Below are 57,082 nucleotides of genomic sequence, written 5' to 3'. Positions count from 1 at the left end.
ATAGAGAAATTATTGAAGAAATAGAAAATCGGGGCGGTTTAAAACGCCAAGAATCCGATTATACACATGGCACAGAGGTAACATACGACTAGTTACAGTATATATTAAAAGAAGACACCTGCTTATTTGGTGTCTTCCTTGATCAAGTAGTACTTCTTCATCATATTTTGGTGTGATACCGGAAATGGAAATTCATGAATCTCATCCTCTGAGACAATCTTTAAATCAGGCTGCTCTTCTAAAGGATGCAAAAGCTTCCCTTCATAAACATGGATATCCCAAATCAAATGTGAAAAAACATGATCTATTTTCCCCAGCAACTTCCCAACTTTAACGTCCACTCCCAATAGTTGTTTGAAATTCTCTTGCAGCTGACTCTTTTCACTTTTAAAAGGCAAAGAAATTTCAAAGTTTGGAAACTCCCATAAGTTCGCTAATAATCCTTCTCCAGGTCGCTTATGAATAACCGTCTTTCCATTTTCATCTTTAATAATAAGGGCCGCGAGCACAACTTTCCTTTGCTTTTTCGCTTTCGTTTTAATAGGGAGTTCTTTTTGTGAGCCTTCATGAAAAGCATGACAGTAGTCTCGGACAGGACACAGCAGGCATGCAGGCGAAGTTGGCGTACAAATAAGAGCACCAAGCTCCATTAATGCTTGATTAAAATAAGATGGGTTATTCTCTGAAATTAATTCTCGAACAGCTTTTTCAAATACTTTTCGGCTAGAAGGCTTAGCAATATCCTCCCATATGGATAAGATCCTTGAAAGAACCCGCATCACGTTTCCGTCAACCGCGGGTTCAGGAATACCGTATGCAATCGATAAAACTGCCCCAGCTGTGTAAGGACCTACTCCTTTAAGAGAAGAGATTTCTTCTAATGTATCCGGGACTTTACCACCGTACTTTTCATGTACTTCCCTCACAGCAGTTTGCAGATTACGGACTCTTGAATAATACCCCAAACCTTCCCAGGCTTTTAGTACTTTCTCTTCCTCGGCTTGTGACAATGTTTCTATATTTGGGAACTGTTCGATAAATCGATTAAAATACGGAATTACCGTATCAACCCTTGTCTGTTGGAGCATAATTTCAGAAACCCAAATTTTATACGGATCTTTATCCTTTCTCCAAGGCAAATCACGCATTTCTTCAGAAAACCAATCAATTAAATCCCTCTGAAAAGAGTTTTTATCGAAATTTTTAAGATTTTTTAATGAATTTGTCATTATGCACCTCCTGTTGTAAATCATAAACATAAAGAAAATAGGAAAAATAAAATGTGGTCGCAATAAACCATTGGTGACAATCGTTTATAAATACGTAACAAAAATATTGTATATCAGCCATTTTTGAAAAATAATTTATGTTAAAATAAAGGTATAAAATCCCTTCAAAAGGAGGTTCTTCCTTTGGACACAGGTACCCATATTGTCATGGGGCTTGCACTAGGGGGTCTCGCTACTTTAGACCCTGTTGTTTCTTCGAATGCAGCCACCGCTACAAGTGTCATGATTGGCACAATTATTGGTTCTCAGGCTCCAGATATCGATACAGTGCTTAAATTAAAGAACAATGCTGTTTATATAAGAAATCATAGAGGAATTACTCATTCTATCCCTGCCGTTATTCTTTGGCCGCTCTTAATTGTTGGAGTATTGTCTCAATTCTTCCCAGAGGCAAACCTTCTGCATTTGTGGATTTGGACATTTATTGCTGTTTTTCTTCATGTCTTTGTAGATATATTCAATGGGTATGGAACACAAGCATTGCGTCCCTTTTCTTCTAAATGGATTGCTTTAGGAGTTATTAACACATTCGACCCTTATATCTTTGGACTGCACGTAATTGGGTTAATTATCTGGGCAATTGGGATTGACCCCGGATACACATTTCTAACGATCTACGTAATTCTCGTTGCCTATTACATCGTAAGATTTAATACACAGCGGAAGGTACTAAAAGAAGTAAGAAGTTTAATTCCTGATGCAACAGATATTATTATATCTCCAACGATGAAATTTCACCAATGGAGAATTGCAGTAATGAACAGACACCAATTTTTTGTAGGAAGAGCTCATGATAATCAAGTCCAAATTCTAGATCAATTCAATCGTGTCAAAGTTCCTGATTCTCCTGTTATTGATGCTGCTAAGAACGATAAAAATCTTTCTGCTTTTTTATCATTTTCACCTGTATACAGATGGGAAGTTGATGAATACGATGATTATTTTGAAGTCCGCTTCATAGATTTACGTTACCGAAGCAATGATTATTATCCATTCATTGCAGTCGTACAGCTTGATCTGGAACTAAATATTAAGTCATCCTATACCGGCTGGATCTTCAGTGAAGAAAAACTACGCAAAAAGCTTGATATCGTTCCAAATTAACGAATATAAAAAAAAAGCGATGCTACCAGTGACATCGCTTTTTTAATTTAATGTTTTCGGATCCTGCTCAAGTAAATGCTTGTATTTTGGATTAGTTGCTAGAAATTCATGTAATTTTTCCCCATAATTTTCAATCCATTGCCTTACTACCTTTTCGGTCATTTCGCTGCCTTTATAGTCTCTGCCAGCCTTCGCCCGTGTTGTTTCAAAGTCATCCCATAATAACTCTATCCATGTTTGAGCTTGACCGTATGATAAATAATCGTTTTTTTCTAACAATAGCTCCACTAGTTTTTGATGATGTTCTCTCATTTTTTTACCCCTTCTTTGCCAATTTTTTTATTTAGCGTAAATAACGTTTCTAATCACCAATTACGTTCATACTATTAGTACGTGATTAACACGGTACTTCCTTGTTTTTCACGGTTTTTGAAGTCTTTTCAGGGAGGCTGTCTCTATGCGGAATAAAGTAACGAATTTCCCCAATCAAAATAACAATAAATTAGAGGGCGAACCTCGAGCAAAAGCTGAGTATGCGTCGAGAAGAGCAGACGGTACGATCAATACTCATCCACAGGAAAGAATGCGAGCTTCAACTAATAGAGAGTCAGATACTTCAGAACTATTTTAACAATGGTTTTGGTGGTTACTAAATTTTAAATCGTTCCACAGTATTAGAACTATTAGGAGGCGAATGATGATGGGAAACTCAAAAAAATTCTTTGATAAAAATCCCTACTCAAGTCCGTTTACGTCACCAAACTATCGACCTAAGCACGCGCACTCCCAAGTAAATGGTGAAACAAAAGAAACTCAGGACATCATTATTCTCCACCATCAAATCAGAAAAAACTCATAGTCACACTGCTAAACAGCGGCCAGGACACTATTGTCCTGGCTGCATTTTTTTTAGCATTGAAATTGGCAGGGCTTCTTCTTCCTTATTTCCTCCAACCCGATGTCCCCACGCAAACACACCGTTTAAATAATCTATTTTAAAATATGAACCAGGATCTCCATCAATTTCATATACTTCTTCTGGCTTGAAATCCTCAGGGGTTAGTAAGTACGCTTTTGCCATAATTGCTTTTCGTTCCAATACAGCATATTCATTAACCATTCCCATTTGTTCCGCTTTCCTAGCTTTTTCATTAAGCTGCGCTATTTCCTGCTGCAATTCATGTCGGGTCATTTCACTATATCTTTTTTCCATGCGTACGTTCACCTCAGGGTCTATTCAGTATAATTCCAGTATAATAAATGTCATGATATTAATAAAGAACAATGCACTGTTCAGGCATCATTTTGGGTATTTAAGAATTCCTCAATGCTTTCGATAGAGAACCCCTTTCGAAAAAGGAATTGTTTCATTTTTTGTTTATATTCGTACGAGCTCAGTCCCGCGTATTTTCGATTGGCTTTTTCGGCCTGGAATTTCAACGCATCTAATTCTTCAGCATGATGATGATTGTTATTAAATTTTTCTAAAGCGGCTGAAATAATGTCTAAAGGAAATCCTTTTCTAATTAAATGCTGCTCTGTCTTTTGCTTTAATATACGTTGCGAATCTTTACTATGTTTTTTTGTGAATTTCCCACATAATTCTACCGCTTTTTCTACTTGCATATCGTATGGATACTCATTTAAAGAAGCTGAAATAAGATCCTCGTGAATACCCAACTCCAAAAGCTCTCTTCTAATTAGATCAATCCCTTTATCCGTTGTATTCATTTGTGTTCTAACATAGGCATATGCGTATTCTTCATCATTTAAAAACTGATAGTCGTTAAGTTTGTGAACCACCTCTTGAATAATCGGGACATCCACTTCTTTTTCAGCTAAATATCTTTTAACTTCAGTTTCTGATCTCATCTTTCTGGATAAAAATCGGATTGCCATATGATAAGCTTTTCTGACATCATCTTGATAATGTATTTCTGTTAATGATAAATCATCCAGTTCCATTCCTTTTTTTAGTTGGAATTTAACCAGGACATCTCCATCAACACTAAAAGCATACTCTTCACCATTTCCATAATCCATGAAAATATTATAGCGATCTTTATTTTTCTTTTGTGTGGTGATTTTCGTAATTACAGTCATCTTCCTCCACCTCATTACTAATGTAACATAAATATTTTTGAGCAGAATATGCTTGTGGTTTTTTTAGAGAGGAATTTCTAACCTACATCGCTAATTAAATCATTATGGACTTCCATAAGGAGGAATTAAGTTATGCGTGTGGCTATAGCAGGTGGTACAGGATTTGTTGGAAAGACACTGACAGAACAACTTCTAAAGGATGGGCATGAAGTTCTTATTTTGACCAGAAGGATAAAAGAAGCAGCAAATCACGAACAACTATTCTTTCTACAGTGGTTACCCGAGGGAGAGGATACGATTAAGCAACTTGAAAATCTCGATGCATTTATAAATTTAGCAGGTGAATCCCTTAACAGCGGCCGATGGACTGAGAAAAGAAAACACATTATTTTAAATAGCCGTCTGGAAACAACATCCGCAGTCATCTCCATAATCAAACAATTGAAAAACAAGCCTAGAGTTTTAGTTAATGCCAGCGCAATCGGTATTTATGGAACTTCACTCACTGAGACTTTCACAGAGGAAACGAACCTGACTGGCAGTGATTTTCTCGCTGAAACGGTACGCTTATGGGAGACACAGGCACTTACTGCTGAGGAACTGGAAATTCGAACAGTACTGTGCCGGTTTGGGTTAATCCTCGATAAGCAATTAGGGGCCCTCCCAAAAATAGCTCTTCCCTATAAACTCTTTATTGGAGGAAATGTTGGTTCAGGTGATCAATGGGTGTCTTGGATTAGTATAGAAGATGTAGTACAGGGCATTTTGTTTACAATTGAAAATGAAGGGTTGAATGGGCCTATAAATATGACTGCTCCCTCACCTGTAAGGATGAAGGAATTTGGTCAAACGTTGGGCACCATCCTACACAGGCCTCATTGGATTCCTGTCCCTGGTGCTGCATTAAGAATCATCCTAGGCGAAATGAGTATACTTGTGTTAGAAGGACAGAAAGTTCTGCCTAATGTTTTGTTACAAGCAGGATATAGGTTTAAGTACAGTGATCTTTATAGTGCCCTAAAAAATATTTATCAAAAGTAAAGTATCTTTCCTTTTTGAAAGGGAAAAATAGGAAAGACATTAAATTTTTTCTATGAAAGGATGATACATATGGCAGGAGATAAAAAAAGGAAAGAAAAGACAAAAAGCACGCTGTCAAGCATGCAGGAAGTAACCTATTCACGTGAATTCAAAATGGCAGACCGAGCGGGTGGTTTTACAGAGAGAAGAGGAAGACATTAATTTTTCCATTCATAACTTCTATTTCAATAGCTAAAAATAAGTGAGGAAAGCAATGATGCTTTCCTCACTTTTCTTGAAAGGGGATTATGCTATGGGTCGTGCACAGGGACATAAAACGCGTGATAAAAATAAAGCCTCACTTCCTCAAGTACCTAAAAACATGAAATCAGACGGCTTAGATGTGGAATTTAATCGTGAACTTGCTGATCACGATGATTTAGAAGCAATGAGCCGTGCAAAAGCCGCTGATGAAAGAGCAAAAAAGAAACGCTAACTGATAAAAAGGGAGCAGGTCTGACCTGCTTTCTTTTTAAGTTGTGCACAACATTATCCACAAATTTGTGGATAATGTTAATAACACTCTTAAATTGCTAAAAATCAGCCCCAATATAGATCGTTATATTCACAGTTTTTTTGTGGGTAACTGCTGTTTTTCTTGTGGATAAAGTGGATAACCTTGTGGATCATTATTTTATAGGCAATTTATTTGTGGATAATTATATGGATAACCTAATCTCCACTTCTAAAGTAAGAAAGCTCTGTTATAGATTGTATGGTCATCATATTGGGCTTCAATCGATACTCTTGCAGTTTCTTTTGAAAAAATTCTTCCACTGCCTGTTCTTGGTTTTCTCCTTTTACTAGACTTCGACCTTCTAGTACAGATCCATCTTCAACAATCGCATACCAAGAAATTCGGTAACTCTTCAATCATTACACCTCACTATTCCATCCCTTAAATGTTAACCAAAACTTATTCTTTTTATTTTTGTTTTCTCTATTTTCGGTTACCTTTTACTCTACGCCCTATGCTATATTAATTTTTGAACAACAGTGGTACGATTAATGAAATTCATAAATTAAATTCGGTCATAGAAGGGAGGAATAATTTAATGGATTTACATCAACTCTATGTATTTACAAAGGTAGTTGAGCAGAAAAGCTTTTCTAAGGCTGCCGATTCGATTTACTTAAGCCAATCCACAGTCAGTTCGCATATTCATTCATTAGAAAAAACATTAAATGTTCCCCTTTTTGATCGTGTCGGCAGGGAGACGATCCTCACCCCTCATGGAGAACGTTTGTATCATTGGGCACAAAAAATGCTTCGATTAAAAGATGAAGCGCTGCATGATTTAAAGGATAGTGTAGCGGAATTAAAAGGAGTCATTCATATTGGCGTGAGCTCGGTGCCTGGACAGTTTATCGTTCCAAAGCTTGTAAAGGATTTCAGTAAACAATACGAAAGTGTCACCTTTTCTATCAAGCAGGATGCCTCAAAGATTGTATCAGAAAAAATCCAAAACGGAACATTAGATGTAGGCTTTTTGGGTGAAAAATACGAAAATGATATTCTCCGCTATATTCCCTTATTAAAAGAAAAACTAGTACTAATCGCCTCTAATGAATATAAATTTGAAGGACCCGTTAGTATTGCTGAGATGCTGAATTATCCTTTTGTTATGAGGTCATCTGATTCAGGAACAAAAGCGATACTTGAAAAATTCTTAAAAAAAAATCGTGTGAAAGAGTCTGACTTGAAGATTGTCTCCTATACGAACAGCAGTCAAACTCTAATAGAGCTTGTCAAACATGGACTAGGCATCTCCATTATTTCAGAAATTACCGCACAAAAATATGCCGTGAACAACCAGCTTCAGGTATATGATATTACCGGATTCGATGACGAACGATATTTTTACCTTGTTTATAACGTAAAGAAGACCCTACCTATGATCTCGAAGCTTTTTATTGAATCCGTAACTGCGCACAGCATCAAGATAGACTAGACAAACATTACTGCACCTTTTTCATAAAAATCCTAAAAGTAAAAAAAGCAAGCGGTGAAAACATAATTAGCTTCTCCGCTTGCTTCTTTATTAGCATCCTAGATCTCTTTTATTTATATTCTTCTAACTTTTCTTTATACAGTGCTAGTACTTCTTCGTATGGAAAACCATCTGACTTATGCTCTTCCAACCATTCTTTCGTAAATGCTTCGTTGACGGTATGCCATTGTTTAAGTTCTTCTTCTGTTAATTGAGCTATTTTCCCGCCATTTGCTTCAAACTCTTGATTGAATTCATCTGTTAGTTTTTCATAGGAAACACTTGCCGATTCCATGATTTCTTCGGATACCTCGATTATGACCTGTTGTACGTCCTCAGGAAGGCTCTGCCATTTCTTTTCATTAATTACTAACGGCTGTACAGCTGTTCCAATATGAGCGAATACAGCATGTCCTAAAATTTCTTGTAAACCAATACTTTTTACACCCAAACTGTAGGATGAGTATGCACTTACAAGTCCCTTTTCTAACGCTTCGTATGCTTCACTGTTTGGCATTGAGACCGGAGTGGCACCTAAGTAAGAATAATATTCTGTCAAAACCCCTCCAGGTGTTCTCATTTTTAGTCCCTTAAAATCATCTGGAACACGAAGTTCTTGGTCAACCGACCAAATTTCAAATGTAGGAGAAACATGACCAAACAAAGGTCGAATATTATTCTTAGAGTACTCTGTTTCAAGAAGTTCTGTACTTTCTTTAAGCAGATCATTATAAGCCATTGTTCCTTGACGCATTGTCTCGCTCAGATTAGGAAGCCCAGACAAGGCGTTGGAAATCGGGAATAAGTCCGGTGTATAGGAAATAGATGAGATTGCTAAATCCGTTACACCGTCTTTCGTTAAGTTCATCAAATCAGCCGCTTTTCCAATTTGCTCACCCGGATAGTATTCGAATTGAACTCTACCGTCAGTTCTTTCTGTTATTGCCTCCATCCATGGAATCATAACTTCAGTGGACATCGTCGAAGTATTAGGAAAGTATGTAGCAGCTTTTAATGTAATCGTTTCTTGAGTTTGACCTGACTGTCCTGATGCATCTTCAGATGAACCACACCCTGCAATGGCAAAAATCGAAGTTAAAAGTGCGAATAATAATAGTTTTTTCATAGTGACCGTTTGCCCCCTTATAATGTTGAATTTCATTTATTGTGAAGATTCTTTTTTTTTAAAAACAACCCTCCCTTCGAAATGTTATTTGTTGAATAGTTTTTTATCTATTCAAATTTTTCTAACATCAGTATTATACCACCTTCACAACGACTTGTTTTAATATAAATTAATTTCGTAATATTATAAAAATTAAAAATTTTTAGCGTTAACTGTCCTATTAAACAAAAAAACAGGCACCTTTATCGATGCCTGTTTTTTACCTTTATTTAGACTGAACAGTTTCTTGTTTTTCTCCGACCTCAACTACCCAGCCAAATGGATCCTCTACTTTACCAGTTTGAATACCAGTGATTGTATCATACAGCTTCTTTGAGATTTCTCCTGTTTTGCCATCGTTGATCACAATTTGATGATCGTTCCAGAATAGTTCACCAACAGGTGAAATAACTGCTGCTGTACCAGTTCCAAATGCTTCTTCTAATTTACCAGCTGCATGTGCCTCATAAATTTCTTCTACTGAGATTTTCCGTTCTACAACATTAATTCCCCAATGTTTTAGCAATTGTATTGTTGAATTTCTTGTTACCCCTTCTAAAATGCTCTCATTCAGTACTGGTGTATGGACTTCGCCATCAATTTTAAAGAAGATGTTCATGCTGCCAACTTCTTCAATATACTTCTTCTCTTTTGCATCGAGCCATAGCACCTGTGAATATCCTTTTTCTTCAGCATTAGCTTGTGCTCTTAAGCTCGCCGCATAGTTACCGCCAGTCTTCGCTTTCCCTGTACCACCTGCTGCTGCACGTACATATTCATTTTCAACATGAATTTTTACAGGGTTAATGCCTTCTTTATAGTAAGAGCCGACTGGTGACATGATGATCATAAACTTATAATGTTCCGATGGAGATACACCTAAATACGGTTCTGTTGATATAATAAACGGGCGAATATAAAGTGATGTACCTTCAGCAGTTGGAATCCAATCTTGGTCAACTACAATTAGTTCCTTTAATGCTTTCAACACGAATTCTTCATCTACTGGAGGGATACATAGACGATCATTTGAACGGTTCATGCGTTCAAAATTCTTTTCAGGTCTAAATAATTGAATTTTTCCATCTTGAGAGTAGTATGCCTTTAGTCCCTCGAACACGGATTGACCATAGTGAAAAATCATCGTTGATGGGTCTAGGCTAATTTTTTGATATGGAACAATGCGGGGATCATACCATCCATTTTCAGTACTATAATCCATGATGAACATATGGTCCGTAAAAGTTTTTCCAAATACTAATTGGTCAGCCGGAAGCTTTTCTTTTTTAGTTTGAGTTAAAGTAACTGTAATCTCTTGGTCTTTCATGGCTATATCTCCCTTGGTTTTTAATAGTATCTTAATATATCTTTACAACAAAAGGTAGTAAAATTTAAAATTTTCAAGAACATTAGACACTTGTAATATTGTTGTATCATAAAAAAATCACAAAAACAATCTACTATTCAGGATTTCAAGATAATTGAATACCTATTCAATTTTTTAATTGAATTTAGTAAAAAAGCCAGACACAACTACAACAGGAAATTTCCCTCATAGTTGTGACTGGCGTTTTATTTTTGCATTAAATATTTTGTGCGTAATTTTCATTTGGAATTTTGTTCAGCATTACGTATACACTGGTGTTTTCATTACTATCGTTCACGAATGCGAATTCTTCGTCGCCATCTGCTAGAATGACGTCGTTTTTGCTTGCTTTAACTTCTTTTCCATCAATCTTAAACGTGCCCGCTCCTTCTACAACTAGTAAATAAACATTTGTTCCGGGATGCTTGTGAGCCGGTAATGACTGCTGAGGCTTGAAGTTAAGAACAAACACCGTACTTTCCCCTTCTTTAAACACAATTCTTTTTGTGAATCTTTCCTCGCTATATTCAATATATTCTTGTAGGTTTGTTTTCTTCATTGTATTAGCACCTCTTTATTATTGATATCTTAATAATAATGGTTCTCAGTTGCTACTGTAGTGATATGAATCATTCTTTAAAAAAGAGTATCCCACATTTGCAATTTAGTATAATAAGGTTGGAAAATAAGAGGACATTGAAGTAAAGGAGATAATTGAAATGAAAAAGGATATTATGGAACGTTTTGTCCGTTATGCAAAGGTTGATACACAATCTAATGAAGAAAATGAGGCTTGCCCAACAACCCCAGGACAGCTGGTACTTGCTAATATGCTCGTTGACGAACTTAAACAAATTGGCATGGAAGAAGTAACCATAGATGAAAACGGCTATGTAATGGCAACCCTTCCGGCCAATTCTGACAAAGACATCCCAACCATCGGGTTTTTAGCGCATGTTGATACAGCAACTGATTTTACCGGAAAAAATGTTAATCCGCAGATTACAGAGAACTACGATGGAAGCGAAATTGTTTTAAATGAAGCTTTACAAGTTGTCCTATCTCCTAATGAGTTTCCAAGCCTTTCTGAATATAAAGGTCACACACTGATTACAACGGATGGCACGACCCTTCTTGGAGCTGATAACAAAGCAGGCATCGCAGAAATCATGACGGCCATGCACTATCTAATAAACCATCCAGAAATCAAACATGGAAAAATCAGAGTTGCCTTCACTCCCGATGAGGAAATTGGCAGAGGTCCTCATAAATTTGATGTAGCTGCATTTAATGCGCAATTTGCTTATACTATCGATGGGGGACCGCTTGGAGAGCTTCAGTACGAAAGCTTTAGTGCTGCAGCAGCGAAGATTACGATTAAAGGAAATAATATTCATCCCGGCACAGCAAAAGGCAAAATGATCAACTCCACTAAAATCGCAATGGAATTTAATAGTACGCTGCCTGTAGAAGAAGCACCTGAACATACAGAAGGATACGAAGGTTTTTACCACTTGCTTTCTATTAATGGAGATGTCGAAGAAACAACGCTTTCTTATATTATCCGCGATTTTGATCGTGACTATTTTAATAAAAGAAAAGAAACGATCGTGGGAATTGTTGAAGACTTAAGGATGAAGTATGGTGAAGATAACATTCTTTTAGAGATGAAGGACCAATATTATAACATGCGTGAAAAAATTGAACCCGTAAAGGAAATTGTGGATATTGCGCATGAAGCTATGACAAATTTACACATCGATCCTATTATCCGTCCAGTTCGCGGCGGCACTGATGGATCCCAGCTTTCCTACATGGGCCTTCCAACTCCGAATATTTTCACAGGAGGAGAGAATTTCCACGGGAAATTTGAATTTATTTCTGCTGACAATATGGTTAAAGCAACACAAGTTATTGTTGAAATCTGCCGTTTGTTCGAGGAAAAAGCACAGTAAAATGAACTTTGGCAATCTTAATTGAGTGGGATGGGTTTGACATAGTTCATTCGGACTTGAATTCGATTGAGACGGATCCTCTTGTCTGAATCTAACCTGTATTTGGACTGGAACTTGATTGTGATGGAAGATCCTGTCCAAACCCCCCCCTCCCTCTCACTCAGTCAACCACAAGCTCATCAACAATATTTCTTATAGAATCCCATTTCATCTTGTGTTATGTTAAATATTAACAAACGGACCTGTAAGCTTACAAAAAAGTACTTTCCAGCTCACTTAGGAGTGGTTTAATCTTATGAAAAAGCCATCATTGTATAGTTTTGGTCTCGAGACAGTAAACACTCGTTTTCTATTAATCGGGATCATTTTTGTTGCGTTCAATTTGAGACCTGCGATTACGTCTGTTGGTCCTCTCCTTACTTTTATAAGGGATGACATCGGTATCTCAAATACGCTGGCAGGATTCATCACAACTCTTCCGTTGATTGCATTTGCCATTCTTTCTCCGATAGCTCCAAAAATAGCACATAAAATCGGCAAAGAGAGGACCGTATTTATAGCTCTGCTCATCTTAGGGCTTGGGATCTTTATTCGTTCCACGGAAATGATCTTCTTATTATTCTTTGGAACAGCCTTTATTGGAGTGGGGATTGCTCTTTGCAATGTCCTTTTACCTGGCATTGTAAAAGAAAACTTTCCTAAGAAAGTCGGATTAATGACTGGTTTTTATACAGTTGCGATGGCATTGTGGGCGGGGATTGCACCTGGGATCAGTGTTCCTTTATCAGAGAATCTAAAGCTTGGCTGGCAAAAGTCCTTAACGGTATGGCTGATTTTAGTCATAATCGCAATAGTAGTTTGGCTTCCACAGTTAAAACGGAATTCAAAATCCACGAAAGCGACTGTCAACATCCTGCGGCCAAAGTCCTCTTTGTTACAATCACCTATTGCTTGGCAGGTATCGATTTTCATGGGCTTGCAATCCTGTATATATTTCTGCAGCATTACGTGGCTGCCAGATATGCTCTATAGCCATGGTGTGAGTGTAAGCACAGCTGGATGGATGGTTTCACTCCTGCAGTTTTCAGGACTTCCTGCTAATTTTCTTGTACCTGTTTTAGCGGATAAACTTCCTAATCAAAAGGGATTATCCATTCTCATTGGAGCATTTTGCATGACAGGACTTTCCGGACTTCTCCTTAGCGGAAATCTACTTGTTCTAACCCTATGTATCATCATGCTTGGATCGTCAACGGGTGCCGCAATCAGTCTTGCATTAACACTGATTGGTTTAAGGGCCGCAAACGCCGAGCAGGCAGCGAACTTATCAGGGATGTCACAATCAATCGGCTACCTTCTAGCAGCAATTGGCCCATTCTCCTTAGGTTTTCTATTTGATTTATACCATACTTGGACTCTCCCTATCATTCTATTGATCATACTTACAGTCATCATGACAATAGCTGGAGTCGGAGCTGGACGCAGCCAGTATGTTTCCCAAGAGCCTATTAGATCCTCTCAATTAAACTATTAAAGTGATTCATGAGCATGATAGCAAAAATAATAGTGGGGGACTCCCCCACTATTATTTGGCTAGCTCTTCTTGAACGAGAGTTCTTCTTAAAATTTTTCCAACTGTTGTTTTTGGAAGCTCATTCCTAAATTCTATAAACCTAGGAAGTTTATATTTCGCCAACTTATCATTGCAGAAATCAAGAATATCTTTTTCTGTTGCAGTATGGCCGTCTTTTAAGACAATAAATGCTTTTACTGTTTCTCCCCGATATGAATCAGGTATACCAACCACTACTACCTCTTGTACAGCAGGATGTTCGAAGATGACCTCCTCGACGTCCCTCGGAAAAATGTTATAGCCTCCAGCAATAATGACATCTTTTTTTCGACTGACAATGAAGCAATATCCTTCTTCATTCATATAGGCGATGTCCCCTGTATAAAGCCACCCATCCTTCAGAGATAGATCGGTTTCTTCTTGTCGATTCCAGTAGCCCTTCATTACTTGTGGTCCTTTAATGATGAGCTCTCCTGCTTGATTTAAAGGCATTTCTGTTTCTCCATCCTCAATGCTGACAATCTTACAATCCGTATTCGGAAGCGGTAACCCCATGCTTCCCGTTACGCGTTTGCCGTTCACTGGGTTGCTATGTGTGACAGGGGATGCTTCACTTAATCCATAGGCATCCACCAGCTTTGCGCCTGTTAATCTTTCAAAAGTTTGTTTGATTTCTGCCGGTAACGGCGCTGATCCACTTATGCAGGTGTGTATGGAAGATAAATCATAATCACTCACCTTCGGGTCATTGTTCACCCCAACATAAATGGTAGGTGTCCCCGGAAACATCGTAATTTTCTCCTGATGAATGGTTTCCAATACCGCTTTTGCTGAAAAGCGTTCCAATAAGTAAAGAGTAGATTCAAGAAAGACACTTAAATTCATGGACACCGTCATGCCATAGACATGAAATAAAGGCAGTACATTTAGAATTCTTTCTTGCCCTTCTTTGCAATACACTCCCATAAACTCTTTCGTCTGAACAACATTGGCAATTAAATTGTAATGAGTAAGCATGACTCCTTTTGAAACGCCTGTTGTTCCACCAGTGTATTGTAAAACAGCAACATCATCCTTAGGATCAATCTCAACTTGAGGTGGATTAGGAGGATGATTGCTAATCAATTCATCGACCGTTACAAATTCAGTATGCACATTCGAGCTTGTGCGAGCTAATACTTGCTTCATAATGGATGTCTTATCTTCGAGGTTTTTAAAATTCCCGGCTAATTGTTCTTCGATAATTAAAAACTCAGCACCTGAATCATTCAGTTGGTATACGAGCTCCCGTTCTTTATACATGGGGTTATTCTGCACAACAATTGCCCCTAACCGCAATACGGCAAAATAAGATAAGACGAGATCGCGAGAGTTATTCATCATTAACGCTACCCTCGTACCTTTTTGAACTCCCATTGAGCGAAGTCCTGTTGCCAGCCGATTGATTAACTCACCAAATTGTTCGTATGTGAGAACTGTATTTTCTACCATTAAAGCTGGATGTTCTTTACGGTTCGCAACTGCCCTATCAAGAAAATCTATCATCGTGCGATTTGGAATCAATATTTCAAATGGAACACCTTCGGGATAAGAATGGAGCCAAGGACGTTTACTATTCATCAATCTATTTCCTCCTTATGCTGTATGTGACATATTCTTCATTGCTTTATTAACCGCTTTTCTTGTTTCCTCTGAAATATTCTCTTCAAAATATGGTTCCCAAGCTTCCTTTGGCGCAGGAGGGAAAACGTAAGAACATATCACCATACTCACAATCGATAAAGCCATGGAAATCACAATTCCTGGTACTACACCGGGCATCATTCCTGCAGTAATTAAGTAAGAAAACACCACATATGAGATAACACCAAGGATACTTCCTACATAAGCTGCCTGTTTATTTACACGCTTCCAATACAAGCCTAAATATAATGGGCCAATAAAAGCTGCACCGAACAAGCCGAAGACGTACGCAGCTGCCATCGCAATAAAGGCAGGCGGATTTAAGGCAAGAATCGTGGCAATCAGCCCTAGGACACCTAACACTACTTGCGTCATTCGGATTAATTTCTGATCCTTAATCTCTTTTTTTCCAACGTTTCTAACAATGTCATAAGTGACCGCAATCGCACTATGAAGAATCATTCCATTCGCCGTGGACAATGCTGCAGCAAAAATGGCTGCTAATACGACACCCCCAATAATTGGATTCATGTAATTAAGCACTAATAGTGGAACAATATTATCTGCTGCTTGTCCATCCACCATCGTAGGAACAAGCACCCTGCCGCCAATTCCTAAAATCAATAAGCAAGTGAAAACGACAAAGATAATCAGGTTACTAATTAAAGGCGTCAAAACAGCTGTTTTGACATTTTTAGCCGATAATAATCGCGTTGGCCAGTGTGGTGACACAGAAGCACCAAGAGAGTTAGAGAGAAAAATTCCTATCATCGCTGATAAGGTAAAGGTACCTAATGGACTTAGTAAAGTACCGGGTTCAGTTGGAGCCGCCCCCTCTGTTGGCGCAGTTGCAATTTCCAGCGCTTGCGCAAACATACTGCCCCAGCCGCCGACCTGCGGTAAAATCATCACTGCAGCCAGGATCAGTCCTGCTACAATAACCATCGTATTAAATAAATCCGTTAAAGCAATTGACCATACTCCACCTAGAACGGTGACCAAAAGGAAAATTAGAAAAACAAATAGAGATACTTCATAGCTTAGTCCGGTTACAGATGAAACAATTAACCCAATTCCTTTTATTTGAATGACAACATAAAATAAATATCCCAGTATCATAATCACAGAGGCATAGACTTGAAGCTTACTTTTCGTCACATGTGGTTCAAACCTAAGTCGTAAGTATTCCGGAATGGTTCGTACCGGAAATTGCGGCTTACGAAGCTTATAAGCTATAAACGGGAGTAAAGCATTGGCAAAAAACCAGCCTGAAAACCAGCCTGTAACCGCTGCAAAACCATATGTATACAAAAGACTTGGGACCCCTAGAACGGAAGCTGCACTAATCCATGTTGCCGTAAAAAAACCAATGTTCACAAACAGCCCCATACTCCAGCTTCCAATTGTAAAGTCATCCAAAGATTCAGTCTTTTTATAGCCCCGTTTTGTAAAATAAAGCAGAATTAAAAAATAAACCGCAAATACAGCAAGTAACTCCCACCTCATTGTGATAGCTCCTTTTCTTTTATTTTTGCTGGTTTAGCACCCCAGCGTTCTACTCCTGACCTATTAATCTTCCAAATAAAATAGAGCGAATAAGTCCATGGCACAAGAATAACCACCAGCCAGATACTTATTGCCTTCCAACCAATTAAAGGAATCCCCAATAATGTTTCCATCCCGATTCTCCTTTTTTCGTTAAATTTCAAAGTCCAAGGGCTGTCCAGCCGCCATCCACTTTTATGGTTTCACCTGTTGTATAGGAGGAAGCCTCAGAGGCTAAATAAATAGCAGCACCAACAATTTCGTCCGGTGCTCCCAACCGCTTGAGCGGAGTTCTCGCTTCCACTTTCTCAGCGTAATCTCTTCTGACTTCCGTGATCGCTTTTACAAGAGGGGTCTCAATGTAAGCTGGAGCAATTCCGTTAACTCGAATACCGTGCTTGGCCCATTCAACCGCTAAACCCTTGGTAAGCATATTTACTCCGCCTTTGCTGGCACAATAGGCAATTGATCCCTTCAGAGCGGTTTCACCGGCAATAGAAGAAATATTGATGATTGAACCGTTCTTCTGCTTGATCATGTATTGCCCTACAGCTTGGGCAAACAAAAATACACCTGTTAGATTAACGGAAATGACTTTATTCCAATCTTCTAACTCATAGTCCGCTGCATTCTTTTTTACCGTAATACCTGCGTTGTTGATTAGGACATCAATTTGCTGAAATCGATTGACAGTTTCATCTGCAACATGCTGTATATCCTCCGGATTAGACACATCACATGGAATGACAAGTGCCTCGACACCTCTTTGTCTTACTTCCTCAGCAACTGCTTCCAATTCAGATTTTGTACGGCTGCAAAGAACAATATGACTGCCAGCATCTGCTAACCCTACGGCAATACTCCTGCCTATGCCTTTGCTTGCCCCTGTGACAATACTTACTTTCCCAGTCAGATCAAATAACATTTCCTTTACTCCTCCTTTAGTAGATAAAAAGGATTTATTATATTTCCTCATATTTACAAAAATTCCATATATTCTAACAATGCAATTATTATGCCAATTTTTAAAATTTTAAAAACATGTGGTTTTGCTATGTTTATACAATTTTTTTATCCTTATATTTAAAAATCGGTGCAAAAACGCACCAATACATGGTGCACATCTACACCACACCGATAAACATAAGAAAAAAACGGTGCATCAGCACACCGTTTTCATTTTATTTCGAACTTTTTTATTTTTCTGATCAGAGTTGAATGATCAACTTCTAATTTTTTGGCTGCTTCCCTAATACTCTTGTACTTCTTTAGGGCGAATTCAATCATCTCTTTTTCGGTCTTTTTTACTAAATCCTTTAAGGGAATAATCTTTTTTTGGGTATCTAGCATTATTTTTGAATTAGTGATCTCTTCTGGAAGGCTTTGTGCTGTTATTAAGCTGCTGTCAGTCATAATCACAATCCGTTCAATTGTATTCTCCAGCTGCCTAATATTGCCAGGCCAATCATAATTCTCCAATAATTTACCTGTTTCAGCATTCAGCTGTTTGTTGGTTCCATATTTTTTATTAAATTTTTCTAGAAAATAATAAGTTAAATAGATAATATCCTCTTTTCGATCACGAAGAGGAGGAATATGGATTGGAACCACATTTAAACGATAATAGAGATCCTCACGAAATGTCCCCTCTTTAACCATCTGCTTTAAGTCTTTGTTCGTAGCGGCTAAAAAGCGTATATCTAATTTTTTCGATTTTGTGCCGCCAACTCTAGTTATTTCCTTTGATTGAATGACACGAAGAAGTTTCACCTGTAAATGCAGCGGCATTTCTCCTATTTCATCTAAAAGGACCGTCCCTTTATTTGCAACCTCAAGCAGTCCCGCCTTCCCTGAACTCGCACCCGTAAAAGCCCCTTTATCATAACCAAACAGCTCCGCCTCCATAAGGGATTCAGGTATAGCACCACAATTTATTTGAATATAAGATTCCTTTGACCGATGGCTCATTTTATGTATTGATTTGGAAACAACTTCCTTCCCTACTCCTGATTCACCTATTATTAATACAGCAGCTTCTGATTTGGCTACTTTTTGTACCTTTTCCTTTAATTTTTTCATTTGATGACTGTTCCCAATTAAATTATCTGACTGCAATAACTTTGTCCTTAGTTCATGTAATTCAGAATAATCAACATCCAATTGTCTGTGATACTTTTCATGCAGCTCATTAAGGCTTGATAAATCGCGGTAATTCGCTATATAACAAATGGGGTTTCCATGTTCATCCCGGACAGGCTTACTTGTAATGAAAACTTCCTTCCCTGTCCGCAATTTTTGAAAGATGATCAAAGGATTTTTTTTCAAAACTTTTAAGGATTGGTTTACGATTATTCCTCTTTCTTCAATCTCCTTTGCTGTGTAACCAATAATATCTTTTAATGGTACACCAGAAACTCTTTCCACTGCCTTGTTTGCATAAAAAACTCTGCCCTCTAGATCAGCAAGAAGGATGCCTTCATATGAATCATCCAAGCAGTGAAGTAAAAAATCTAAATTATTTATGTTGGCAGAAATTGAACCGCATAAATCTCTATCCTCTAATACTTTTGTCAAATCACTCACCCCTGTACACGATTAATTATTCCTCCCCTATGCTGTTTTCTTCGTTCAGCTCTAAAATCCTTTATTAACAGGGTAAATTTACAGTAAATTTGAAAAATAAAAAACCCCACTCTTTAATAGAATGAGGTTTGTAGTTCTTATTCCTTATCTTAAGATAATATTTTACTTTTTCACTAGCACTTTGTAGCTATCCTCTACACGTCTTAAAATCTTACGTTGTGCCTCTAATGTGTATTTCATATATTCATTCGTGGTTTCCGATAACTCTGCTCTTTGTTTTTGCTGATAATCTAGATAGGCTTGGCTGTTTTCAACAGCTGTCTTTTCGAGGCGTTCCATGATGTTAAAGGATGATCTTAGCGGTGTCAGCATCAGGTTTTCCCACCTGCTTGTTACATCCCTTAATTGAGTGCGGAAGGCTTGCTTTTCCTCAGAGATTGGCTCCGCAGTGTTCCTATTCTGATATTGACTGAAGACATCACGATTGGCTTGTTTTGCTTGATCATAAAAAGATAGAATAGCTTTCCGGTACTCAGATGAAAAATTAGTTGTCTCCTGAAGCGCTTTTATGTAGGCTTCCTTCCTGCTTTCCCCAAGCTTGCGGGCGCGAATCTGTGCAGCCTCATATTGCTCCAGTAAAGTGTTTACAAAGGAATCTGATACATACTCTTGATCCTTTTCATTCTTTTGAGTCATTGATACTCCTCCCTTTGCTTTCGCTTGATTTCTCTATAGAATCCTTCTTTGGAAAAGAAGGAATGTAGAGCTCAAGAAAACTTGAATACATCTTGAAAAACTGATCCAGCATTGTCTGATAGCTTTCCAATTGATTGGCATAACCCTCTAAATACTTAATACCAGCTTCTGTTATGGAATATTTTCTTTTTGCTGGTCCACTACCACCCGTTTCCCACTCTGAACACACTAAATTGTCCTGTTCAAGCTTTCTTAGCAGCCGATATAAATTACCTTGATCAACGGTTCGAAATCCAAGGCTCTGCAATTTTTGGATAAGTTCATAGCCATGAAGGGACATTCTACTAAGAAGCAATAAGATAAATGGCAGGATAAAATTTTTGGATGGAGTTAAAGACTGTTCCTTGTTGTGATTACCCATATCTCTTCACCTCAGTAAAGTATCATCTATATGTATTTTACACATATAAGTCATAAAGAGTCAATACTGCATATAATAAATTAACAGAAAAATTAAAATTGTTTAATAGTCAATTTTTTTGGTTATAAATGCAAAATAAATACTGTTAAAAGACACTGGGCTAAACGAGAAGGTATTTTGGCCATAAAAATTTTACTCTGAACCTTTCCTTCAGGCAAACCAATTAAGGAGGTTGCTACTTATGAAAGAAACTGAAGAAGGTAAATATATAATGCCGCATATTCATATGGGATCAGGTGAAGCACTTGTCCTTATTCATGGACTTGGAGAAATAAAGGAAGGCTGGACGAGACAGTTTGAGCTTGCGAGCCAATTTGAACTCATTATCCCTGACCTCCGTGGTCATGGAGAAAATAAAACCTATGAAGGGATTTCAGTTGAAAACTTTGCTCGAGACGTTTTAACATTGCTTAAAGAACTGCAAATAGAAAGCGCTCACATTTGTGGATTATCCATGGGCGGTGTTGTCGCCCAGGAAATATACCGTCAGGCTCCAGAGGTTTGCCGCTCATTGATATTAGTGAATACACTTCACTATTTCCCGAAGTGGCTGGAGTCAAGTATCTTTTTCCACATACGAAAAGCACGTGCTCTCTTCCTAACTCCAGAGCAGCAAAAAGTCATGGCAGCCAAAACCTGTCTTTACTCCTGGCGGGAAGAAAACCTTCAAGAGTTCTATAAGCTGTATAAACCAGACAAGAAGGGATATTTATTAGCCATGAAAGCTTGTCTTGAGGTAGATCACCGGGATATATTGCCTCATATCAAGATTCCTACTCTTATCATTGGCAGCCAGTATGACGCCATTACGCCTGTTGGAATCCAAATCATGATGCACGAGATGATCCCAAATTCTGAGCTGGTTATTTTCAAAAAATCAGGACATATCTCAAAATTTGAAGCTGCAAAGGAATTTAATAGTACTGTCCGTCATTTCATAGATAAGCATAAAATCCGTAATAAAGCTGGATAACAGGTCTTACGATATGTATATTGCAGCACTTCAATATGGGGGGGGGAAGAAGTTCGTCCTTCCTCCCACTTTTATTGTATGTCAAAACAGTAAAACTATTCTGATTTATTTTGTTGTTGCTTCCCCTGACCGGCTCGCTAACCACTCATTCACAATTGAAGCAAGCTTGCCTGACAACGCCAATGAAATATGACCTGCTTCCACGAGTTCATAAGTCTTATCTTCGCTGGAAACCAAATCTAACAGAGGCAGACTTTGCTCCTCTAAAACAAGATGGTCATGCTTCGCATTCACTACTAATAAACTCATATTAATATTCCCTAAGTGAACTCTTTCACCTCGTATGGTCATTTCATTTTTCACTAACTTATTTTCTTTGTAAAGGTCGTTATTTAGCTGGCGGAATGCTTCTCCCGCAAATGGGATATGTCCGCTCGTCCAGCTATTCATGCGGCGCCATTTCTCCACAAACTTTTTATCATAGGCACGATTCAATAATGTCAAATAAGGACTATTATAGATTGGCGATGTAATCGAACGGAACATCCCCTCGACATAGCTTGCAGGAACTACCCCATAAACATCAATAAATCGGTCAATATTGATGGTACCATCTCGCAGTCCCTCAGCCCATTTATCTGGTACAAAAGAAACGCTAAAATCAATCGGGACTGTTGCCACGATTAAGTTCTTGATGGGTTCCTTTGCAATGGCAGCATAAATGGATGCAAAAGTACCTCCTAAGCAATAGCCTAGAACTGAGATCTCCTCTGCTCCTGAATGTCTCAAGGCTCTACGAACACCTTTTTGGATATAATCAACAATATAATCATCAATATTGATATCCTTATCCTCATATCCAGGGATGCCCCAGTCTAATAAATATACATCATAACCCCGCTGCACAAATATTTCAATTACACTCGAACCTGGAGCTAAATCTAAAATAAACGGTTGGTTGATGAGAGAGTAAATGATGAAAATAGGCGTATCGTATTTCTTTTCTTCCGCACGATAATGCCATAATGTTGCTTTATTTTTTTTCCAAACGGCTTGCCTTGGGGTTGGGTTCACCTCTGGGTCTGATTCATGGATAATATTCATAAAATGATTCCAACGTTTGATTTCTTTTTCAAAATCTATTTTTGGGATTGTTTCTGTAGCCAAAGCTTCTCCTCCTAATACTTGTTATTACTTTGTATTTGCTGCAAGCAGCTCCTGCTCTTCTTCAGTCTTGACTTCAGTATCATGATCATCCTTCATAACCGCTTTTAATACCGAGAGGTCCTCTTTTAAACTAGTTAAATCGTCTATCTCATTACGCAGTTCTTCAAGCTCAGAACGAAGCTTTTTCGTTTCAGCTAAATCCTTTTTCGTTTTGGTTAGCTCAGACTTTAGCTGTTTTGTAATTTTAATAATATCACTGGATATTTCTACAATACTCTCAATTTCTTTATTAGATGAGTCGACTGAATCCTGCAGCTTCCAGAGCTGTTCTTCCAATGAATCAAGCTTTTCCTCTGTTTGGATGGATAATTTGGCTACATTCGCCACATCCTTTTTCGTTGGAAGATTCCATTGACTGATAAGGACCTCTTGATTTTTTCTTAATTGCTCCAGGAACCATGTATGGGAGTCTGTTCCTGCCTTTGCATATTGTACAAATTCACGAGTGTTAGACCATAAATGGATCATATCATTCATTTGCTTTTCCCATTGATCCGTATATTTCTTAAACATCTCATAAGGATCATATGTTTTATTTGACATTGACGTTTCCTCCAATCATCTCTTTATACATATTTATGGAACGGAAAAAATAGATTTTTCACTTGATTAGACATGATTTCGAGCAAGGCCCGTTGATTATCTCGAATGATTGAGGCAGTTTCTTTAACACTATTCACATACTGCTCTCTATTTTTCCTTCTGAATTCAATGGACTGCTCGACTGAAGCAATCAACCTGTTAATCTGTTCATCATTCACTAAGCTGCCGAGAGCCGTTGATGTAAGTTCCGCTGCTTTATGGTCGGCATTATCTAATTGTTCATTGATCTCTTCGAAGGATTTCACAGGAAAAATATAATGAAGACTTGCAGTTGCAGTTAAAAATTCCTCCTTGGATTTTCTGTCCCAGGCACGTAATTCGCTGGAAAACTGTTCTGCCAGCTCCTTTATGTTCTGTTGGTTACGTTTCAGGTTTTCAGCAAACTGTTTGGTAGAATTTAAAAGTACATCCTCACGTTTTTTGGCACAGTCCACCCAAGCATCCACTTCCCTTAAAGCCTGTTCCCATAGAAGGTCAATGCTTGTTGTTTTTTTCTCTGATTCTAAACTGTTTGTCATCCCGTAGTTCCTCCTTTATTAATCTTCACGAAAGAGTTTTTTTATCTCTTTTAGCTCACTCCTCAGATAATCTATTCTATGAGTCTGAAAAGATTCCTCTTCCAAACTCTTTGACAAATTCTGCAGAGCTGCTTTTAGAGATATGATTGCAAGTTTATTGGTGTGTTGGTTTTGCAGCAGTTCATATAGCAGATCATCCAAATGATCAACCTTGTTTTCATTTGTTATGGCCTTTTTTGCTAAGCACGCAAAGTCATCTTTATTGGGAACTTTCATCGTGTCTAACAAGCCCCTTATAGTCTTCCTTTTCATCTCAACTACTTGAATGTGAACATCCAGCATCTCTTGTAACCTTCTAACAAAATGAGTACAATTGACTAATTGTCTCATTTTTCGATTACAATCATCTTCTAGCTTCTTGTACTCTTTATACACTTCTTCTTTTATTATGCTGTCCGGCATCTACAATACCTTTCTCTTTTGATTGTCTAGTTTTACGGCAGTTTCAATATAAGGGTATCTGTCTTATGTATCTCTTCTAACCCCATCCCCGTCCTTAATGCTAAAAACCAACACACACATCAATAACTGAACAAGGCTAAACTCTAATTATTAATTATGCAAAAACCATGCCAACATAACCCACTCACCGTGACAACTCAAAATTTGTTTATTTTTTTAATACTCCTTTTTGGGTAAAAATTACTAGACTTAGGATTGAATATTTTATATCAAAAAAATCGTACGGATCACCGTACGACTTTTAATGCATGTATCATATTAGGCTGTATCTTTTACCTTTTCCTCGATTTTAGTCATCGTATCTATTTCAACATACCTCGCCAGGATCGTTCCGATTAAAAGCGACCAAACAGGAGCACTAATATTCAAAATGGTAATGTTAGACAATGCAATCATGAAGGCAAACGAGGCGCTAATCTTCATAGTTGGTTTGGAGAAACCAATATGCAGATTGTTCCCGAACACTCCAAGTAAAGAAAAACCAACGATCATGGATATAAATTCTTGGGGCAGCGCTTGAATGAACGGAATCAACTTCCATGCAAATACTCCGAATACCAGGAGCAGTACTCCAGAGACAACCGCACCCATGTATCTTTTTTCCTTTGGACCCGCTTCCTTATCCGCACAAATAACTGTTGCCATTCCGGCTACATTTGCTGACTGTCCGCCAAAGAAACTGGCAATACAAGAGAAAATACCACTCAGCGAAATTAATCTATTAACAGGAGGACGATACTGATTCTGCTCTAAACCGCTAAGACCTACCGCTGCATCATTACTTAAAATAACAAGAGCAAGCGGGACCGCTACCGATAAGAAACTCAGCATGTTAAACTCAGGCTGCTGGATTTGTGGAATGAAAAGTCCCGATGACCACTCACCACTGCTTAACGGATAGAAAAGCAATAGTACAATGAAACCTGTCAGAATCGCAGCGATAATCGGAGGTACCTTTGTTCTCCACCTCGTTGTAATCAAAAATGCCAGCAACGCTGCAATACCAACGGCAATCAATTGATTAATAGAAATAATAAAGTTCACCATATATTTTGTAATCATTCCAGCAAGCATGGCCGAAATAATCTCTTTTGGGACAAATTTAATTAATTTAGAAAAAAATCCTAGCACTCCAATAACCAGCATCAACAAACCAGACATAATATACGAACCTAGTAGCTCATGGAAAGTAAATTGTGTAGTGACGGTTGCCAGAAAAGCGACTCCTGTTATGGAATGTCCGCCAACAATCGGCATTCGATAATATAAAGGAACAAAGATCCCAAACAATCCGCCAAATACGTACACGGAAAAGATCCACATAATCGTCTGCGCCATCGTAAATCCGCCACTCGCAGAAGCTTCCAGTATTAAAGCAGTAGGGCCGGCAATGATAAAGATTCCTGATACAAGCCCCGCTGATATATTTTTTTGATTTAAGTCTTTTAAAGGAAATGGAGTGACTAGGTTTTGAAGTTTCATCAAGATAAATTCTCCTTGCTAACGTATTTACCTGTCACATCATTATAACGCATTTTTTACTAATGGAAGCGAAACTTTTAATTTCCGCCTTCAAAACTCTCTATTCTCCCGGATATGTTCTGGTATTGGCTGAGAGGAATTCTTGTAAACGTTGTAACTAACGTAAATAATTTCTGCAAGTAATAACGGATCTTCCTCTCCTTCTCTCGTAATCATAAAATTCATCGTTATACTAGAGTTTCCGATTCTGCCGGTCTTACACCAAATATCCAGCCAATCCCCCAGCCTTGCCGGACTCTTATATTCCAACGTGGACTTTGCCAGCACAAAATCAAATTCACCGCTCTCTGCTAAACTATGTAAATCAAGCCCCACCCCTTCCTCAAAATATTCTGAAACTGCAATATCCAAGTAAGTGAGATAATGTGCATTGAAAACGATCTTTTGACCATCTATTTCGGAGTAACGAACCTTTAAACGATGCGAAAATTGATAATCACTTTTCATTATTAATCCTCCTTCTCTGTTTTTCAGATAATTCTAACACATTATGAACCACCTCGCTATCATTGCATTACATAAAAAACTGCACAAAAAAACCTTAGTAAAGGTTCACGACTAAGGTTTTCAAGAGTTAAAATTCAATTGAACGGTAATCATGCGGATCAATCTTTTTCAACATCGTCAGTTCTTGTTTACTTGGAGGTTCGGTGTATTTAATTTCATCATAAAGAAGCTCAAAGCCAGTATTCTCTCTGACTTCATCCAAACTCGAGTTTGGATGAATACTTTCAAGATGCAGCTTTCCATTACGGAATTCAAACACGCATAAAGGTGTGACAATCCTCCATAGATTTCCCCGAGTTGTAACAAAATCTACATTTTCCACGAACGTTCGCTTGTCATGCTTGGTTCTCCAAATGATTGCTTTTTTTGCAGTAGGAATAAGAACGGCACTTCCAGCTCCTCCAGGCAGCCTCACCTTTGGTTTATGGTAGTCACCTATAACAGAAGCGTTGATATTCCCATCTATGTCAAATTGTATTCCCCCAAGAAAAGCTACATCAAGCTTACCGCGCATCGACAGATCAAAAACCTGTTCCAGCGGAAAGTAGCTTTCAGCACTTGCCAATAAATCTGATCCAGCAGAAGAGTATGAGCTTTTATGAATGGAGCCTGGATTAACACCTCCAGGGATGTTTAAATGAACTAAATCAGGGGCATGTAAGGATTTAGCAAGCATCATGGCAACCATCGGCAAATGAGAAGAGACCCCATGAAAGACCGTTTCACCGTCTCGGAGCATATTTGCAATCGCACATGTCATGATATCGCTGATTCTGTAATCTGTGTTCACCATATGCGTCCAGCCATCCTTTCCCCAACATAATCTTTTGTTTCATATCCTTTTAAGTATTCTTGTATTTCTTCTTTTGTTTTCATCGCTATAAAAGCAGATAATGATTGATCATCAACCTCATACTTTCGATAACATGCAGCTGGAGCAGCCCCATTGGGAACATGGACTACAGCATTTACTAAGAAACCAGGAATATCAACCCGTTCAGCGTTAAGTCTTGTCTTGCTTTCTGGTACAATTTGTTCCGTTGTCACAATGACTTTTTTTGCTGCCCGGCTTATTAAAATATCCTCAAATTTAGGTCCATGAATTATACTATTCCCCTTAATATCGCATTCCTGCACATGAATGACCGCCACATCTGGCATCAAGGACTTTACCAGAGTAACTGGTTCCCCTCCAAACGGATCTTCAACAACGACAAAATAGTCATTTTTTAATAACAAATCTCCTGCATTAAGGCCTTTTACCGGCATAAACGGGACGTTCATGGCCGCACCTCTCAGCGCACAGATGACTGTGTAACAAGCATGCTCATTCCCTTTAATCCTGCCTTCTTGCACCCCTTTTCGGTAATGCGCTGCAAGTCCGTATTTTGTTTCATAGCTGATAAAACCAGCATCCACCGACTGAACGCAGTCCATCGCACACAACAGGTCAACGTCTTGAGCACCAGCTGTTTTGACTATCCTTAGATTTCGTTTATGCTGCCGGGCAATTTCCCTCACAGCCGCCATTGGAGCCCGGTGAAGGACATTCCCGCCAAAGGAAACCATATCCCCATCATTGATGATTCCAATTGCCTCTTTTAAACTAACAACCTTCTTCAATTTCACGGCACCTCCGTACTCCTCTATGAAGTCCAATCCTATTATAAGAATTGGTTATTTTACCGCATTGCAAGCAATATGAACAGCATCCCAGACTCCTGCAAATGGCGGAGCGTAAACTAAATCAGTCATCCCCAGCTCATCTGCTGACATCCCATTATGAATGGCAACGGCAAAGATATCGATTCGAAGAACTGCCCCTTTTTGGCCGATAGCCTGCGCACCAAGGATCCTTCTTGTTCTCTTTTCACAAATTAATTTGATCCAAATAGGGGTTTGGTCTGGATAGTAGCCTGGATGATCAGCACTTTTTACAAAAACAGTACTATAATCAATCGCTAAATTCTGTGCTTCAAACTCAGAAAGCCCTGTTCTCCCCATTTCCAGATTGCAAACCTTAATGGCCGCACTTCCAAGCGTACCTACATATTTTTGATGCTGTCCGGCCATATTAGCACCCGCTAGTCGTCCACATTTATTAGCATTTGTTCCAAGTGGGATAAATGCGTTTTCTTCCATAACTTTATGATACACCTGTGCACAGTCACCAGCAGAATAGACATCTTTTACATTTGTTCTCATTTCCCTATCAATGATCACAGCCCCATTTTCGGCAAGTGAAATCCCTGAACCATCTAAAAATTTTGTTGCTGGCTTTACACCAATCGAGAGGAGTACTAAGTCTGCACGATATTGACCTTTATCGGTTTGTACTGCTTGAACTGTATCAGTCCCAATAAATCCTTCCACTTTTTCTCCTAGGTTCAGTTCAACTCCATGTTCCACTAGCTCTTGTTCAGCCATCTCCGTTAGTTCCGAATCAAACGTTCTAAGAATTCGGTCAGCAAGTTCTACCACCCTGACTCTTTTCCCTAAGCGAAGCATCGCCTCAACAACTTCTATACCAATATAACCACCGCCGACAATGACAACATCTTTTATACTTGGCTGATCGGCAATTTTTTTCAAAACAATTCCATCCTCCAGCGTTTTAAGAACATGAATATTCGCTAAATCTCTGCCAGGGAAAGGAGGAATCAATGGAATCGTGCCAGTCGAGACCATAAGCTTGTCATACGTATCAATAAATAATTTATTGCTGTAACGGTCCTTAATCATCACTTGTTTCTTTTCAGGTACCACCTTGACGACCTCGTGCTGAAGATGAATCTCCATACCCATTGCCTCAAACTGTTCCTTCGTCCTTGCGATCATTTTTGTATAATCATCGTTTTCGCCAGAAACATAGTACGGAAGCCCGCAAGCACCATATGATAAATAGCTTCCTTTTTCATAGACAACGATTTTCGCATCTGGATTCAGTCTTCTAAATTTAGAGGCAGCAGACATTCCTGCCGCTACCCCTCCAATTACTACCAGCTTCATCGTTTATCACCTGCATCCCCTGCGGCATCAATCGTCGGTTCAACATCGATAATCCCCACGACAATCGCATCAATTGGTGTGTTTTTACTTAAGGCGTGCTTGGCCGTATCTCCAGTAGAAACGAGCACGAGTTCTCCTTCTCCAGCACCAAGCTCATCTGCTGCTACAAAGCAGGCCCCCTTATCACCATAGCAAGGCTGTATAACAAGCAGTTTGAGCCCCTGCAAACTATCATATTTTCTTGTGGACACTACCTTGCTTACCACCTTGCCAATCATCATGATAAGAACCTCCATTAATCAACGGTTATTTTAAGTTGTTCGTTTCCTTTTAAATTGAAAGCATTAGCATCATCCGTGTCGATATGCATATCTAATCCATAACGTTCGTTCACCCTGATGGTAACTTCACCCATGACGCCGCCCTTAACACCCTCGACCACGACAGAAACCTTTTGTTTGTCACTTACACCGAACTTTCGGGCATCATTTGGAGTCATATGAATATGCCGGTCAGCAATGATGCAGCCTTCCTCCAACATAACCGTCCCCTTAGGACCAATCAATGTAAGCGGCGCTGAGCCTGCTAGGTCTCCAGAATGCCGCACCGGGGGATTCACTCCTAGTTTCCTTGCATCCGTCATCGATATTTCAACTTGTGTTTGCTTCCTTAACGGTCCTAATACTCGGACGTTTTCAATCATCCCTTTTGGCCCCTGTAAGGTAACCTTTTCATTACAGGCATATTGACCAGGCTGCGATATCTCCTTAAAATAGGTTAATTCATAGCCTGTGCCAAAAAGTTTCTCAACATGCTCTCTCTGCAAATGAAGATGCCTTGCTGAAATACTTACCGGAACATGCGTTTTTTTCGTCTTTTCCATAAGTTGATGATTTTGAAGTTCTGCTACTACTAATCTCGTAATATCCTCAATTAATTGTACTTGGTTTATTTTCACGGCAAATCACCGTCTCACTTTAAAAATGGCAGTAATTTCGCAACATCAGAATGTGGTCTTGGAATTACATGTACAGCGACTAACTCACCGACACGCTGGGCCGCTTCTGCGCCAACTTCTGTTGCAGCCTTCACGGCACCTACTTCACCTTGAACGATGACTGATACTAATCCCGAGCCGATTTTTTCACTTCCAACGATTTCAACATTCGCTGCTTTCAACATCGCATCTGCTGCTTCAATTGCTGCTGTTAATCCTCTTGTTTCAATAACTCCTAAAGATCCACTCATCGTAAGTCCTCCTAAAATTCAATATGATTTTTTTATAATTTCATACTATTACTATTTTAAATTCGGAATAAGCTTTGAAATATCTCCATGTGGTCTTGGAATTACATGCACTGCCACTAATTCTCCAACACGCTGAGCCGCTTCTGCACCTACTTCTGTTGCAGCTTTCACAGCACCTACGTCTCCTTGAATAATAACGGACACTAAACCTGAACCAATCTTTTCACTTCCAACAACCTCGACATTCGCTGCTTTAAGCATCGCATCCGCTGCTTCAATTGCTGCTGTTAATCCTCTAGTTTCAATAATTCCTAATGATCCATTCATGATAAAATCCTCCTTAATATTGAAATCTATTAATTATTATCCTCGGTCTTTTTTGGTCTTCCTCTCGTTTTACCTTTAGGTTCTTCCTCAAGGCTTGCTTCCTCCGAAGGATTTAAGTCAGGTTCCCGTTCTGACGGAATAATATACTTCATGATCTCCGCATGAGGGTTTGTGATAACAAGCGCCATTTTTAAAGGACTATTTTCTTTCCCCTCGGCAATTTGTTTCGCCGCATTCACTGCCACTGAAACATCGGAGATACTTCCGCCAACAATTAACGTGACAAGCCTTCCACCTAAATAATTTTCATTTGTGAGGAACTCAACATCTGAGGATTTGCACATTCCATCCAGCAGTTCCATAGCGATGGTAAAATACTGTGTTTCGACTACTCCAAGCGCCTCAAACTTCTTCATTATTACCACCTTTTTCAATTGGATCTATTAATGATTCAAGCCCTTCGTACGGTCTTGCAATCGCTCGGACAGACACGACTTCTCCAAACCGAGACGCTGTCTCTTTCCCCATTTCAAGAGCTTCTTTCACAGAGGCGAGATCTCCCTTTATGACAATCGTAATCATCCCAGATCCAATCATTTTAATATTATGAACTTCAACAAAAGCCGATTTTACCATAGCATCAATGCAGGCAGTTGCTGTCACCATACCAACGACTTCAAGCAAACCAACAGATTTGTTCAACATCCCCACCCCTCTTATTTTCTCTTTACTTTTCCAATGGAGAGTAATGGTTGTAATTCCTCCATCACTGACGGAATTAGACGGGTAAGAATATCGTTTTCATCAATATATCTGCTGGCCTCTTGCGCAGCTGTTTCTAAAGCAATTTCCACATCAGAAACTCCACCAGTAAATTTAACTTGGACAACTACAGGAATCAGCGCCATGTCTCCTTGAGCAGGATTATTGACCTCAATTCCTTCAATTGTAATTTCAGCTGCTTTACAAGCTTTATCCATTGCAGCAAGTGCTACACTATACCCTTGAACTTCTAAAAGACCTACTGCCTTCGACATCTTATCACCTACCCTATGATTCGAAATCCTCCTTCAGCTAAAACACATCTTCTTTGCCTTGTAAATGTTCTGGCTGACGTAATTCCTTCCCCTGTTGGTCCTGCGATTGTCATGGTTGTATAACCTTCTCCGCCAAAACCTACTCCAGCCAGCGACGAAGCATTTTTTACAAATATAGTTGTTTCAACTCTTCTTGCAAACTTAGTTAAGTGATCTACATTGCGTGAATGCATGATCGCTGTATGTCTATTTCCATGTTCAGCTAAGACCGCCAGTTCAATCGCCTCATCTAAGGTTGGAACTCTTACGATTGGGAAGACCGGCATCATCTGTTCAAGCTGGACGAATGGATGATCAAAGTCAACTTCACAGATTAATAGTTTTACATCATTAGGCGGGTTGACTCCTATTTGTTTAAGGAAAGCTTGCGCGTCTTTTCCAACCCAATTTTTCGAAACATGGAATTCTCTCTTATTATCGAGCGAACAGCCTCTTGCCTCTTGTTTGACGTTCTCTTCAAGAGCAAAGCTCATCACCTTGCGAAGCTCTTCTTGATCGAGCATATAAGCACCGTTGTTTAGCATGTTAAAAATTAAATCATCCGCAACAGAATCGACTACAAATAGCTCTTTCTCAGCAATACAAAGCAGGTTGTTATCAAACGAAGCACCTTCAATAATCGATTTCGCAGCATGTTCAAGATCTGCTGTCTCATCAACAATAACAGGAGGGTTGCCTGCTCCAGCACCAATTGCCTTCTTGCCTGATTTCAGTAATGTTTTGACTAAGCCTGGACCACCTGTACCAACTAGCAATTTCACCTTGGGACTATCAATCAACTCTTGCATCGTTTCTAAGGTTGGGTCTTTCACCATTGTGACAAGGCCATTTGGACCTCCTGTCTTCTTAATTGCTTTATTAATCAGATCTACTGCAAACGCACAAGAACGTTTAGAAGATGGATGAACATTAAACACAACAGCATTCCCTGCAGCAAGCATCCCAATACTATTGTTAATGATTGTTTCGGTTGGATTCGTAACAGGCGTCACAGCTCCTATTAAGCCAAAGGGAGCCTGCTCTACAATGGTTAGACCAGCATCTCCAGAAAAAGCATCTGTTTTTAAATCTTCCGTACCAGGTGTCTTGCTTGCTGCTAATTCGTGCTTTGCAACTTTATCTTCGTAGCGGCCAAGCATCGTTTCCTCTAGTACCATCTTTGCTAAATCTTCTTTACTTTCGAGGATTGCGGTACGAATACCCTCTAATATTTTCTCTCTGTCTTTCATCTGGAATTCTCTTATATATTCAATTTGAGCTTTATACCCAGCTTCTATCGCATCATCCATATTTTCATAGACACCCATGTAACTAGTATGCTTAGATACAGCAGCATTAGGTGAAACCTTCGTTCTATGTTGAATTGGATCTACTAATCCTGGAAACTTAAGCATTCTATTTGGCGGTTCTGCTGGTTTCTCTTTAGTTATATGGGTAGTTCTCTTCATTTGGATTGGTACAATTTCAGGCTTCTCTTTTATATTTGGTTCAGCCTGTTTATTATTTTGCGGACTTACTGCAGTCTCTATATTCTGCAGTACAGATTGAATAATTTTTTGAATGTCCTGATCAGTCATATTGATACTCATTCCTAGTCTCCTTCCACTACTTTACATAGTTTTTGAGAACCTCTTGCGTTACTTTTCTTACGACACTTTCAATGATTTCATCCTTGCTGGGAGTGTGATCAGGCTGTTTAGCAGGACTGATTTCTGAATCTCCTAATCCACACGGTGGAACTCCACCTGTTTTTATTCCCATTGATTCTCTGATTATAATGAGATCAGAGACTTGATCACAGTTTAGTTCATTTACTTTATTAATAATGTTGTTAGAATACATTAACATCAGTGCATAGTGTTCAAGGGATTCCATTCTGTAATATGCCTGAATAAGGTCTGTTCCCCATGTAAGAGCACCATGATTGGCTAACAGCACAGCATTATAGTCCTTACAAAACGGTGCAACAGAATCCGGTACTTCCTGTGTACCTGGCAAAGCATATGGAGCCAGCGGTACTCTTCCTAACAGCACAACAGCTTCAGATGATACCGGCTTATCCAGCGCGATCCCTGCAATTGCAAAGGAAGTTGCCACAGGGGGATGGGCGTGAACGACAGCATTGACCTCAGGATTTTCGTTATACACACGAAGATGCATTTTCACTTCTGAAGACGGTTTCATTTTTCCCGATAGTACTTTTCCGGATAAATCCATTTTCACCATCATATCTGGAGTCATAAATCCTTTACTAACTCCTGTCGGTGTAGTCCAGATTGTACTAGGTCCAACCTTTACCGAGATGTTACCGTCGTTTGCAGCAACGAAGTTTTTTGCATAAATTCTTCTACCAATCTCACAAATTAATTTCTTTGCTTCGAAGTCAGAATAATATTTTTGTTTATCAAGCATTAAATACAGCTCCTTAGGATAGTATGCTTAAAGCACGCTAATCTCCTCATTACTTATGTGGAATCACACGTAATTCTTTTCTACTTTATATTATCGATTTTCCTACTTTATTTTGTTTTTGTCAATTCTTATTTTGGTTTTATGTGTGTTTTGTGTTGTTTTACTCATGATTTCTCTAAAAAACAAAATAAAACTCGTTATATATTGTGATTACCTTTAAGTTTATGTATGTTTGTTTTTATTTTTCATACTAAAAACCAACAAAATATGATATAATCTTCCTATAAAACATTAAAATCAAGGAGAAGGCCTATGCTTCCGATCGCAAGAAAAAACAAAATCAAAGAAATTATTCTGGAGCAAAAAAGTGTAACCGTTTCCGAGCTCACTAATATATTCAAAGTAACGGAAGAAACCATTAGACGTGACTTAAAGCAGCTAGAGGAAGAAGGTGTTTTAACAAGAACATATGGCGGCGCATTCATTTCAGAGGGAGTCCAAAATGATGTGAACGTGAATTTAAGAGAGCATATTCATGTCGAAGGGAAAAGAAAAATCGCCAGCAGATGTCTTTCGATGATCAAAAATGGCGATTCTATATTCTTAGATGCATCAACCACTTCCCTGGTAATCGCCACCATGCTTGAAGATAAAAAACTCACTGTCGTCACTAATTCAATTAAGGTCATTAATACTTTAATTGATAAAAAGAACATTAATATTGTTGTGATTGGCGGTACTTTATCACCTTCATCATTATCAAACGTTGGAAGAAGTGCTGAATATACAATGAATCATTATTTCTTTGACACTGCGTTTATTTCTTGCAGATCTGTAAGCATGCAGCACGGAATTACAGATTCAAACGAACAGCAGGCGGCCATTCGCAAACTTGCAGCAGAACACGCAAATAACGTCTACTTAATTGCCGACTATACCAAATTTGATAAAACATCGTTTGCGAGAATTTGTGATTTCGACTTAATTGACAATGTTGTCGTTGATAAAAGCCTCTCACCAGAATGGAAACAGTTCTTAAGTGAGCAAAATATAAGTCTGTTTGAATGTGAATAATAAGGTAACCATTACCCTGGCGCTTCCAGGGCTTTTTTGTTTCACAAAGCAAAGAGCTGAATCCCAAAAGGATCCAGCTCTTACGTATTTTTAATTATTTTTTAAACATTTTAGGCAGACTTTCTGTAAATGGCGCATACGCAATTCCGTTTTCTGTAATGATACCTGTAATCAATGAATGGTCTGTTACATCAAAAGCAGGGTTATAAGTTTTAACATCCTGAGGTGCCATCGGTTTTTCATACCATTTGCTAGTGATTTCTTCAGATGGACGCAGTTCAATATGAATATCTTCACCCGTTTTACAATCTAAATCAACGGTAGATAACGGTGCACAAACATAAAAAGGAATATTATAATGTTTAGCCAAAATAGCTACACCTGATGTCCCAATTTTATTGGCTGTATCGCCATTTTCTGCTACACGATCACAGCCTACTAATACCGCTTGAATCTTGCCTTCCTTCATGACAATCGAAGACATATTATCACAAATCAATGTAACATCAACGCCCGCTTGCTGAAGCTCCCATGCAGTAAGACGTGCTCCTTGAAGCAGCGGTCTTGTTTCATCCGCATACACTTTAAAATCATAGCCTCTTTCTTGACCTAAATAAATCGGCGCTAGAGCAGTGCCATATTTTGCAGTCGCAATCGTTCCTGCGTTACAGTGCGTCAAGATTCCCATACCTGGTTCAAGCAGAGATAGGGCATACTCTCCAATAGATTCGCAAATCTTTTCATCTTCTGCACGAATTAATTCTGCTTCCTCTTTTAAAGCAGCTTTCACTTCCGCAGCACTCTTTCCTTCTTCACTCTTAAAGCGGTCTTCCATCCGGTTTAACGCCCAGAAAAGATTGACAGCAGTCGGTCTTGAAGATGCTAAGTAATCTTTGACCTTCTTGAAATCTTCAAAGAGAGCCTCAAAAGTTTCAGCATTAGACTTTTTCGTTCCCAAATAAACACCATATGCTGCCGCAATCCCAATCGCAGGTGCTCCGCGCACTTTTAATTGATAGATTGCATCCCAAACATCTTCCATTTCAGTTAATTCTAAAAACACCGTTTCGTTCGGCAATAATGTTTGATCTAATAAAATCAATTTGCTATTTTCATCGTCTAGTTTTACCGATTGAATAACTGTTACTGGGTTCTCCAATTTATTCTGCCTCCTCTAAAAGCTGTTGTTCGGCATCAATAATGACATTAACAAAATCACTGCCTGACTTCATTGTATCTCTATTAAGAATATATGACTTTCCTATTGTTAGACACATTTTCTCAGCACGGCAACGCGCTTCAGGATCTGTGATCGATGTAATATCTTTTACATGCGCAAGTCCGATGATTCTTCTCGTTAGTTCAAGACCAGCAACCGCTGAGGTATCTCTTAAAATAGTACCTAAATAGTATTCCTTGAAACCATCAACCTTTGCAACCGGTTCCGTTGCCTTTTCGTCCCAAGTTCTTGAGAATTTTTCAATAAACAAGTCGATAATATCCCTGATCGTGTTCTCTAAATAATACAAATAATCCTTTTTAGCCGCTTCATCAGCAATTGTAAATTTCGCGTTGCTATAAGCAAATAGAAGGTTCGCAACGACGTTCCCGATATCATATCCAGCAGGTCCATAGAATGCAAACTCCGGATCAAAAACCTTTGTTGAACCTTCTTTTATAAAGACAGATCCGGTATGAAGATCACCATGGATCAAGGACTGTGCATTCGTCATAAATTCAAACTTCAACTTCGCTGTCTCAAGCACTAAATTAGAATCATTCCATATATGTTCTTGTACAAACTCCTTTGTAGCAGGAAACACATCATTTCGCGGACAATCATAAAATGGCTCAGTATAGACCAAATCCTCACTAATTTCACAAAGCTCCGGGTTAATAAAACTTTTAACCAGCGCTTTTTTCTCCTTATGATCCATGACTACGTCTGAAGTTAATAAAAGCGTATTTACTAGAAAAGTAGAGATATGGTCTGCAAATAACGGAAACTTTTTATGATTAATTAATGCTGTCCGCATCATTTCATGGTCTGACATATCTTCCATTACACAACAATTCATAATTGGATCGTATTGATAGACCTCCGGAACAAAACCCGGTGCTAATTTGTATTGCAGCTGCAGAATTTCGCTTTCAATCCGATTGCGGTCAGGAGATAATTTAAATTCATCAGAAATTCGCGCGACAGGTCCAGCTTGTTTAATAATAACAGATTTATTATTTTTCGTGTCAACAACTTTAAAAACATAGTTTAGGTTGCCATCACCAATTTCTTTACAAGTTAACTCCGCGTCATTCTGGAAAAATTCCATCCTTGTTTTCGCATAATCCACAGCATCTTCTTCAGTCATCGTAAAATACTCTTTAGTAAAGTCCTTCATCACGATTCCTCCAATTACTTCTTTTTATAGTAAGTTAATGCAAGAGCAAGAGCCAAAACAGTTCCTTTTACGATATCCATAGCGTAATAAGGTACGGACATCATCACCAACCCATTGGAAAGGATACCAATTAACACAGCACCAACAAAGGTTCCAAAAGCATTCGGTTTCCCAGCTCCCAATACAGACAATCCAATAAACGCCGCTGCAACTGCATCCATTAAGTATGGAGCACCTGAGTTAATTTCAGCTGTCATTACGCGGGAAGCCAGAACAATACCGCCAATCGCAGCAAATGTTGCAGACAGCAGGTAAGCAAATACTTTATACTTATTTACTGGAATACCAGACAATCTAGCAGCTTCTTTATTGCCGCCGATTACATACATGTAACGGCCGTGTTTCGTATAGTTTAAAAAGATATGAACAATTGCAACCACGACAACCATAATGACGATGATCCACGGTACTTGACCTATTTTTCCGAAAATATCCGGGATTACCCCTTCAGAGAATGTCCCATCAGGCATAACCATGTTTTGAGAAACAGTTGCTCCCTTTGTATACGTTAATGCGATCCCTTGGATGATGAACATCGTCGCCAGCGTCATTAACATATCTGGAATTTTCACTTTTACAATCATAAATGAATTAAATGCACCTACAAGAAGCGCTGCTGCAATCGCTGCCAAAATAGCAACAAAGATATTTTGTGAAAACCAAACAAACATCGAAATAACAACCGCATTCGCAAGGGACACCGTTGAACCTACAGATAAATCAAAACCGTCGACAGATAAGGAGATTGTGATCCCTATCGCAATAATGGTCACGATCGAAATCGATCTTAAGATATTAACGATGTTTGCACCTTGAATAAAGTTTGGATTTGCAATCGCAAAAATCGCAATTAAAAGAAAGATCGTTACAATCGTTCCATACTTATATAGAAATTCAAACAGCTCAAACCCTTTTTTAGGCGGAGCAGGCTTTTGAACAGGATTTACCGCACTCATCCTATTTACCTCCTGTTGAATAGAATAGTAATTCTTCTTCATTTGTTGCATTGGTTTCTAATTCTTTTGCTACTTCGCCGTCGTACACAACATAGACACGATCGGTAATTCCGAGAATTTCGGATAGTTCACAGGAAGCATAGATGATTGATTTTCCGCGTTGAGCTAAACCAGATATAAGCTCAAAAATATCCTTTTTTGCACCAACATCTACCCCCTTTGTCGGTTCATCAAAAATATACACATCAGCATCTGCTATCAGCCATTTACCTATCGCAACTTTCTGCTGATTTCCCCCTGAAAGATTTTGCACCAACGTTTCTTCAGACGGTGTTTTAATACCAAGGCTTGTGATCATTTCCTTAGATATCTTCTTCTCACTCTTATAGTCTACAAAGCTAAGAAACTTTGAGAATTTACTTAAACTCGCAGAGGTAAGGTTAGCAGCAACAGATTCTTGAACTAAAATTCCTTCTTTCCGTCTTTCTTCCGGTACCAACGCAATCCCCTTGCTGACAGCATCATTCGGATTCTTTATTTTGACTTTTTTGCCTCTAATCGTGATTTCTCCCGCTGTAACTCTAGAAGCACCAAATAACGCTTTGCAAATTTCTGTTTTGCCCGCACCAACTAAACCAGCTATGCCAACAATTTCACCTTCGTTCACATGCATGCTGAAGTTTTTCACTAAGCCTGTATCATGAAGTCCTTCCACTGTCAGGACATTTTCTCCAATTTCACCGTGGTACTTCGGGAACTGTTCTTCAAGTTTTTCCCCAAGCATATATTCCACCACTTTATTTTGAGATGTTTCCGCTATTTTCTCTTTAATGACGAACTCTCCATTTTTCATCACTGTTATTTCTTCACATATTTCAAAAAGTTCAGGCAGTCTATGAGAGATAAATATAATACCAACATCTTGCTTCACTAAATCTCGTACAATTCTAAAAAGTTCCTTTGTTTCGGATTGACTAAGCGGAGCCGTCGGTTCATCAAGTATGAGAAATTTACATTGTTTGGAGACCGATCTTGCGATAAGCACCATTTGTTTTTCCGCCAATGTTAATTCACTGACCAATGTTTTTGATGATACATTAATATTCATGCTTTCTAGTATTTCAGCTGCTCTTTTATGAATTGCTTTCCATTTGACAAACTGAGCTTTTCCCATATCGTTAACAGTCTCATTAAGCATAATATTTTCACCAACTGTTAAATAAGGAACGAGTGCCGTATCAACCTCCTGATATACAATTTGTATACCTTGATCTTGAGCATCCTTTGGTGAACGAATATCTACTTTCTTTCCATCAATAAAGATTTCACCAGTATAGTGGTTGTAAGCTCCAGAAAGAACTTTCATTAACGTAGATTTCCCAGCACCATTCGCTCCAATAAGAGCATGTGTCGTTCCTGTTTCTGTAGTAAAATTCACTTCATTTAATGCTTTAACACCAGGAAACTCAATTGAGATGTTTTTCATTTCAAGTAATGTTGGCACACCCATGATCCTCCTTCCATGGAAAATAGAACGTAAAGTGAACAGCCTATTGTTTAATAAGCCTTTTTGGAATCAATACTTCTATGAATCTTTATAAGCTGAAACCTTATATCAAGGAAGTTTCTTCATGATATAAGGCTTCATTAAGTTTATTATTTATAGTACTCTTTTAACGTCTTCATCCACTCTTCTTCGAACGCTGTTGAAACACCCCAGCCTTCAACGATTTCAGAAAGATTAACCATGTTTACTGGAGAACCTGAGCTTTGAAGGGCTTCTTGAGAAATTAGTGAAGCTTCCAAGTCGAATGCTGCAGGTGTTTCTTCACCAGCAAGCTTCTTAGCAGCAATTCTCATATTAACAGCGCCAATTAACTTCGGATCAACCGCTGCTGTGTATTTCCAAGGGCTGTTCTCTTCCTGCATAATCTGAAGGTCCGCATTTGAAACGTCAATGCCGTAAATGGCAATCTCGTCTCTTCCTGCTTCTTTAATCGCACGCGCTGCACCAATTGCAAAAGCATCCCATGTCGCAAAGATCGCATCAATTTCTCCTTTTGGATACTTGTTCAACATCGCCGCTACCGCATTTTGTGTTTGCGTAGATGTATCAGCAGATGCAACACCAAATCTTTCAAGCTCTTTAATTCCAGGATTATTCTTTAGTACTTCTTGGTAAACATTGTTACGTCTAACCATTGGCGGGAATCCATCTACCCAAAGGTAAACAATATTCGCTTCACCGTTTGTATCTTTGATTAATTGATCTAACGCTAAATTCGCTAATGCCGCGTCATCTTGAGAAGTAAGTGTTACTCCATCGATTGATGCAAGGTCTCCGTTAGAGTCAAATGTTACAACACTTTTACCGGCATCGATAATTTTTTGTACATCTTGAACAGTTGCTGCATCGTCACCATGTGAGATAATGAAGGCATCGAAATCTTCTTGCAGCGCTTGAGCAATCGCATCATGGAATTTTGCTGTATCGCCGTTAGCCGTAAATACATCAACTTTAAATCCTAACGCTTCGCCTTCTTCTTTAGCTCCAGCTAGAAATTGTGCTGTATGGTCATCGCCGCCAATCTTTCTAACTACTTTTACTTTCACTTGTTCTCCATCTTTAAATCTATCTGGTACATTTTCCAGAGAAACATCCGGATTTCCCTCTTTAGGCTCAGAATTTCCTTCTTCAGAGGAGGAAGAACAGCCAGTTAGAAAAAGAGATAGCGCAAGAATAAAAATTACTGCTTTATTGACAAAGCTTTTCATCGACGTAACACTCCTTTTTAATAGTTTTCTAACTTAGTAAACTCTTATTCAAGATGTAAATCCAGAGCATCAGCCAAATATAGCGCTTTCATTTCTGAATTTATTTAAATTTTATCACGGCACCCACACTTGTACAATATTTATTTTGGTTTATTCGTGATTTATTTGGTTTTTAAAACAGTTGTTATTTAAATATTCAGTATCCTATTACATAAAACGGTTTTTCGGGGTTCGAAACTTGTTAAAACTCTGCTTCTTTCATCTATAAAACAACAAAAACAAAAAGATTACATTATAAACAAATATAAACCAACGTTAGTTACTAAAAAAAAGCACTCATATTGATATTTCATTGAGATATTCTTACCACTTTGTAGATTCTAAACAATTAATATGGTAAAAATAGTAGTAGAAACGAGGTGTCTGCATGACGAAATTTGAGATTAATAGTAAAATTCAGGAGCTTAAATCGGAGTACATCAGGCTTCAGCATGATTTAGAGAAATTAGAATTTGTCCAAGGCAATCTTTCTCCACTCGAAAAACAAATTACCGAAATCGAGGAGGAGTTAAAAAGACTATATAAGCAATTAGAAACTGTTTAAGAGGCTGCCACTGGAAGCCTCTTTCTTTTATCTATTTATTGTTTGCATGATTACATCTCTTAAGACAACCGCATTATTAAATTCTTGGTTCTTTGCACTGTATAACAGCGTAACATTTTGGGTGCTAGTGAACCTTTTAATCTCCTCAATTTTCAACAGCTTTTGTTCGTCTCCCATCAGTTCTTCTATGTATCTCTGACGAAATTCCTCAAAGCGATCGGGCTTGTGCCCGAACCATTTCCTAAGTTCATTGCTTGGCGCTATTTCCTTATACCAGTATGTTAACTCAGCTTCTGCCTTTTTAATTCCTCGAGGCCAAAGCCTGTCAACCAAAATTCGGGAGCCGTCCGTTTCTTCTACAGGATCGTAAATTCTTTTCACAAAGACCCCTGACACTCTACCACCTCACACATCCAGTTATTTAACCATTATAAAACAAAACAGCGCGTGGCTATAATAAAAATCATAGCTCCGCACTGTCCACTCCACAAACACACCTGTCCACAACCGGTACCAGGTACCTATTTTTGATTGTTGTATTCTTGTTTGATTTGCTGCAGGAGTTCTGGGTTTGTTAGGATTTCGTACCCAGTTAAAGCCATTGCTTTTGCTCCTATCATCATCGCCTCTCTGCCCAGCTCGCTCATAGCCGCTTCACGGAATTCCGGCGTGTGAGGTACGCAAGGCACATTGGAGATTTTTATATACGGATGGATTGCTGGCACCACCTGGCTGACATTCCCCATATCAAGCGATCCAGTACCGTCACGATCTTCATAAATTTCATTCTCGTCGACCCCAAGGGAAATTAATTCCTTTGTAAATACATCAGATAATGTCGTATTCGTAATCATATCGTCATACGAAAACTCATAATTTGACCATTTCATTGTGGCGCCCGTCTGAAGAGCAGCTCCCTCTGCACAGCGTTTCACTTTCTCTACTAACTCATTCACATACTCCCTTTTGGAAGCACGCACATAAAATTGTGCCACCGCATAATCCGGAACCACATTCGCGGCTTTTCCACCTTCTGTAATGATGCCATGAATTCTAGCATCCGAAGTAATATGCTGACGAAGAGCATTGATGCTATTGAACGTTTGAATCACTGCGTCCAAAGCATTAATCCCCATATGCGGACTTGCAGCAGCGTGGGCAGACTTTCCAAAGAATTCAAATTGAATAGCATCCATCGCTAATGAAGTACCGCTTTTTACATACTTATCTTGCGGATGAACCATGAGTGCAACATCCAGAGCATCAAATAATCCTTCTTCCGCCATCGTGACCTTGCCGCCACTCGTTTCCTCTGCAGGAGTACCAAAAACAATAACCTTTCCACCTGTTTCTGCGATGACCTTGCTCAAACCAATTCCAGCACCAATTCCCATTGTTCCAATTAAGTTATGCCCGCATGCATGACCAACCTCTGGCAATGCATCATATTCAGCCATAAACCCAATCGCAGGTCCTTCTTTGCCACTATCATATACAGCCTTAAAAGCCGTACTTAGCCCGCAAGTGCCAATTTCAACTTGAAATCCATGTTTCTTCAATTGGTTTGTTAAAACTTCACATGCCTTAAATTCTTCATGACCTAACTCCGGGTTTTCTCCAATATAAATACTAATGTTATAAAAATCATCTTTGCAGTGATCAATTTCTTCTATAATACGATCTTTCATAGCAATCACCTATTTCCCTTTCCCTTAACTCCTAAGTATGAGAAAAAAAGAGCTGGACAAATTATGTCAACTCTTTTATCTTTTTTATAAAACCTTTTCTAAGAAATCCTGTGCCCGTTGACTCTTCGGATTTGAGAAGAATTCTTCTGGCGGTACATCTTCCACCAAAACTCCGCCATCCAAAAATAGCACGCGGTCCGCTACCTCTTTAGCAAATCCCATTTCATGTGTAACGATCGCCATCGTCATCCCTGTTTCCGCTAAAGAACGCATTACTTCCAGCACTTCTTTGACCATCTCTGGGTCAAGCGCAGAAGTGGGCTCATCAAATAACATCACATCTGGAGACATCGCTAATGCACGCGCAATCGCTACCCTCTGCTTCTGACCGCCAGATAGACGATTAGGATATTGACCAGCTTTTTCAGCCAGCCCAACTTGCTCTAATAAGTCGTAAGCGATCTTCTCTGCTTCTGCTTTCGAAATCCCCTTCACCTTCATTGGTGCATACGTAATATTCTCAAGCACTGTTTTATGAGGAAATAAGTGAAAATGCTGAAACACCATCCCTACATTTTGGCGCACTTTCATAATATCGGTTGATTTATCTGTAATTTCATCGTCACCCACCCAAATACGTCCACTAGTAGGCTTTTCGAGTAAATTTATACAACGCAGGAAAGTAGACTTCCCAGAACCTGACGGCCCGATAATGGAGATAACCTCACCTTTTTGAATCGTCGTTGAAATTCCTTTTAATACATCCAGTTTGCCGAAGGACTTGTGAAGATCCTCTATTTTAATAAAAGCATTACTCACTTTTACGCAGTCTCCTTTCTAAAAGGCCGCCAAGCTGCGTTAGCCCCATTACTAATAGATAATAAATAAGTCCAGCGACAAGCAGCGGTTCAAATGCGGTATAAGTATTTGCGCTGACCACTTGCGCACGGCGCATAATATCAAGGAAACCAATTGTTGAGACTATGGCTGATTCCTTCGTTAACGTCACAAATTCATTTAATAGCGCTGGTAATATGTTTTTCAATGCTTGTGGTAAAATGATATCTTTCATCATCGGCTTATAAGGAACTCCCAGCGCCTCCGCCGCTTCTCTTTGACCATCATCCACAGCTTGTATCCCCGCACGAATGATTTCTGATATATACGCACCCGAGTTTAAACCAAAAGCTAATATACCTGCCAGAAAAGCAGGGATATCATACCCTGTTAGCTGGGGGGTCGCAAAATAAAAAATCATTAATTGCAGGATTAGTGGTGTTCCGCGAAAAATAGACGTATATGCATCTGCAAACCACTTCAACCAACTTATATTTGAAATTTTAAATAAGGATAATATTGTTCCAATAATAAACCCAATAATTGCTGCTACAAGTACAAATAATAACGTAACCCATATTCCATTTAAGATAAATGGAATAGAAGGCACGATTCGGAGGAAATCCAAATCCATGCCTTACACCTCATTTCTATGATGTTATTCTTCTGATAGCCATTCTTGTTCTAATTTCTCGATCTCACCATTGCTTTTCATTTCTTCAATCACTTTGCTAAAATCATCTACAAGCTCACTGCCCTTTGGAAAAGCAATGGCCATCCCAGGTGTTGTTGCACTTTCATCATCAAATCCTAAAAAGCCTAATTCTTTAACATAACCTTCCGCTACTGTTTTATCTAAATACACAGCATCAATACGGCCGGATTTTAATTCTTGAATTAAATCAGGCACTTTATTTAAAGCTTTAACTTCAAGGTCGATTTCTTCAGCTAGCTTCTTAGCCCCTTCATCTTGAATAGAACCTAGTTGAACGCCAATTTTTGTCCCTGCTAAATCGTCCATACTCTTGATACTTGAATCTGGTAAAGTAATGAACATTTCTCCTGAACGATGATATTCAGTTGAAAAATCAACATTTTCTTTTCTTTCATCGGTTGCCGACATTCCAGATACTACGAAATCAACCGTCCCTGATTGTAACCCGCCAATTAATCCATCAAAACTCATATCTTTTATTTCAAGTTCATAACCGAGCTCATCAGCAACTGCTTTTGCTAAATCAATATCAAATCCAACGATCTCACCGCTGTTGTCACGTGTCTCAAACGGCGGGAAGTCAGCTGAAGTTCCCATTTCTAAAACCTTTTTTTCTTCTCCATTGCTTTGACCCTGTTCTTGTCCACAAGCGGCTAACAACCCAACAGTCATAAGCGCAATTCCAATACTCTTTAGATGCTTTTTCATCGAAGTTCCTCCTAATATATCCAATTGTTTTATTTTTATAGGATTAATATTTATTCACTTGAATGTATTTTAACACAGGTAAAGTTTTTTGCAATACTTTTCTCGTATATTAATTTATTTTCCCCATTCCCTTTATAAACAAACAAAAAACCCTCCTTGTTGGAGAGTTTCTGTATATCCCTATTATGATTTTACACCTAGGTATGCTTCCTTTATTCGAGAATCTGTAAGCAGATCAGCAGCACTGCCTTCCGCAACGATTTTACCAGTCTCTAAAACATACCCGAAATCTGAGATTTTCAAGGCTTGTCTAGCGTTTTGCTCAACTAGAAGTACCGTCGTACCGGTTTCTCTTATTTCTTTAATAATGTTAAAAATATCCGCCACGACAAGTGGAGCAAGCCCCATAGAAGGTTCATCTAATAACAGTAATTTCGGTTTACTCATGATGGCCCGTGCAATCGCCAGCATTTGCTGCTGACCGCCGGAAAGAGTACCGCCAAGCTGCTTTTCTCTTTCTTTTAAAATTGGGAACCTTGCTAAAACCATCTCAAGATCCTTCTCAATTTCTTTATCCTTTCGATGGTATGCACCCATTTCTAGGTTTTCCATTACCGTCATCCCAGCCAAAATCTGCCGGCCCTCGGGTACTAGCGCGATTCCTTTTCGCAAAAGCTGGTCAGGTCTAAGTCCTGTTACATCTTCACCAAGAAACTCAATCTTTCCTTCTTTCGGTTTTAAAAGACCAGAGATCGTCTTCATTGTCGTCGTTTTACCAGCACCATTTGCTCCAAGGATGGTTACAATACTTCCCTCTTCTACATGCAGTCCAACATTTTTCAACACTTGAATTTTTCCATAAAAAGCATTTATTCCTGATACATTAAGCATCCAGTTCATCCTCCTCTCGGCCGAGGTAGGCTTCGATTACTTCCGGATTATCTTGAATTTCTTTAGGTGTTCCTTCAGCAATTTTCACTCCAAAATTTAATACTGCAATACGATCACATAAATTCATAACAAGCGGCATATCGTGTTCGATTAATAGGACGGTAATCCCCTTTTGTTGGATCCGTTTAATTAGCTGAAATAAGTCTTCCGTTTCCGTTTCATTCATACCAGCTGCCGGTTCATCAAGAAGAAGCAATTCAGGGTCACTAGCCATTGCCCTAGCAATTTCAAGCCTTCTTTGTTGACCATACGATAAGTTTTCCGCTACCACTTCTTCATAGCCTTCTAAACCGACAAACTTAAGAAGATCCTGAGATTTTACTTTAATCCCTTCTTCCTCTTGACGCTGCGACTTCGGACGAAAGACACTTTTTAAAACTCCTGAAGAACTTCTGCTATGCACACCAACCATTACATTTTCGACCGTCGTCATTTGCGGGAACAAGCGTATGTTCTGGAATGTGCGGCAAATCCCCTTTTCCGTAATGAGGTGCGGCTTTAGTTCATTAATTTTCTCACCTTTAAAAATAATGTCACCTGATGACGTTGGAAAGATAGATGTCACCAGGTTGAACATAGTTGTCTTTCCAGCACCGTTAGGTCCAATTAAACCAAAGATTTCTCCCTTATTGATTGAAAAAGAGACATCTGTTAATGCACTGAGGCCGCCAAAGTTTTTAGATACTTTTTTAATTTCCAGTACCATTCTTAAGCCCCCTTCTCGTTGTTTTTCTCTTAATCCATTTCACTACATTTAAATCAATAAGTCCTTGCGGCCGCACCACCATCATCACTACAATGATTACCCCATAGATCATATAGCGATATTCACTAATAAATCTTAATACCTCAGGCAGTAAAGTTAAGAAGAACGCTCCAAAAGCAGGTCCCCAAATGACTTCACTTCCGCCTAGAACTGCGAATATCAAAATATCAATCGCCTTATGGTAAGCAAAATCCGCCGGACTGATATAGCCTAGCATATGTGCAAAAAGCGCACCCGCAAATCCAGATAACAGCGCCCCTTGCGCAAAAGCTAGCACTTTATAATAGGTAATATTGATTCCCATAGACTCTGCCGCTTGCTCATCTAGTTTGATAGCCGAGAATGCTCGGCCAATTCGAGAATCGTTTTGTCTTTTAAAGAACCAGATTACAAAGATTACAATGACTAAAAGAATAAGGAAGATTGCCATAAAGATAAACTGATTGTTTTGCAATCCAAGCATTTTAGGTTCAAAACCAAGTTCTTTTACAGTCTTTAACAGTTCTCTCCCCATATGAGGTATGCCCGATAATCCTACCGAACCTTTTGTGAGAGATTCCCAGTTTACAAAAATAACACGTATGACTTCCCCAAAGCCAAGGGTAACGATTGCTAAAAATACCCCTTTTAATCTAAGCGTCGGCAATCCGACTACGATCCCCAGCAGTCCTGCAAAAATCGCACCTATGACAACACCAACAGGAATAGGCAGAGAAAAATGAATCGTTAAAAGCGCAGATGTATAGGCACCTATCCCCATGAACCCTGCATTCGCAAGAGACAGTTGTCCAGTTGATAAGGTGATATACATGCTGATTCCAAGAATAATATTGATAAGCATAAAAGATCCGACTTGTAAATAATATGGATTGATTAATTCAGCAAGCATTTGTTCACCTTCTTACATCCGATGTTTTCTGTCCAAATAGTCCTTGTGGTCTCACTAGCAATATAACAATAATCGCGATAAACGCAATGGCATCACGGTATCCGGAGTCTCCGTAAACAACGATAAATGTCTCAGCTAATCCAAGGATTAATCCACCAACCATTGCTCCTTTGACATTTCCCATACCGCCCAAAATAATGATCGCAAGACCCTTTAACCCCATTGATAATCCCATTTGTGGAGTTACGGCATTAAACGCCATTCCGACTAAGATACCAGCAATTCCTCCCATAGCGGACGCCAGTATAACGGTTAACGTAATGTATTTCTTAGTATCCACTCCCAATAAACTGGCAGTTTCAAGATTTTCTGCTACAGCACGTAATGCTTTACCTGCTTTTGTCTTCCCGAGCCAAAATGAAAGTGCAGCCATTAAGATTAGGGAAATTACAAATATTACTATTTGCACCAAATAGACAGTCACAGACCCAATTTCAATACTCATTTCAGCAAATGGCGTACGGAAAGGATGGTTCCCAGGGCCAAACAGATGGTGCGATAGATTCTCAAGGAAGATTGATACTCCTATGGTACTTATTAATGGTGCTAAATGATTACTTCCTTGATGGTTACGAAGTGGTCTTAGCGCAAAGCGTTCAAGCAAATAACCCATGAAGGCCGTTACAATAATCGCCGCAAGAAACGCAAGCCACAGCGGCAAGCCGAATGTGGTTGTGACCAGCACTCCGATAAACGCGCCAAACATAAAGATTTCTCCGTGTCCCATATTAACAATTCCCAGAACACCAAACACAAGTGTAAAGCCTAGTGCCACAATGGCATAGATACTCCCAAGTGTAATCCCATTAATCAATTGTTCTATTAACATGCTGTCTCACCCACTTACAAAAATGTAAAGCTCTGTTAAGACATATTGCCAGCCTTTCTCCGTATGTTTTAGTAGAAGAAAGAAATTTAGCACATATCATTAACAGAGCCTTTTTGAATTCTTACAATCTATTCATTAAATTCTTGGAACTTGCCGTCTTTAATAGTTAAAACGGTTGGCTCCATTACAACGTCCCCTTCTTCATCAAAGGAGAAATTACCAAGAATTCCTTCAAAGTTTGAAATTTCAGCTAATGCGTCACGGAATGCATCACGATCGGAATCTCCAGCATTTTTCAATGCTTCAGCAAAAATGTATAGACCATCATAGCTTTGAGCAGCAAATTGATCCGGCGCTTTACCGAACTTCTCTGTGTACTTCGCTACAAAGTCTTGTACCTTTGGGTCTTCCTTTTCACCAAACCATGGTGTTGCTACAATCAAACCGTTAGCTGCATCGCCAGCAATGTTAATAACTTCAGGTGAGTTAAATCCGTTACCGCCTACGAATGGAACATCGATTCCCATTTTGCGGGCTTGATCCATAATTACAGCTCCTTCATTATAAAGGGCAGACGCTAGGATAAGATCTGGATTTAAACTTTTAATTTTTGTTAACTGTGCATTATAGTCAGATTGACCTTTTTGGAAAGTTTCAATTGTTAAAATCTCTAATCCCATTTCTTCTGCTGTCGCTTTCATTGTATCAAAGCCAGACTTTGTTAAAACATCATCATTTCCGTATAAAATCGCCACTTTTTTAACGTCGTAAGCTTCAATTGCTTTTTTAAGTGAAGCCGGAATCGCTAATGCTTCAGGAATTGAATTACGGAAAACATATTCGCCAAGCTGCGGAATTCCTTCAGCTGTTGTAGAAGTTCCCATAATCGGCACACCGCTTAAGTCAGCTTCTGGTCCAACAACGTTCATTTCCGTACTTAAAGTTGGCCCAATAATTGCCGTTACATTTTCTGAGTTAATTAGTTTTTGCGCTGCTGTTAAGGCTTGGTCTTGCTCACCAGCAGAATCTTCAATCTTAAGGTTGATATTGACTTCACCTTTAGCATTAATTTCTTCTTGAGCTAATTTCAAGCCGTTCGTAATTGCTTCACCGTACGCTGCACCAGGGCCGCTATTGTATGAAATGACCCCAATATCCGCTGAGACAACTCCCGAACCTCCATCTGCTTGTCCTTCTGTACCGCTTGCCGTTTCATCTCCGCCCCCGCCGCAAGCTGCTAAAAGAAGCATACTTGACACCGCAGAGAACTGCATGAATTTTTTGAAAATAGACATTGTGTAACAACCCCCTGTATCCAATATATCTCTAAATTTTTAAAAAACTATAACAATATTAAAATACAAATGTCGAATAAAGTAAACAGTAAATATTCATGTTAATTATCCTTACATTAATATTTATACACTATATACATATTCCGATTGTGAAATAACGCTGTAATTAACAGTATTATTTGGCGAACACGCTCTATACGAACGAATAAAAATTGTATAAACATAAAAATATATTAGAATATTTTTTATTGTTTTTTGGTACCAGGTACCACAGAAAGACAATTTCCGCTATTTGTCCACCCGTGGTACCTGGTACCAAAAATATTTTTAACACCCCTGTCTGATTTTGCGTTTTCTTCCTATTATATAAGTAGGTACAATTTATAGATTGGAGGGATAAGCATGAAGCTTTTTATAGACCCCGGACACGGCGGTTCTGATCCAGGAGCTAAAGGCAACGGACTAGTAGAAAAAGAAATTAATTTGGATATCGCTCTTCGGATCGCAGCATTATTAGCAGATATTAAAGATATCCAGATTAGGTTAAGCCGGGACAAAGATACCACAAAGTCATTATCGGAGCGCACTGATGAAGCAAACGCATGGGGAGCTGACTTTTATTTGTCTATCCACTGTAATTCTTTTAATGGTCACGCAAGAGGCTATGAAGACTTTATCTATGACGGCATTTCGAACTCTTCAATTACCGCAGCATATCAGCAAATTTTCCATTCTGAAATTATTAAGAAAAACAATCTTCTTGACAGAGGTCAAAAGAAAGCAAATTATCATGTATTACGAGAAACTATGATGCCTGCATTGCTGACCGAAAATGGGTTTATCGATCATCCATTAGACTCAGCTTCGATGAAAGAAACAATTTGGCGTCAAGACGTAGCCGAAGGTCATGTCAGAGGTTTGATTAAAGCCTTTCATTTGCAAACCAACACACCTGATACACCATCCATCTCACCTCATCATGAAAAGTCCGGAGAATTAAAAAGGATAATTGCAGGTTCTTTTAGTTCAAGAGTACCTGCAGAACGACAGATTGGGAACCTTCGTTCAATGGGTATCCAAGCCTTTATTTCAGTTGAAAATATGACAGAACAAACTATATTTCATGTGCAAGCAGGAACCTTCTCTTCCAATCAAAATGCACAAGCACTTTTAAAAATGTTAAAAAACGCAGGTTATCACGAAGCATTTATTAGGTAACAACCATAATCACATCCCCTAAAACAAAAAGCCAGTTCTCTAAATTAATAGAAAACCGGCTTTTTTTGTATTTGTATTTTACACGTGGACAACTGTCCTTTTACGGTACCTAGTACCTATTTAGGTACCTATTTGAGATTGCTTATTTGGTGGTATTGGCCTGTTACTTGTTTTTTTCTTTGGGCAATTATGATAAGCGGGAAAGCTGTGATTAATAGGGCTGAAACTAAGGAAATCACACCTATCCAATGATAATGCGTCCAGAAAAAGCCGCCTACTGATCCTACAACGCTTGAACCTAAATAATATAAAAGAAGATAAAGGGATGATGCCTGTGCCTTATACGATCCCGAATCTTCTCCAATCCAAGCACTTGCAATTGAATGAGCTGCGAAAAATCCGAAGGTGAATATGCCAATACCCATGATTTTCACCAGCAGCGGCGCAAATAATGTTATGAGTACTCCAGCAAGGAAGATTCCAAGGGAGATTAGCAGCATCGGGAAATTCCCATGTTTGTCAGCTTTTTTTCCCATATAAACCGAACTAAATGTACCGCATAAATTTGCTATAAAGATAAAACCAATAAATGTTTGACTTAAATTATACGGCGGTTCCATTAGTAAAAAGCCAATATAATTAAACAGCGTCACAAAGCTGCCCATTAGCAAAAATGCCAAAAAGATCAGCGACATTAATCGCTTTTTAACAAGTATCTTTTTATAAGCTGACAACGACGTTCCCCATTGCAGCGGCTTTTTCATAAAGCGGCGGGGTGTTGGCAGGGCGCAGATGAAAATAACACTTAAAACAAGCGATAACAGCCCGATAATAACTAAAGCAATTCTCCATGAGAATAAATCGGTTAGTACACCGGTTAAAACCCTTCCGGCCAGGCCTCCAAGACTCGTTCCACTTATATAGAGTCCCATTACCTTCCCCATTCCACGCGGATTAAATTCCTCTCCAACATAAGCCATCGCTAGCGAAGGAACCCCTGCGATGAAAATCCCTAACAAAGCCCTGCATATAAGCAGCGCTATAAAATTCGGACTGAATGCTGTAATTAATCCGAGAATTGAAGTAATAATAATGGAAACCATCATAACCTTTTTCTTTCCAAAAGAATCAGACAACGGCGCTGCAAAAAGCATAACTAACGCTAGAACACCTGTCGATAAGGATAGCGTTAAACTTGATAACGTCGCAGACACCTGAAACTCCTCAGCAAAAATCGGCAAGAGAGGCTGCGTGGTATAAAGGATGAAAAAAGTTACAAATCCCCCCAGGAACAGCGCAATACTGGCTCTTTTATACTCTTTCGTATCTTTCTCAATGTAAGTCAAGAATTTCCCCTTCTCTTCTGTAGAATAATGTATGAATTTTACCGTGATACTTCCTATAAATAAATACAAGCTTGGTGAATATCCCTTTTTATCTAAAAAAGAGAAGAAGCATTCACCATTTTGTTTACTTCCTGTCAATTAATACTTTACTCCTTCGCTGCCAATGTGTCTATTTCATCATGGATATTAATCTTTTTAAGATTAACCCCTTCTTCATGATGGAAATATTTAATGTTTTGATAGAAATATGGTACATTTAATGGCGTACATAGATGAAAGGGGTTTTATTATGTCTAATCATGAAGAAAATCAAACGTTACCGCCAAAAACATGCAGCATTGACAGACTTGTAACAATGCCAGCAGATGTTGAGAAGGTTCTAGCAGGAAAGAAAACAGCTACTCGTCGAAATGGCAGATATGCCGACGTCGGAGAAATCATGGAGTTAGAAGGAAAGAAATTCAGAGTAGACTCTGTTTATTCTCAAGCTCTAGGTGAACTAACGGATGAGCACGCCCGTCAAGAAGGATTTGAAACAGTTGAAGACTACAAACAATCGATCCTTTCTTATCACCCTGGTATGCCATGGCTTCCGCAAATGAGAGTTTGGGTGCATGAGTTCAGTCCTGTAAACGACTAACAGGCAAAGAGATGGATTTTCTATACAGGCTCTTCATTTATACTCATGTTCTCAGTGCAACAGCCTCGGTTGGACCTTTCTTCATTCTGTTTCCTCTTATTAAAAAGATGAAAACAGCTGTCCAACCAGAGCTTGGCGCTTATTTAAACTCATTCAGGTTCATAGTGCGCCTCGCGAAGCATGCTGGACACGTACTCGTTATATCTGGAGTCCTGCTGGTTTTCACGGGCCCTTGGTCTTGGCAAACACCATGGATTTTGATGACCTTGTTCGTAATGTTTCTCTCTTTATTCTTCTTAGCACGCGCGTTTACACCAAAACTGCGTAAGTTTGAGGAGGAAGAGGCTGATAAAGAAGTGCTAGCGGCACAGTTAATAAAAACAACTTGGACATATATTCTATTATTAGCTGCGATGCTGTGGTTTATGGTTGTGAAGCCAAGCCTTTGGTAAATATACTCTAAAGACCTTGTTATACGGTAACAAGGTCTTTTTTTGTTTTAATTTTTTAAATTCTTCGTCTAAACTATTATTCTAATATAATAATTACATAACGGTGTTTTTAAACTTTTCCAACAGAGGAAAGGAAAACACTTTCAATCAAAAATATATTTTTGACAGTTTTAAACAATTAAATTATTATAGAAAAATGTATAAGCCCAGTGGTAATATGTCAAGCACTAAAATTCAATGAATTGGAAATTAATATTGTCTTTCATTGAAAAGTGTTTAAAAAAGAGTATACCTAATAAACCTCACACTATTTTCAATTTTTTACCAATACTTTCAAGTGTGAAGCTGGGTGTTTGAAAGGGTGTGAATGAGAAGTTTTAATCTCTCCTTTCGGGTGGTGTGTACAACTGATTGGTGCGTAGTAGCGAAAACACCAATCGTACCAGTTTTCTTGCGGTTAAGACGAGAGCGCGTTTGTGTTTATGTTTTGGAACTTCATCGTACTTCTTTGTGTAAAAAGCTTTATATTCAGAGTCGTACTTTCGGATCTTATCGGCAGCTTGAATAAGGTAGTAACGCAGGTATTTATTACCTGTCCTCATTCTAGCCGTTTCCTGGGATTCGAATTCGCCTGATTGGTTCTGGTTCCATACCAAACCTGCATATTTCGCTAAGGCATGATGATCTTTAAATCGCTTTATATCGCTAATTTCAGCTATCAACCCTGCCGCATAAACGTCTCCAATTCCTTTTACAGACGTTAGGGTTTGCGGTATGCCTTTCATTAACTTGGCAATTTCTTTATCCAGACGCTTTACCTGTGACTCGATATGTTGAATGGTACTTAAAGTAACAGACATCGAAATATTTACGGGGTCCTGCATAGCCTTATTCAGCCGGTAAGATGATCTAGCCAACTTTTGAAGGTATTTTGCGATTTCCTCTGGCTTTTCAAATCGGTTTTTTCCTTTATCTTGCAGGAACTCGACGAGTTCCTCGAGGCTCATTTCAGCGATCGTTTCGGGCTCTAGTTCCTCCATGACAGCCATACTCGTAGCTCCGAATTTATCTGAAAATGGATTATCCTGTCTCAGTCCACTGAACTTTAAAAAGAGCTGGTTAAGGAAATACGTTTTATTTCGGGCAATCTCCCGCATAAAATGAAACCTTGTTCGCGTTAAGCGCTGAAGAGCTTCATATTGTATGGCATCTTTCATTTGGGCTGGCAGTCGGCCAAAGCGCAAGTGGTCAGCGATGACCCAGGCATCTATGCGATCGTTTTTTACAAGAGAATCATACCCTTTTTTGAAACGAGCGACTTTTCTCGCATTTAGTACGTAGATAGAGGCTTGAAACTTAGGTTCATAGCCTTTCATTTGGTCTTGTAGATAATGGGCAAGGTGCCAACTGTAAAGATCAGTGGCTTCCATCCCAATCTTCAATTGGTTGGCCTGACTTTTTTCCGCAGTTTCTAGCATTCGTTTGATCAGGGTTTCGGCCCCGGTTTGATCATTAGAAACAGAAAAGTCGGCGAGTGTGGACCCGTCCTCCTTCATGAAATGGACATGATGGGACTTCAAGCTTACATCTACACCAACAAGCATTTGTGACATACCAATCACCTCCAGTATGTAAGTTAATCAAGAACGTTCAGACCTGGGTGCCCACGGGAATCATCGATGTCTTCCTCGTCATCAGCACTCAAAGAAAAGAAGTCCATCATGAGCGCTACACTCACTTCTTTTACGGCGGCGCAACCAGTGGTTAGACCTTCAATAATGAACCATGGGTAGCAGGCTTATGAAGCAGTACACCAAAGTGTCCGCAAGGGGGAGAAGCAATATCCTGATACGATCCTGTCGGTTCCATTGTCCCATGAGCAGGTCTATGAACGCTATAAAAAAATGACGGAGTAAAACGCTGGAGCTTCCTCCATTCTCCGCCATTTCTCGATATTCAGTTAAAGGCATTTCAAAGAAGCAGTAGGGAAACTATCCCCCTGCGAAATAAGAACAACACATTAATCTATTATTGATAGTTTGAACTTTACCTCGGCTTCCCCATCAGGTGGGTGAAACAAGGGTAAAACTAAAATATTTAAGATGGGGAAGCCGAAAGGCTAACCTTGATAACCTATAGGAATCTAGAGTGAATTTTAGAGGATCCGGATCAACTGGAAATTCTTCTAGAAAGAGCTCTTACTAGTACTATACGAGGGGGA

Annotated in this window: 66 protein-coding genes (1 of these 66 only partly in view); 16 read left to right on the top strand and 50 right to left on the bottom strand. The window is 39.0% G+C overall.

Features of this window, described 5'->3' with window-relative positions:
• A protein-coding gene (locus CZ487_RS04705; protein WP_077211015.1) for a hypothetical protein crosses the window boundary here: on the top strand, positions 1-92 show its 3' portion. 133 nt of this gene lie to the left of the window's left edge; 92 of the gene's 225 nt are visible here — the last part of the coding sequence; the start codon falls outside the window, past its left edge; its stop codon occupies positions 90-92.
• 30 nt (positions 93-122) lie between these two features.
• Here the strand turns inward: CZ487_RS04705 and mutY are convergent, their stop codons facing one another.
• The gene (gene mutY / locus CZ487_RS04700) at positions 123-1,229 is read right to left on the bottom strand and encodes an A/G-specific adenine glycosylase (protein ID WP_077211014.1); all 1,107 of its coding nucleotides are present in this window, start codon (positions 1,227-1,229) and stop codon (positions 123-125) included.
• Between the two features lie 183 nt (positions 1,230-1,412).
• On the opposite strand from mutY, the gene CZ487_RS04695 reads away from it, so the two are divergent.
• Entirely contained in the window at positions 1,413-2,393 is a 981-nt protein-coding gene (locus tag CZ487_RS04695) for a metal-dependent hydrolase (protein ID WP_077211013.1), read from the top strand.
• 42 nt (positions 2,394-2,435) lie between these two features.
• On the opposite strand, the gene CZ487_RS04690 is transcribed toward CZ487_RS04695, so the two are convergent.
• Positions 2,436-2,705, bottom strand: a complete 270-nt coding sequence (locus CZ487_RS04690; RefSeq protein WP_077211012.1) for a YfhJ family protein — start codon at positions 2,703-2,705, stop codon at positions 2,436-2,438.
• Between the two features lie 145 nt (positions 2,706-2,850).
• Between CZ487_RS04690 and CZ487_RS04685 the strand changes: the two genes are divergently transcribed.
• Positions 2,851-3,024 (top strand): small, acid-soluble spore protein K, encoded by a 174-nt coding sequence (locus CZ487_RS04685; RefSeq protein WP_077211011.1) that lies wholly within the window; start codon positions 2,851-2,853, stop codon positions 3,022-3,024.
• A 69-nt stretch (positions 3,025-3,093) separates the two neighbouring features.
• Entirely contained in the window at positions 3,094-3,252 is a 159-nt protein-coding gene (locus tag CZ487_RS04680) for a YpzG family protein (RefSeq protein WP_077211858.1), read from the top strand.
• 27 nt (positions 3,253-3,279) lie between these two features.
• Here the strand turns inward: CZ487_RS04680 and CZ487_RS04675 are convergent, their stop codons facing one another.
• Complete coding sequence (locus tag CZ487_RS04675) at positions 3,280-3,606, bottom strand: YfhH family protein (protein WP_077211010.1); 327 nt, start codon at positions 3,604-3,606, stop codon at positions 3,280-3,282.
• An 80-nt stretch (positions 3,607-3,686) separates the two neighbouring features.
• Entirely contained in the window at positions 3,687-4,496 is an 810-nt protein-coding gene (gene recX / locus CZ487_RS04670) for a recombination regulator RecX (protein ID WP_077211009.1), read from the bottom strand.
• 132 nt (positions 4,497-4,628) lie between these two features.
• Between recX and CZ487_RS04665 the strand changes: the two genes are divergently transcribed.
• The 3 genes from CZ487_RS04665 to CZ487_RS04655 all read left to right on the top strand — a co-directional run bounded on the left by CZ487_RS04665 (position 4,629) and on the right by CZ487_RS04655 (position 6,012).
• On the top strand, positions 4,629-5,537 hold the full coding sequence (locus CZ487_RS04665) for a TIGR01777 family oxidoreductase (protein ID WP_077211008.1): 909 nt from the start codon (positions 4,629-4,631) through the stop codon (positions 5,535-5,537).
• Between the two features lie 69 nt (positions 5,538-5,606).
• Positions 5,607-5,738 (top strand): YfhE family protein, encoded by a 132-nt coding sequence (locus CZ487_RS04660; RefSeq protein ID WP_077211007.1) that lies wholly within the window; start codon positions 5,607-5,609, stop codon positions 5,736-5,738.
• Between the two features lie 91 nt (positions 5,739-5,829).
• Positions 5,830-6,012, top strand: a complete 183-nt coding sequence (locus CZ487_RS04655; protein ID WP_077211006.1) for a YfhD family protein — start codon at positions 5,830-5,832, stop codon at positions 6,010-6,012.
• Between the two features lie 236 nt (positions 6,013-6,248).
• Here the strand turns inward: CZ487_RS04655 and CZ487_RS04650 are convergent, their stop codons facing one another.
• Positions 6,249-6,449, bottom strand: coding sequence for a hypothetical protein (locus CZ487_RS04650; RefSeq protein ID WP_077211005.1), 201 nt, complete (start codon positions 6,447-6,449; stop codon positions 6,249-6,251).
• 182 nt (positions 6,450-6,631) lie between these two features.
• On the opposite strand from CZ487_RS04650, the gene CZ487_RS04645 reads away from it, so the two are divergent.
• Positions 6,632-7,528: a selenium metabolism-associated LysR family transcriptional regulator gene (locus CZ487_RS04645; protein ID WP_077211004.1), complete on the top strand. Its 897-nt coding sequence runs from the start codon at positions 6,632-6,634 to the stop codon at positions 7,526-7,528.
• A 109-nt stretch (positions 7,529-7,637) separates the two neighbouring features.
• Here CZ487_RS04645 and dctP read toward each other — a convergent pair whose 3' ends face one another.
• The 3 genes from dctP to CZ487_RS04630 form a co-directional block, all read right to left on the bottom strand.
• Complete coding sequence (gene dctP, locus CZ487_RS04640; protein ID WP_077211003.1) at positions 7,638-8,693, bottom strand: TRAP transporter substrate-binding protein DctP; 1,056 nt, start codon at positions 8,691-8,693, stop codon at positions 7,638-7,640.
• Positions 8,694-8,958: 265 nt separating this feature from the next.
• The gene (locus CZ487_RS04635; RefSeq protein WP_077211002.1) at positions 8,959-10,059 is read right to left on the bottom strand and encodes a branched-chain amino acid aminotransferase; all 1,101 of its coding nucleotides are present in this window, start codon (positions 10,057-10,059) and stop codon (positions 8,959-8,961) included.
• A gap of 256 nt (positions 10,060-10,315) precedes the next feature.
• Positions 10,316-10,657, bottom strand: coding sequence for a cupin domain-containing protein (locus tag CZ487_RS04630; protein WP_077211001.1), 342 nt, complete (start codon positions 10,655-10,657; stop codon positions 10,316-10,318).
• 160 nt (positions 10,658-10,817) lie between these two features.
• Between CZ487_RS04630 and pepT the strand changes: the two genes are divergently transcribed.
• Positions 10,818-12,053 carry a peptidase T gene (gene pepT, locus CZ487_RS04625; RefSeq protein WP_077211000.1) on the top strand — a complete coding sequence of 412 codons (1,236 nt, stop codon included), beginning with the start codon at positions 10,818-10,820 and terminating at the stop codon, positions 12,051-12,053.
• 295 nt (positions 12,054-12,348) lie between these two features.
• A complete protein-coding gene (locus CZ487_RS04620) occupies positions 12,349-13,587 on the top strand; it encodes a CynX/NimT family MFS transporter (RefSeq protein ID WP_077210999.1) in 1,239 nt (412 codons plus the stop codon).
• A 51-nt stretch (positions 13,588-13,638) separates the two neighbouring features.
• Here CZ487_RS04620 and CZ487_RS04615 read toward each other — a convergent pair whose 3' ends face one another.
• The 7 genes from CZ487_RS04615 to phaQ form a co-directional block, all read right to left on the bottom strand.
• Complete coding sequence (locus tag CZ487_RS04615) at positions 13,639-15,246, bottom strand: long-chain-fatty-acid--CoA ligase (protein ID WP_077210998.1); 1,608 nt, start codon at positions 15,244-15,246, stop codon at positions 13,639-13,641.
• Between the two features lie 15 nt (positions 15,247-15,261).
• Positions 15,262-16,815, bottom strand: a complete 1,554-nt coding sequence (locus CZ487_RS04610; protein WP_077210997.1) for a sodium:solute symporter family protein — start codon at positions 16,813-16,815, stop codon at positions 15,262-15,264.
• A complete protein-coding gene (locus CZ487_RS26530; RefSeq protein WP_154676012.1) occupies positions 16,812-16,988 on the bottom strand; it encodes a hypothetical protein in 177 nt (58 codons plus the stop codon). The genes CZ487_RS04610 and CZ487_RS26530 overlap by 4 nt, the downstream gene beginning before the upstream one ends.
• 26 nt (positions 16,989-17,014) lie before the next feature.
• Positions 17,015-17,779, bottom strand: coding sequence for an SDR family NAD(P)-dependent oxidoreductase (locus tag CZ487_RS04605; RefSeq protein ID WP_077210996.1), 765 nt, complete (start codon positions 17,777-17,779; stop codon positions 17,015-17,017).
• Between the two features lie 251 nt (positions 17,780-18,030).
• Positions 18,031-19,428: a sigma-54 interaction domain-containing protein gene (locus CZ487_RS04600; RefSeq protein WP_077210995.1), complete on the bottom strand. Its 1,398-nt coding sequence runs from the start codon at positions 19,426-19,428 to the stop codon at positions 18,031-18,033.
• 171 nt (positions 19,429-19,599) lie between these two features.
• The gene (locus CZ487_RS04595) at positions 19,600-20,133 is read right to left on the bottom strand and encodes a hypothetical protein (RefSeq protein WP_077210994.1); all 534 of its coding nucleotides are present in this window, start codon (positions 20,131-20,133) and stop codon (positions 19,600-19,602) included.
• Positions 20,117-20,554: a poly-beta-hydroxybutyrate-responsive repressor gene (phaQ, locus tag CZ487_RS04590; RefSeq protein WP_077210993.1), complete on the bottom strand. Its 438-nt coding sequence runs from the start codon at positions 20,552-20,554 to the stop codon at positions 20,117-20,119. The genes CZ487_RS04595 and phaQ overlap by 17 nt, the downstream gene beginning before the upstream one ends.
• Before the next feature lie 241 nt (positions 20,555-20,795).
• Between phaQ and CZ487_RS04585 the strand changes: the two genes are divergently transcribed.
• Complete coding sequence (locus CZ487_RS04585) at positions 20,796-21,587, top strand: alpha/beta fold hydrolase (protein ID WP_077210992.1); 792 nt, start codon at positions 20,796-20,798, stop codon at positions 21,585-21,587.
• Positions 21,588-21,692: 105 nt separating this feature from the next.
• Here CZ487_RS04585 and CZ487_RS04580 read toward each other — a convergent pair whose 3' ends face one another.
• The 18 genes from CZ487_RS04580 to CZ487_RS04495 form a co-directional block, all read right to left on the bottom strand.
• On the bottom strand, positions 21,693-22,754 hold the full coding sequence (locus tag CZ487_RS04580; RefSeq protein WP_237562802.1) for an alpha/beta fold hydrolase: 1,062 nt from the start codon (positions 22,752-22,754) through the stop codon (positions 21,693-21,695).
• Between the two features lie 24 nt (positions 22,755-22,778).
• Positions 22,779-23,357 carry a polyhydroxyalkanoate biosynthesis repressor PhaR gene (locus tag CZ487_RS04575; RefSeq protein ID WP_077210991.1) on the bottom strand — a complete coding sequence of 193 codons (579 nt, stop codon included), beginning with the start codon at positions 23,355-23,357 and terminating at the stop codon, positions 22,779-22,781.
• 23 nt (positions 23,358-23,380) lie between these two features.
• The gene (locus CZ487_RS04570) at positions 23,381-23,935 is read right to left on the bottom strand and encodes a hypothetical protein (protein ID WP_077210990.1); all 555 of its coding nucleotides are present in this window, start codon (positions 23,933-23,935) and stop codon (positions 23,381-23,383) included.
• Positions 23,936-23,953: 18 nt separating this feature from the next.
• The gene (locus CZ487_RS04565) at positions 23,954-24,397 is read right to left on the bottom strand and encodes a hypothetical protein (protein WP_077210989.1); all 444 of its coding nucleotides are present in this window, start codon (positions 24,395-24,397) and stop codon (positions 23,954-23,956) included.
• A gap of 318 nt (positions 24,398-24,715) precedes the next feature.
• A complete protein-coding gene (locus CZ487_RS04560; RefSeq protein WP_077210988.1) occupies positions 24,716-25,939 on the bottom strand; it encodes a benzoate/H(+) symporter BenE family transporter in 1,224 nt (407 codons plus the stop codon).
• A 90-nt stretch (positions 25,940-26,029) separates the two neighbouring features.
• Entirely contained in the window at positions 26,030-26,446 is a 417-nt protein-coding gene (locus CZ487_RS04555; protein ID WP_077210987.1) for an acyl-CoA thioesterase, read from the bottom strand.
• Positions 26,447-26,573: 127 nt separating this feature from the next.
• Positions 26,574-27,299: a CoA-transferase subunit beta gene (locus CZ487_RS04550; protein WP_084783122.1), complete on the bottom strand. Its 726-nt coding sequence runs from the start codon at positions 27,297-27,299 to the stop codon at positions 26,574-26,576.
• Positions 27,293-28,135: a CoA transferase subunit A gene (locus tag CZ487_RS04545; RefSeq protein WP_237562801.1), complete on the bottom strand. Its 843-nt coding sequence runs from the start codon at positions 28,133-28,135 to the stop codon at positions 27,293-27,295. The genes CZ487_RS04550 and CZ487_RS04545 overlap by 7 nt, the downstream gene beginning before the upstream one ends.
• Before the next feature lie 48 nt (positions 28,136-28,183).
• On the bottom strand, positions 28,184-29,515 hold the full coding sequence (locus tag CZ487_RS04540) for a CoA-disulfide reductase (protein WP_077210985.1): 1,332 nt from the start codon (positions 29,513-29,515) through the stop codon (positions 28,184-28,186).
• The gene (locus CZ487_RS04535) at positions 29,512-29,796 is read right to left on the bottom strand and encodes a EutN/CcmL family microcompartment protein (protein WP_077210984.1); all 285 of its coding nucleotides are present in this window, start codon (positions 29,794-29,796) and stop codon (positions 29,512-29,514) included. The genes CZ487_RS04540 and CZ487_RS04535 overlap by 4 nt, the downstream gene beginning before the upstream one ends.
• 14 nt (positions 29,797-29,810) lie before the next feature.
• Positions 29,811-30,398 carry a phosphate propanoyltransferase gene (gene pduL, locus CZ487_RS04530; RefSeq protein ID WP_077211855.1) on the bottom strand — a complete coding sequence of 196 codons (588 nt, stop codon included), beginning with the start codon at positions 30,396-30,398 and terminating at the stop codon, positions 29,811-29,813.
• Positions 30,399-30,487: 89 nt separating this feature from the next.
• Entirely contained in the window at positions 30,488-30,763 is a 276-nt protein-coding gene (locus CZ487_RS04525; protein ID WP_077210983.1) for a BMC domain-containing protein, read from the bottom strand.
• Positions 30,764-30,814: 51 nt separating this feature from the next.
• Positions 30,815-31,090: a BMC domain-containing protein gene (locus tag CZ487_RS04520; RefSeq protein ID WP_077210982.1), complete on the bottom strand. Its 276-nt coding sequence runs from the start codon at positions 31,088-31,090 to the stop codon at positions 30,815-30,817.
• Positions 31,091-31,119: 29 nt separating this feature from the next.
• Positions 31,120-31,506 carry a BMC domain-containing protein gene (locus CZ487_RS04515; RefSeq protein WP_077210981.1) on the bottom strand — a complete coding sequence of 129 codons (387 nt, stop codon included), beginning with the start codon at positions 31,504-31,506 and terminating at the stop codon, positions 31,120-31,122.
• Complete coding sequence (locus tag CZ487_RS04510) at positions 31,493-31,795, bottom strand: BMC domain-containing protein (RefSeq protein WP_077210980.1); 303 nt, start codon at positions 31,793-31,795, stop codon at positions 31,493-31,495. The genes CZ487_RS04515 and CZ487_RS04510 overlap by 14 nt, the downstream gene beginning before the upstream one ends.
• An 11-nt stretch (positions 31,796-31,806) precedes the next feature.
• Entirely contained in the window at positions 31,807-32,127 is a 321-nt protein-coding gene (locus tag CZ487_RS04505) for a BMC domain-containing protein (protein ID WP_077210979.1), read from the bottom strand.
• An 8-nt stretch (positions 32,128-32,135) separates the two neighbouring features.
• On the bottom strand, positions 32,136-33,776 hold the full coding sequence (locus CZ487_RS04500) for an aldehyde dehydrogenase family protein (protein WP_237562800.1): 1,641 nt from the start codon (positions 33,774-33,776) through the stop codon (positions 32,136-32,138).
• 16 nt (positions 33,777-33,792) lie between these two features.
• Positions 33,793-34,599 (bottom strand): class II aldolase/adducin family protein, encoded by an 807-nt coding sequence (locus CZ487_RS04495; protein ID WP_077210978.1) that lies wholly within the window; start codon positions 34,597-34,599, stop codon positions 33,793-33,795.
• Between the two features lie 312 nt (positions 34,600-34,911).
• On the opposite strand from CZ487_RS04495, the gene CZ487_RS04490 reads away from it, so the two are divergent.
• Complete coding sequence (locus CZ487_RS04490; RefSeq protein ID WP_077210977.1) at positions 34,912-35,673, top strand: DeoR/GlpR family DNA-binding transcription regulator; 762 nt, start codon at positions 34,912-34,914, stop codon at positions 35,671-35,673.
• 94 nt (positions 35,674-35,767) lie between these two features.
• Here the strand turns inward: CZ487_RS04490 and mtnA are convergent, their stop codons facing one another.
• The 5 genes from mtnA to CZ487_RS04465 all read right to left on the bottom strand — a co-directional run bounded on the left by mtnA (position 35,768) and on the right by CZ487_RS04465 (position 41,863).
• Positions 35,768-36,832: an S-methyl-5-thioribose-1-phosphate isomerase gene (gene mtnA, locus CZ487_RS04485; protein WP_077210976.1), complete on the bottom strand. Its 1,065-nt coding sequence runs from the start codon at positions 36,830-36,832 to the stop codon at positions 35,768-35,770.
• A 1-nt stretch (position 36,833) separates the two neighbouring features.
• On the bottom strand, positions 36,834-38,072 hold the full coding sequence (gene mtnK, locus CZ487_RS04480) for an S-methyl-5-thioribose kinase (RefSeq protein ID WP_077210975.1): 1,239 nt from the start codon (positions 38,070-38,072) through the stop codon (positions 36,834-36,836).
• Between the two features lie 14 nt (positions 38,073-38,086).
• The gene (locus tag CZ487_RS04475; protein WP_077210974.1) at positions 38,087-39,088 is read right to left on the bottom strand and encodes an ABC transporter permease; all 1,002 of its coding nucleotides are present in this window, start codon (positions 39,086-39,088) and stop codon (positions 38,087-38,089) included.
• A 1-nt stretch (position 39,089) separates the two neighbouring features.
• Entirely contained in the window at positions 39,090-40,598 is a 1,509-nt protein-coding gene (locus CZ487_RS04470; protein WP_077210973.1) for a sugar ABC transporter ATP-binding protein, read from the bottom strand.
• A gap of 146 nt (positions 40,599-40,744) precedes the next feature.
• Positions 40,745-41,863 (bottom strand): sugar ABC transporter substrate-binding protein, encoded by a 1,119-nt coding sequence (locus tag CZ487_RS04465; RefSeq protein WP_077210972.1) that lies wholly within the window; start codon positions 41,861-41,863, stop codon positions 40,745-40,747.
• Positions 41,864-42,290: 427 nt separating this feature from the next.
• Here CZ487_RS04465 and CZ487_RS27030 point away from each other — a divergent pair, with 427 nt between their 5' ends.
• On the top strand, positions 42,291-42,467 hold the full coding sequence (locus tag CZ487_RS27030; protein WP_202617785.1) for an SE1832 family protein: 177 nt from the start codon (positions 42,291-42,293) through the stop codon (positions 42,465-42,467).
• Positions 42,468-42,494: 27 nt separating this feature from the next.
• Here CZ487_RS27030 and CZ487_RS04460 read toward each other — a convergent pair whose 3' ends face one another.
• The 10 genes from CZ487_RS04460 to CZ487_RS04415 all read right to left on the bottom strand — a co-directional run bounded on the left by CZ487_RS04460 (position 42,495) and on the right by CZ487_RS04415 (position 51,205).
• Positions 42,495-42,848: a DUF488 domain-containing protein gene (locus CZ487_RS04460; protein WP_237562799.1), complete on the bottom strand. Its 354-nt coding sequence runs from the start codon at positions 42,846-42,848 to the stop codon at positions 42,495-42,497.
• 140 nt (positions 42,849-42,988) lie between these two features.
• Positions 42,989-44,155, bottom strand: a complete 1,167-nt coding sequence (locus CZ487_RS04455; RefSeq protein ID WP_077210970.1) for a M20 family metallopeptidase — start codon at positions 44,153-44,155, stop codon at positions 42,989-42,991.
• Between the two features lie 84 nt (positions 44,156-44,239).
• On the bottom strand, positions 44,240-44,959 hold the full coding sequence (locus CZ487_RS04450) for an amino acid ABC transporter ATP-binding protein (RefSeq protein WP_077211853.1): 720 nt from the start codon (positions 44,957-44,959) through the stop codon (positions 44,240-44,242).
• Positions 44,960-44,966: 7 nt separating this feature from the next.
• Complete coding sequence (locus CZ487_RS04445) at positions 44,967-45,626, bottom strand: amino acid ABC transporter permease (RefSeq protein WP_077210969.1); 660 nt, start codon at positions 45,624-45,626, stop codon at positions 44,967-44,969.
• Positions 45,627-45,650: 24 nt separating this feature from the next.
• Entirely contained in the window at positions 45,651-46,415 is a 765-nt protein-coding gene (locus tag CZ487_RS04440; protein ID WP_077210968.1) for a basic amino acid ABC transporter substrate-binding protein, read from the bottom strand.
• Positions 46,416-46,598: 183 nt separating this feature from the next.
• Entirely contained in the window at positions 46,599-47,306 is a 708-nt protein-coding gene (locus CZ487_RS04435) for an ABC transporter ATP-binding protein (protein WP_077210967.1), read from the bottom strand.
• Positions 47,299-48,072 carry an ABC transporter ATP-binding protein gene (locus CZ487_RS04430; protein WP_077210966.1) on the bottom strand — a complete coding sequence of 258 codons (774 nt, stop codon included), beginning with the start codon at positions 48,070-48,072 and terminating at the stop codon, positions 47,299-47,301. Before CZ487_RS04430 ends, CZ487_RS04435 begins: the two co-directional genes overlap by 8 nt.
• The gene (locus tag CZ487_RS04425; RefSeq protein WP_077210965.1) at positions 48,056-49,021 is read right to left on the bottom strand and encodes a branched-chain amino acid ABC transporter permease; all 966 of its coding nucleotides are present in this window, start codon (positions 49,019-49,021) and stop codon (positions 48,056-48,058) included. Before CZ487_RS04425 ends, CZ487_RS04430 begins: the two co-directional genes overlap by 17 nt.
• A gap of 4 nt (positions 49,022-49,025) precedes the next feature.
• Positions 49,026-49,910 carry a branched-chain amino acid ABC transporter permease gene (locus tag CZ487_RS04420; RefSeq protein WP_077210964.1) on the bottom strand — a complete coding sequence of 295 codons (885 nt, stop codon included), beginning with the start codon at positions 49,908-49,910 and terminating at the stop codon, positions 49,026-49,028.
• A gap of 128 nt (positions 49,911-50,038) precedes the next feature.
• The gene (locus CZ487_RS04415; RefSeq protein WP_077210963.1) at positions 50,039-51,205 is read right to left on the bottom strand and encodes an ABC transporter substrate-binding protein; all 1,167 of its coding nucleotides are present in this window, start codon (positions 51,203-51,205) and stop codon (positions 50,039-50,041) included.
• 402 nt (positions 51,206-51,607) lie between these two features.
• On the opposite strand from CZ487_RS04415, the gene CZ487_RS04410 reads away from it, so the two are divergent.
• On the top strand, positions 51,608-52,423 hold the full coding sequence (locus CZ487_RS04410) for an N-acetylmuramoyl-L-alanine amidase (RefSeq protein WP_077210962.1): 816 nt from the start codon (positions 51,608-51,610) through the stop codon (positions 52,421-52,423).
• A 128-nt stretch (positions 52,424-52,551) separates the two neighbouring features.
• On the opposite strand, the gene CZ487_RS04405 is transcribed toward CZ487_RS04410, so the two are convergent.
• Positions 52,552-53,769: an MFS transporter gene (locus CZ487_RS04405; RefSeq protein ID WP_077211852.1), complete on the bottom strand. Its 1,218-nt coding sequence runs from the start codon at positions 53,767-53,769 to the stop codon at positions 52,552-52,554.
• Positions 53,770-54,058: 289 nt separating this feature from the next.
• On the opposite strand from CZ487_RS04405, the gene CZ487_RS04400 reads away from it, so the two are divergent.
• Both CZ487_RS04400 and CZ487_RS04395 read left to right on the top strand, forming a co-directional pair.
• A complete protein-coding gene (locus CZ487_RS04400; protein ID WP_077210961.1) occupies positions 54,059-54,409 on the top strand; it encodes an ASCH domain-containing protein in 351 nt (116 codons plus the stop codon).
• Between the two features lie 11 nt (positions 54,410-54,420).
• Positions 54,421-54,861 (top strand): hypothetical protein, encoded by a 441-nt coding sequence (locus tag CZ487_RS04395; protein WP_077210960.1) that lies wholly within the window; start codon positions 54,421-54,423, stop codon positions 54,859-54,861.
• Positions 54,862-55,238: 377 nt separating this feature from the next.
• Here the strand turns inward: CZ487_RS04395 and CZ487_RS04390 are convergent, their stop codons facing one another.
• Complete coding sequence (locus tag CZ487_RS04390; RefSeq protein WP_077210804.1) at positions 55,239-56,474, bottom strand: IS110 family RNA-guided transposase; 1,236 nt, start codon at positions 56,472-56,474, stop codon at positions 55,239-55,241.
• Positions 56,475-57,082: the final 608 nt, after the last annotated feature.

This window comes from Robertmurraya dakarensis, assembly GCF_900156875.1.
GTDB lineage: Bacteria > Bacillota > Bacilli > Bacillales > Cytobacillaceae > Robertmurraya > Robertmurraya dakarensis.
The sequence above is the reverse complement of the archived record's forward strand: the minus strand, read 5'-3'. Positions and strand labels throughout refer to the sequence as shown.

Coding starts and splice junctions, on each gene's coding strand:
- CZ487_RS04470 (WP_077210973.1), bottom strand. CDS start 40,598: ATGGGTGTGCCAACATTACTTGAAATGAAAAACATCTCAATTGAGTTT.
- CZ487_RS04585 (WP_077210992.1), top strand. CDS start 20,796: ATGAAAGAAACTGAAGAAGGTAAATATATAATGCCGCATATTCATATG.
- CZ487_RS04550 (WP_084783122.1), bottom strand. CDS start 27,299: ATGGTGAACACAGATTACAGAATCAGCGATATCATGACATGTGCGATT.
- CZ487_RS04540 (WP_077210985.1), bottom strand. CDS start 29,515: ATGAAGCTGGTAGTAATTGGAGGGGTAGCGGCAGGAATGTCTGCTGCC.
- CZ487_RS04680 (WP_077211858.1), top strand. CDS start 3,094: ATGGGAAACTCAAAAAAATTCTTTGATAAAAATCCCTACTCAAGTCCG.
- CZ487_RS04570 (WP_077210990.1), bottom strand. CDS start 23,935: ATGACAAACAGTTTAGAATCAGAGAAAAAAACAACAAGCATTGACCTT.
- CZ487_RS04510 (WP_077210980.1), bottom strand. CDS start 31,795: ATGTTGAACAAATCTGTTGGTTTGCTTGAAGTCGTTGGTATGGTGACA.
- CZ487_RS26530 (WP_154676012.1), bottom strand. CDS start 16,988: ATGGAAACATTATTGGGGATTCCTTTAATTGGTTGGAAGGCAATAAGT.
- dctP (WP_077211003.1), bottom strand. CDS start 8,693: ATGAAAAAACTATTATTATTCGCACTTTTAACTTCGATTTTTGCCATT.
- CZ487_RS04425 (WP_077210965.1), bottom strand. CDS start 49,021: ATGCTTGCTGAATTAATCAATCCATATTATTTACAAGTCGGATCTTTT.
- CZ487_RS04525 (WP_077210983.1), bottom strand. CDS start 30,763: ATGAGTGGATCTTTAGGAGTTATTGAAACAAGAGGATTAACAGCAGCA.
- CZ487_RS04535 (WP_077210984.1), bottom strand. CDS start 29,796: ATGATGATTGGCAAGGTGGTAAGCAAGGTAGTGTCCACAAGAAAATAT.
- CZ487_RS04610 (WP_077210997.1), bottom strand. CDS start 16,815: ATGAGGTGGGAGTTACTTGCTGTATTTGCGGTTTATTTTTTAATTCTG.
- CZ487_RS04555 (WP_077210987.1), bottom strand. CDS start 26,446: ATGAAAAGTGATTATCAATTTTCGCATCGTTTAAAGGTTCGTTACTCC.
- CZ487_RS04615 (WP_077210998.1), bottom strand. CDS start 15,246: ATGAATAGTAAACGTCCTTGGCTCCATTCTTATCCCGAAGGTGTTCCA.
- CZ487_RS04490 (WP_077210977.1), top strand. CDS start 34,912: ATGCTTCCGATCGCAAGAAAAAACAAAATCAAAGAAATTATTCTGGAG.
- CZ487_RS04400 (WP_077210961.1), top strand. CDS start 54,059: ATGTCTAATCATGAAGAAAATCAAACGTTACCGCCAAAAACATGCAGC.
- CZ487_RS04440 (WP_077210968.1), bottom strand. CDS start 46,415: ATGAAAAAGCATCTAAAGAGTATTGGAATTGCGCTTATGACTGTTGGG.
- CZ487_RS04475 (WP_077210974.1), bottom strand. CDS start 39,088: ATGAGTGCGGTAAATCCTGTTCAAAAGCCTGCTCCGCCTAAAAAAGGG.
- CZ487_RS04505 (WP_077210979.1), bottom strand. CDS start 32,127: ATGTCGAAGGCAGTAGGTCTTTTAGAAGTTCAAGGGTATAGTGTAGCA.
- CZ487_RS04655 (WP_077211006.1), top strand. CDS start 5,830: ATGGGTCGTGCACAGGGACATAAAACGCGTGATAAAAATAAAGCCTCA.
- CZ487_RS04675 (WP_077211010.1), bottom strand. CDS start 3,606: ATGGAAAAAAGATATAGTGAAATGACCCGACATGAATTGCAGCAGGAA.
- CZ487_RS04685 (WP_077211011.1), top strand. CDS start 2,851: ATGCGGAATAAAGTAACGAATTTCCCCAATCAAAATAACAATAAATTA.
- mtnK (WP_077210975.1), bottom strand. CDS start 38,072: ATGAAGGACTTTACTAAAGAGTATTTTACGATGACTGAAGAAGATGCT.
- CZ487_RS04410 (WP_077210962.1), top strand. CDS start 51,608: ATGAAGCTTTTTATAGACCCCGGACACGGCGGTTCTGATCCAGGAGCT.
- CZ487_RS04420 (WP_077210964.1), bottom strand. CDS start 49,910: ATGTTAATAGAACAATTGATTAATGGGATTACACTTGGGAGTATCTAT.
- CZ487_RS04645 (WP_077211004.1), top strand. CDS start 6,632: ATGGATTTACATCAACTCTATGTATTTACAAAGGTAGTTGAGCAGAAA.
- CZ487_RS04565 (WP_077210989.1), bottom strand. CDS start 24,397: ATGCCGGACAGCATAATAAAAGAAGAAGTGTATAAAGAGTACAAGAAG.
- CZ487_RS04395 (WP_077210960.1), top strand. CDS start 54,421: ATGGATTTTCTATACAGGCTCTTCATTTATACTCATGTTCTCAGTGCA.
- CZ487_RS04595 (WP_077210994.1), bottom strand. CDS start 20,133: ATGACTCAAAAGAATGAAAAGGATCAAGAGTATGTATCAGATTCCTTT.
- CZ487_RS04635 (WP_077211002.1), bottom strand. CDS start 10,059: ATGAAAGACCAAGAGATTACAGTTACTTTAACTCAAACTAAAAAAGAA.
- CZ487_RS04690 (WP_077211012.1), bottom strand. CDS start 2,705: ATGAGAGAACATCATCAAAAACTAGTGGAGCTATTGTTAGAAAAAAAC.
- CZ487_RS04620 (WP_077210999.1), top strand. CDS start 12,349: ATGAAAAAGCCATCATTGTATAGTTTTGGTCTCGAGACAGTAAACACT.
- CZ487_RS04500 (WP_237562800.1), bottom strand. CDS start 33,776: ATGAGTATCAATATGACTGATCAGGACATTCAAAAAATTATTCAATCT.
- CZ487_RS04575 (WP_077210991.1), bottom strand. CDS start 23,357: ATGTCAAATAAAACATATGATCCTTATGAGATGTTTAAGAAATATACG.
- CZ487_RS04560 (WP_077210988.1), bottom strand. CDS start 25,939: ATGAAACTTCAAAACCTAGTCACTCCATTTCCTTTAAAAGACTTAAAT.
- phaQ (WP_077210993.1), bottom strand. CDS start 20,554: ATGGGTAATCACAACAAGGAACAGTCTTTAACTCCATCCAAAAATTTT.
- CZ487_RS04515 (WP_077210981.1), bottom strand. CDS start 31,506: ATGAAGAAGTTTGAGGCGCTTGGAGTAGTCGAAACACAGTATTTTACC.
- CZ487_RS04660 (WP_077211007.1), top strand. CDS start 5,607: ATGGCAGGAGATAAAAAAAGGAAAGAAAAGACAAAAAGCACGCTGTCA.
- CZ487_RS04390 (WP_077210804.1), bottom strand. CDS start 56,474: ATGTCACAAATGCTTGTTGGTGTAGATGTAAGCTTGAAGTCCCATCAT.
- CZ487_RS04605 (WP_077210996.1), bottom strand. CDS start 17,779: ATGTTATTTGATCTGACTGGGAAAGTAAGTATTGTCACAGGGGCAAGC.
- CZ487_RS04415 (WP_077210963.1), bottom strand. CDS start 51,205: ATGTCTATTTTCAAAAAATTCATGCAGTTCTCTGCGGTGTCAAGTATG.
- CZ487_RS04630 (WP_077211001.1), bottom strand. CDS start 10,657: ATGAAGAAAACAAACCTACAAGAATATATTGAATATAGCGAGGAAAGA.
- CZ487_RS04435 (WP_077210967.1), bottom strand. CDS start 47,306: ATGCTTAATGTATCAGGAATAAATGCTTTTTATGGAAAAATTCAAGTG.
- CZ487_RS04465 (WP_077210972.1), bottom strand. CDS start 41,863: ATGAAAAGCTTTGTCAATAAAGCAGTAATTTTTATTCTTGCGCTATCT.
- CZ487_RS04665 (WP_077211008.1), top strand. CDS start 4,629: ATGCGTGTGGCTATAGCAGGTGGTACAGGATTTGTTGGAAAGACACTG.
- CZ487_RS04520 (WP_077210982.1), bottom strand. CDS start 31,090: ATGAATGGATCATTAGGAATTATTGAAACTAGAGGATTAACAGCAGCA.
- CZ487_RS27030 (WP_202617785.1), top strand. CDS start 42,291: ATGACGAAATTTGAGATTAATAGTAAAATTCAGGAGCTTAAATCGGAG.
- pduL (WP_077211855.1), bottom strand. CDS start 30,398: ATGGAAAAGACGAAAAAAACGCATGTTCCGGTAAGTATTTCAGCAAGG.
- recX (WP_077211009.1), bottom strand. CDS start 4,496: ATGACTGTAATTACGAAAATCACCACACAAAAGAAAAATAAAGATCGC.
- pepT (WP_077211000.1), top strand. CDS start 10,818: ATGAAAAAGGATATTATGGAACGTTTTGTCCGTTATGCAAAGGTTGAT.
- CZ487_RS04445 (WP_077210969.1), bottom strand. CDS start 45,626: ATGGATTTGGATTTCCTCCGAATCGTGCCTTCTATTCCATTTATCTTA.
- mutY (WP_077211014.1), bottom strand. CDS start 1,229: ATGACAAATTCATTAAAAAATCTTAAAAATTTCGATAAAAACTCTTTT.
- CZ487_RS04495 (WP_077210978.1), bottom strand. CDS start 34,599: ATGCTTGATAAACAAAAATATTATTCTGACTTCGAAGCAAAGAAATTA.
- CZ487_RS04455 (WP_077210970.1), bottom strand. CDS start 44,155: ATGAAAGATCGTATTATAGAAGAAATTGATCACTGCAAAGATGATTTT.
- CZ487_RS04430 (WP_077210966.1), bottom strand. CDS start 48,072: ATGGTACTGGAAATTAAAAAAGTATCTAAAAACTTTGGCGGCCTCAGT.